Source organism: Pseudofrankia saprophytica (genome assembly GCF_000235425.2).
Taxonomy (GTDB): domain Bacteria; phylum Actinomycetota; class Actinomycetes; order Frankiales; family Frankiaceae; genus Pseudofrankia; species Pseudofrankia saprophytica.
On record NZ_KI912266.1, the window covers coordinates 3,100 to 60,770 of the forward strand.

General features: G+C 72.2%; 43 protein-coding genes and 1 pseudogene (1 of these 44 running past the window's edge). 16 read left to right on the forward strand and 28 right to left on the reverse strand.

Annotated elements, in window-relative coordinates; translation table 11 throughout:
• A pseudogene (locus FRCN3DRAFT_RS41875) lies at positions 1-248 on the reverse strand (IS982 family transposase); the annotation flags it as partial.
• Between the two features lie 217 nt (positions 249-465).
• On the opposite strand from FRCN3DRAFT_RS41875, the gene FRCN3DRAFT_RS0200030 reads away from it, so the two are divergent.
• Together FRCN3DRAFT_RS0200030 and FRCN3DRAFT_RS41880 are read left to right on the forward strand one after the other, a co-directional pair.
• Positions 466-2,112, forward strand: a complete 1,647-nt coding sequence (locus FRCN3DRAFT_RS0200030) for an MFS transporter (RefSeq protein WP_007520172.1) — start codon at positions 466-468, stop codon at positions 2,110-2,112.
• Positions 2,113-2,291: 179 nt separating this feature from the next.
• The gene (locus FRCN3DRAFT_RS41880) at positions 2,292-2,993 is read left to right on the forward strand and encodes a TetR/AcrR family transcriptional regulator (RefSeq protein WP_083401438.1); all 702 of its coding nucleotides are present in this window, start codon (positions 2,292-2,294) and stop codon (positions 2,991-2,993) included.
• Positions 2,994-3,229: 236 nt separating this feature from the next.
• Here FRCN3DRAFT_RS41880 and hpnH read toward each other — a convergent pair whose 3' ends face one another.
• Positions 3,230-4,231 (reverse strand): adenosyl-hopene transferase HpnH, encoded by a 1,002-nt coding sequence (hpnH, locus tag FRCN3DRAFT_RS0200040; RefSeq protein ID WP_007520168.1) that lies wholly within the window; start codon positions 4,229-4,231, stop codon positions 3,230-3,232.
• Between the two features lie 558 nt (positions 4,232-4,789).
• On the opposite strand from hpnH, the gene FRCN3DRAFT_RS0200045 reads away from it, so the two are divergent.
• Together FRCN3DRAFT_RS0200045 and FRCN3DRAFT_RS49035 are read left to right on the forward strand one after the other, a co-directional pair.
• Entirely contained in the window at positions 4,790-5,335 is a 546-nt protein-coding gene (locus tag FRCN3DRAFT_RS0200045; protein WP_007520166.1) for a winged helix-turn-helix transcriptional regulator, read from the forward strand.
• 91 nt (positions 5,336-5,426) lie between these two features.
• Complete coding sequence (locus FRCN3DRAFT_RS49035) at positions 5,427-7,961, forward strand: protein kinase domain-containing protein (RefSeq protein WP_051466088.1); 2,535 nt, start codon at positions 5,427-5,429, stop codon at positions 7,959-7,961.
• Positions 7,962-7,975: 14 nt separating this feature from the next.
• On the opposite strand, the gene ispH is transcribed toward FRCN3DRAFT_RS49035, so the two are convergent.
• From ispH to FRCN3DRAFT_RS49040, 8 genes are all read right to left on the reverse strand, one after another.
• On the reverse strand, positions 7,976-9,718 hold the full coding sequence (gene ispH / locus FRCN3DRAFT_RS0200055; protein ID WP_027140101.1) for a 4-hydroxy-3-methylbut-2-enyl diphosphate reductase: 1,743 nt from the start codon (positions 9,716-9,718) through the stop codon (positions 7,976-7,978).
• Positions 9,715-11,871 (reverse strand): squalene--hopene cyclase, encoded by a 2,157-nt coding sequence (gene shc, locus FRCN3DRAFT_RS0200060; RefSeq protein ID WP_007519240.1) that lies wholly within the window; start codon positions 11,869-11,871, stop codon positions 9,715-9,717. The genes ispH and shc overlap by 4 nt, the downstream gene beginning before the upstream one ends.
• Positions 11,872-11,955: 84 nt before the next feature.
• Entirely contained in the window at positions 11,956-12,972 is a 1,017-nt protein-coding gene (locus FRCN3DRAFT_RS0200065; protein ID WP_007519241.1) for a polyprenyl synthetase family protein, read from the reverse strand.
• Complete coding sequence (gene hpnE / locus FRCN3DRAFT_RS0200070; RefSeq protein WP_007519244.1) at positions 12,969-14,612, reverse strand: hydroxysqualene dehydroxylase HpnE; 1,644 nt, start codon at positions 14,610-14,612, stop codon at positions 12,969-12,971. The genes FRCN3DRAFT_RS0200065 and hpnE overlap by 4 nt, the downstream gene beginning before the upstream one ends.
• Positions 14,609-15,559, reverse strand: coding sequence for a presqualene diphosphate synthase HpnD (gene hpnD / locus FRCN3DRAFT_RS0200075; RefSeq protein ID WP_007519246.1), 951 nt, complete (start codon positions 15,557-15,559; stop codon positions 14,609-14,611). Before hpnD ends, hpnE begins: the two co-directional genes overlap by 4 nt.
• Positions 15,556-16,794: a squalene synthase HpnC gene (hpnC, locus tag FRCN3DRAFT_RS0200080; RefSeq protein ID WP_007519248.1), complete on the reverse strand. Its 1,239-nt coding sequence runs from the start codon at positions 16,792-16,794 to the stop codon at positions 15,556-15,558. Before hpnC ends, hpnD begins: the two co-directional genes overlap by 4 nt.
• A gap of 259 nt (positions 16,795-17,053) precedes the next feature.
• On the reverse strand, positions 17,054-17,884 hold the full coding sequence (locus FRCN3DRAFT_RS0200085; RefSeq protein ID WP_007519250.1) for an SDR family NAD(P)-dependent oxidoreductase: 831 nt from the start codon (positions 17,882-17,884) through the stop codon (positions 17,054-17,056).
• A gap of 1,104 nt (positions 17,885-18,988) precedes the next feature.
• On the reverse strand, positions 18,989-19,834 hold the full coding sequence (locus tag FRCN3DRAFT_RS49040; protein WP_051466089.1) for a TetR/AcrR family transcriptional regulator: 846 nt from the start codon (positions 19,832-19,834) through the stop codon (positions 18,989-18,991).
• A 490-nt stretch (positions 19,835-20,324) separates the two neighbouring features.
• Between FRCN3DRAFT_RS49040 and FRCN3DRAFT_RS0200095 the strand changes: the two genes are divergently transcribed.
• On the forward strand, positions 20,325-22,580 hold the full coding sequence (locus tag FRCN3DRAFT_RS0200095) for an MMPL family transporter (protein WP_007519254.1): 2,256 nt from the start codon (positions 20,325-20,327) through the stop codon (positions 22,578-22,580).
• Between the two features lie 473 nt (positions 22,581-23,053).
• Here FRCN3DRAFT_RS0200095 and FRCN3DRAFT_RS0200100 read toward each other — a convergent pair whose 3' ends face one another.
• From FRCN3DRAFT_RS0200100 to FRCN3DRAFT_RS0200145, 10 genes are all read right to left on the reverse strand, one after another.
• On the reverse strand, positions 23,054-24,433 hold the full coding sequence (locus FRCN3DRAFT_RS0200100) for an HNH endonuclease signature motif containing protein (protein ID WP_232793863.1): 1,380 nt from the start codon (positions 24,431-24,433) through the stop codon (positions 23,054-23,056).
• A 612-nt stretch (positions 24,434-25,045) separates the two neighbouring features.
• A complete protein-coding gene (locus tag FRCN3DRAFT_RS0200105) occupies positions 25,046-26,389 on the reverse strand; it encodes an aspartate aminotransferase family protein (protein WP_007519258.1) in 1,344 nt (447 codons plus the stop codon).
• A gap of 394 nt (positions 26,390-26,783) precedes the next feature.
• Positions 26,784-27,938, reverse strand: a complete 1,155-nt coding sequence (locus FRCN3DRAFT_RS0200110) for an ABC transporter substrate-binding protein (RefSeq protein ID WP_007512964.1) — start codon at positions 27,936-27,938, stop codon at positions 26,784-26,786.
• A gap of 314 nt (positions 27,939-28,252) precedes the next feature.
• Positions 28,253-29,116 carry an ABC transporter permease gene (locus FRCN3DRAFT_RS0200115; RefSeq protein WP_007512962.1) on the reverse strand — a complete coding sequence of 288 codons (864 nt, stop codon included), beginning with the start codon at positions 29,114-29,116 and terminating at the stop codon, positions 28,253-28,255.
• Complete coding sequence (locus tag FRCN3DRAFT_RS0200120) at positions 29,113-30,114, reverse strand: ABC transporter ATP-binding protein (protein ID WP_007512961.1); 1,002 nt, start codon at positions 30,112-30,114, stop codon at positions 29,113-29,115. The genes FRCN3DRAFT_RS0200115 and FRCN3DRAFT_RS0200120 overlap by 4 nt, the downstream gene beginning before the upstream one ends.
• Positions 30,111-31,160, reverse strand: coding sequence for an ABC transporter permease (locus FRCN3DRAFT_RS0200125; protein WP_027140102.1), 1,050 nt, complete (start codon positions 31,158-31,160; stop codon positions 30,111-30,113). Before FRCN3DRAFT_RS0200125 ends, FRCN3DRAFT_RS0200120 begins: the two co-directional genes overlap by 4 nt.
• Positions 31,157-32,245, reverse strand: a complete 1,089-nt coding sequence (locus FRCN3DRAFT_RS0200130) for a TIGR03842 family LLM class F420-dependent oxidoreductase (protein WP_007512959.1) — start codon at positions 32,243-32,245, stop codon at positions 31,157-31,159. Before FRCN3DRAFT_RS0200130 ends, FRCN3DRAFT_RS0200125 begins: the two co-directional genes overlap by 4 nt.
• Positions 32,246-32,339: 94 nt before the next feature.
• Positions 32,340-33,830 carry a CoA-acylating methylmalonate-semialdehyde dehydrogenase gene (locus FRCN3DRAFT_RS0200135; protein WP_007512958.1) on the reverse strand — a complete coding sequence of 497 codons (1,491 nt, stop codon included), beginning with the start codon at positions 33,828-33,830 and terminating at the stop codon, positions 32,340-32,342.
• 96 nt (positions 33,831-33,926) lie between these two features.
• Entirely contained in the window at positions 33,927-35,339 is a 1,413-nt protein-coding gene (gene hydA, locus FRCN3DRAFT_RS0200140; protein WP_007512957.1) for a dihydropyrimidinase, read from the reverse strand.
• Positions 35,340-35,754: 415 nt separating this feature from the next.
• Positions 35,755-36,594: a nitrilase-related carbon-nitrogen hydrolase gene (locus FRCN3DRAFT_RS0200145; protein ID WP_007512956.1), complete on the reverse strand. Its 840-nt coding sequence runs from the start codon at positions 36,592-36,594 to the stop codon at positions 35,755-35,757.
• Between the two features lie 267 nt (positions 36,595-36,861).
• Between FRCN3DRAFT_RS0200145 and FRCN3DRAFT_RS0200150 the strand changes: the two genes are divergently transcribed.
• Positions 36,862-38,202, forward strand: coding sequence for an aminotransferase-like domain-containing protein (locus FRCN3DRAFT_RS0200150; RefSeq protein WP_007512955.1), 1,341 nt, complete (start codon positions 36,862-36,864; stop codon positions 38,200-38,202).
• A gap of 94 nt (positions 38,203-38,296) precedes the next feature.
• Positions 38,297-38,758, forward strand: coding sequence for a nitroreductase family deazaflavin-dependent oxidoreductase (locus FRCN3DRAFT_RS0200155; RefSeq protein WP_007512954.1), 462 nt, complete (start codon positions 38,297-38,299; stop codon positions 38,756-38,758).
• Between the two features lie 109 nt (positions 38,759-38,867).
• Here the strand turns inward: FRCN3DRAFT_RS0200155 and FRCN3DRAFT_RS0200160 are convergent, their stop codons facing one another.
• From FRCN3DRAFT_RS0200160 to FRCN3DRAFT_RS50450, 4 genes are all read right to left on the reverse strand, one after another.
• On the reverse strand, positions 38,868-39,695 hold the full coding sequence (locus FRCN3DRAFT_RS0200160) for an alpha/beta fold hydrolase (protein WP_007512947.1): 828 nt from the start codon (positions 39,693-39,695) through the stop codon (positions 38,868-38,870).
• A gap of 108 nt (positions 39,696-39,803) precedes the next feature.
• Positions 39,804-41,297 (reverse strand): ATP-binding protein, encoded by a 1,494-nt coding sequence (locus FRCN3DRAFT_RS0200165; protein WP_007512946.1) that lies wholly within the window; start codon positions 41,295-41,297, stop codon positions 39,804-39,806.
• Complete coding sequence (locus FRCN3DRAFT_RS0200170) at positions 41,294-43,090, reverse strand: NAD(P)/FAD-dependent oxidoreductase (protein ID WP_027140104.1); 1,797 nt, start codon at positions 43,088-43,090, stop codon at positions 41,294-41,296. The genes FRCN3DRAFT_RS0200165 and FRCN3DRAFT_RS0200170 overlap by 4 nt, the downstream gene beginning before the upstream one ends.
• 20 nt (positions 43,091-43,110) lie before the next feature.
• Complete coding sequence (locus FRCN3DRAFT_RS50450; RefSeq protein ID WP_007512944.1) at positions 43,111-43,584, reverse strand: DUF2218 domain-containing protein; 474 nt, start codon at positions 43,582-43,584, stop codon at positions 43,111-43,113.
• Positions 43,585-44,000: 416 nt separating this feature from the next.
• Here FRCN3DRAFT_RS50450 and FRCN3DRAFT_RS41905 point away from each other — a divergent pair, with 416 nt between their 5' ends.
• Positions 44,001-45,068: an aquaporin gene (locus FRCN3DRAFT_RS41905; RefSeq protein ID WP_007512943.1), complete on the forward strand. Its 1,068-nt coding sequence runs from the start codon at positions 44,001-44,003 to the stop codon at positions 45,066-45,068.
• Between the two features lie 123 nt (positions 45,069-45,191).
• On the opposite strand, the gene FRCN3DRAFT_RS0200185 is transcribed toward FRCN3DRAFT_RS41905, so the two are convergent.
• Positions 45,192-46,556 carry an AAA family ATPase gene (locus tag FRCN3DRAFT_RS0200185; protein ID WP_007512942.1) on the reverse strand — a complete coding sequence of 455 codons (1,365 nt, stop codon included), beginning with the start codon at positions 46,554-46,556 and terminating at the stop codon, positions 45,192-45,194.
• A 105-nt stretch (positions 46,557-46,661) separates the two neighbouring features.
• Positions 46,662-47,525 carry a helix-turn-helix domain-containing protein gene (locus FRCN3DRAFT_RS0200190; protein ID WP_007512940.1) on the reverse strand — a complete coding sequence of 288 codons (864 nt, stop codon included), beginning with the start codon at positions 47,523-47,525 and terminating at the stop codon, positions 46,662-46,664.
• A 204-nt stretch (positions 47,526-47,729) separates the two neighbouring features.
• Here FRCN3DRAFT_RS0200190 and recQ point away from each other — a divergent pair, with 204 nt between their 5' ends.
• Positions 47,730-49,655: a DNA helicase RecQ gene (gene recQ / locus FRCN3DRAFT_RS0200195; RefSeq protein ID WP_007512935.1), complete on the forward strand. Its 1,926-nt coding sequence runs from the start codon at positions 47,730-47,732 to the stop codon at positions 49,653-49,655.
• Positions 49,656-49,681: 26 nt separating this feature from the next.
• Here recQ and FRCN3DRAFT_RS41910 read toward each other — a convergent pair whose 3' ends face one another.
• Both FRCN3DRAFT_RS41910 and FRCN3DRAFT_RS57330 read right to left on the reverse strand, forming a co-directional pair.
• On the reverse strand, positions 49,682-50,452 hold the full coding sequence (locus FRCN3DRAFT_RS41910) for an ABC transporter ATP-binding protein (protein ID WP_198535923.1): 771 nt from the start codon (positions 50,450-50,452) through the stop codon (positions 49,682-49,684).
• Positions 50,453-50,938: 486 nt separating this feature from the next.
• On the reverse strand, positions 50,939-52,165 hold the full coding sequence (locus FRCN3DRAFT_RS57330; RefSeq protein ID WP_342435228.1) for an FAD-dependent oxidoreductase: 1,227 nt from the start codon (positions 52,163-52,165) through the stop codon (positions 50,939-50,941).
• Between the two features lie 112 nt (positions 52,166-52,277).
• Between FRCN3DRAFT_RS57330 and FRCN3DRAFT_RS0200210 the strand changes: the two genes are divergently transcribed.
• The 7 genes from FRCN3DRAFT_RS0200210 to FRCN3DRAFT_RS41925 form a co-directional block, all read left to right on the forward strand.
• Positions 52,278-53,141: a phosphonatase-like hydrolase gene (locus FRCN3DRAFT_RS0200210; protein ID WP_007512927.1), complete on the forward strand. Its 864-nt coding sequence runs from the start codon at positions 52,278-52,280 to the stop codon at positions 53,139-53,141.
• Positions 53,142-53,284: 143 nt separating this feature from the next.
• Entirely contained in the window at positions 53,285-53,773 is a 489-nt protein-coding gene (locus FRCN3DRAFT_RS0200215; protein ID WP_007512926.1) for a VOC family protein, read from the forward strand.
• Positions 53,774-54,009: 236 nt separating this feature from the next.
• A complete protein-coding gene (locus FRCN3DRAFT_RS0200220; protein WP_007512924.1) occupies positions 54,010-54,993 on the forward strand; it encodes an SDR family NAD(P)-dependent oxidoreductase in 984 nt (327 codons plus the stop codon).
• A complete protein-coding gene (locus FRCN3DRAFT_RS0200225; RefSeq protein ID WP_007512919.1) occupies positions 54,983-55,648 on the forward strand; it encodes a 2'-5' RNA ligase family protein in 666 nt (221 codons plus the stop codon). Before FRCN3DRAFT_RS0200220 ends, FRCN3DRAFT_RS0200225 begins: the two co-directional genes overlap by 11 nt.
• 126 nt (positions 55,649-55,774) lie before the next feature.
• On the forward strand, positions 55,775-56,428 hold the full coding sequence (locus tag FRCN3DRAFT_RS0200230) for a TetR family transcriptional regulator (protein WP_007512918.1): 654 nt from the start codon (positions 55,775-55,777) through the stop codon (positions 56,426-56,428).
• Positions 56,429-56,571: 143 nt separating this feature from the next.
• On the forward strand, positions 56,572-57,381 hold the full coding sequence (locus FRCN3DRAFT_RS0200235) for an SDR family NAD(P)-dependent oxidoreductase (protein WP_007512916.1): 810 nt from the start codon (positions 56,572-56,574) through the stop codon (positions 57,379-57,381).
• A 158-nt stretch (positions 57,382-57,539) separates the two neighbouring features.
• Positions 57,540-57,671: the beginning of an ABC transporter ATP-binding protein gene (locus FRCN3DRAFT_RS41925; RefSeq protein WP_007512908.1), read on the forward strand. 795 nt of this gene lie beyond the right edge of the window; only the first 132 of its 927 coding nucleotides appear in the window; it begins with the start codon at positions 57,540-57,542; its stop codon lies off the right edge, out of view.

The following is a 57,671-nucleotide window of genomic DNA, read 5'->3' on the forward strand; positions in this document are numbered from 1 at the left end:
GCCGTCTTCAGACGCCGGTTGTAGCCGGACTGGCCCGGCAGATACGGGAACATCCCGGTCAGATGCCTGCGGGCGTAGCGCAGCCAGCGGGCCTCGGAGTGGTGGCCGAGCAGGGCCTGGGCGACCGCGAGGCAGACGAGTTCGGAGTCGCTCAGCGTGGGTGGCCGTCCGGTCCGTCGTCTCCCTCCGATCCGGTCGTCGATCTTCACATAGAGTGCGGTCAGGAGGGTTTCCAGGTCTTGCGTCACAACTCGATCTTGGAAACCCTCTCTCCATGCCCGACCACCGGTCACCCAGACTTCGGACTTACTCGTCTAGGCCGCGCAGATGACCCTTCCGTAACTCCGCCCTCGGGCGACCTCCCGCCGGCCGCGCCGAGGCCGCACACGAAAGGGGGTAGGCGGATTATTTTTACTGACTAAGTAGCTTTCGTCGATCGCTCGGGAGGCCGGCCGGGAGGGCCGCATGACCACGTCCGCGGAACGCCCGGCGACGCCACAGCCGACCGCCCCACAGCCGGCTACGCCACAGCCGACGACCCCACAGCCGGCGGCCCCCCAGCCGATGACACCGCGCGAGATCAGGCACGCGGTATGGGCGCTCGTGCTGGGCCTGTTCGTCACCATGATCGCGGGAACGGTGATCGCGAACGCGCTGCCGCGCATCATCGGCGACCTGCACGGCAGCTCGACCGACTACACCTGGGTCGTCGCGACGACGCTGCTGCTGATGACGGCGACGGTGCCGGTCTGGGGCAAGCTCGCCGACCTGCTGAACAAGAAGATGCTGCTCATGCTCGGCCTGGCGATCTTCACGGTCGGGTCGATGCTGGCGGGGCTGGCGCATTCGACGACCTGGCTGATCGCCGCGCGGGCGGTGCAGGGGGTCGGCGCCGGCGGCACGAGCGCGCTGACCCAGGTCGCGCTCGCGGCGATGGTCCCGTCGCGGGAGCGGGCCCGCTACAGCGGCTACATCGGCTCGGCGTGGGCCATCTCGAACCTCTCCGGACCGCTGGTCGGCGGTCTGATCGTCGATACGCCCGGGTTGGGTTGGCGCTGGTGCTTCTACCTGTGCGTGCCGCTCTCCGCCGTGGCCTTCGTCATGCTGGGGCGCACGCTGCGGCTGCCGACCGAGCGCCGGCCCGTGCGCATCGACTATCTCGGCGCCATGTTGATCCCCGGCGGTGTCGGCCTGCTGCTGCTCTGGATGACGCTGGGGGGCGATCTCGTCGGCTGGCTGTCCGGCACCGGGCTCGCGCTGCTCCTCGGCGGCGCGGCGGCGCTGGCGCTTGCCGTCGTCGTCGAGACGCGGGTCGCCGAGCCGATCGTGCCGCCGCAGCTGTTCCGACAGCCGACCATCGTGCTCGCCATGGTCGGGACGGTTGTCGCGGGCACCGTGTCGATCACCGTCCCGCTGCTGTTCAGCCAGTACTTCCAGCTCGGCCGCGGCTGCTCGCCGACGGTGTCCGGGCTGCTGACCGCGCCGATGGTCTGCGCCCTCGCGGTGTCGAGCAACATCGGCGGCCACGCCATCAGCCGTACCGGTCGTTTCAAGGGGGTCCTCGTCGGCGGCGGGGTGTGCCTCTGCTGCGGGATCGCGCTGTTCGCGACCATCGGCGCGCGCACGCCGCTGCCCGCCGTCGCGGCCTACCTGGCCCTCGTCGGCGTCGGCCTGGGCATGACCACGCAGAACCTGCTGATCGTCGTCCAGAACACCGCGGCGCACGGCGACCTGGGGGCCGCGAGCGGCACCGTCGCCTTCTTCCGCAGCCTCGGCTCGACCGCGAGCGTCGCCGCGCTCGGCGCGATCTACGGCAATCGGGCCGCGCACCTGGTCGGCACCGGCCTCGCCGCCGCCGGACTGCCCGCGGGCGCGGGCGCCGACGGACACAGCGTGCCGCGGCTCGCGGAGCTGTCGGCTCCGGTCGCGGCGGTGGTGCGGCAGGCCTACGGAGACGCGGTGGGGCACACCTGGCTGCTCGCGCTGCCGCTGACGGTGGTCGCGCTCGCGGCCATCCTGGCCATCCCCGCGGCTCAGCTGCGCATGACGAACGACCGCGACGCCGTCACCACCGACGAGACCGACGTGATCGGCGCGCCGACGGTCGGATGAGGCGACGGCCGGATGAGGAGGCGGCCGGATGAGGAGGCGGCCGGGTCGAGGAGCCGCCAGCACAGCCGACCGAGCCCTGTCCAGAGCGACTCGGACGTTGTCGCCGGGACGCGTGTCATACCCGGTCACGCCCTTGGTTCGGCCTGATGGAACGGCGCGCCGTGCACCATAATTGAGCCGTGACCAGGTCCCGCCACGAGGAGAGGACCTTGGAGACCAAGGCGCACACCAGGGTCGCGCTGGTGGCGGCCGCCCGTCGGCGGTTCGCCGAGCAGGGTTACGCGGCCACGGGGACCGAGGAGATCGTCGCCGACGCGCGGGTGACCAGAGGCGCGCTTTATCACCATTTCCGGGACAAGGCGGACCTGTTCCAGGAGGTGATGAAGGAGGTCGCCAGCGAGGTCGCCGAGGCGCTCGTCGAGAGCGAGCTGACTCGCGACCCGGCCGGGCCGAGTGATGCCTGGACCCAGCTTTGCACCGGGTTCCAGTCGTTGCTGGACTTCTCCACCCGGACCGACACCGACTTCCAGCGGATCGTGCTGGTGGACGGCCCGGCCGTGCTCGGTAACGACGCCTGGAACACTCTGGTCGAGACGCACGGCTACCGGCTGCTGTCGCAGTGGCTGGAACGCGCGATCGCCGAGAAGGCGATCGACCCGATTCCGGTGGCGCCGCTGACCAGACTGGTCGCGGCCCTGCTCGCCGAGGCGAGCCTTTACATCGCCAGGGCCGACGATCCGCTGGCCGCCCGGAGGGAGACCGGTGTCGCGCTGGACCGTCTCATGTCCGGCCTAGTCCGCCGCGACTCAACGCCTTTGGAAACGGCCGCCGTCTGGCCGACAAGCGAGTCCACCGACGAGGCGGCGCCGGCCGCGCACTGAGCGCGCACCGAGCGCGCACCGAGCCGGCCCGCACCAAGCCGGCCGTGGAGCCGCGTGTCGGTCGACGGCGAAACAAATAGGCCCGCCCTGAAACGGACGGACCCTCGCGCGCCACGAACCGGCCCACACCGACCAAAAGGACGCGAATCACCCGACGAGCGTCGGCGGGACAGACGCCGACGGGGTGAGGCGCCACGCGCCTCACCCCGTCAACATCACGTTCACCCGCGCATCGGTCACATGCGCATCGCGCGGACCTGCTCCTTCAGCGAACCCATGGTGGCGAGCACCGCCGAGGTCTCGTAGCCGCAGTGCGCCATGCAGTTCGCGCACCGCGGGTCCTTGCCGCGGCCATACTTGTCCCAGTCGGTGGTCTCGACCAGTTCCTTGTACGAGCCGACGTAGCCGTCGCTCATCAGGTAGCAGGGCTTCTGCCAGCCGAAGAGCGAGTAGCTCGGGATGCCCCACGCGGTGCAGGCCAGCTCACGCTTGCCCTCGAGGAAGTCGAGGAAGACCGGCGAGTGGTTCAGCCGCCACTTCTTCCGTCGGCCCTCGCCGAACACCTTCGAGAACATCTCCCGGGTCTCCTGGACCCCGAGGAAGTGCTCCTGGTCGGGCGCCTTCTCGTAGGCGTACCCGGGCGAGAGCTGAATCTGGTCGACCTTCAGGTCGTCATTCAGGAAGTTCAGGATGTCGATGACGTCCTGCGGGCTGTCGTTGTTGAAGAACGTGGAGTTCGTGCCAACCCGGAACCCCGCCGCCTTGGCCGCCTTGAACGCCTCGACGCACTCGTCGAACGTTCCCGGCTTCTCGACGACCGCGTCATGACGCTCACGCAGACCGTCGATGTGGAGCACGAAGGTGAAATACGGCGACGGAGTGAAGTTCTTCAGCTTCTTCTGCAACAGGAGGCCGTTCGTGCACAGGATCACGAACTTCTTGCGCTTGACCAGAGCATTCACGATCTCGTGGATCTGGGGGTGCATGAGCGGCTCGCCACCGGCGATCGCGACCACCGGGGCGCCGCACTCCTTGACCGCCGCCAGCGCGTCCTCGACGCTCATCCGCTGCTTGAGCACGGAGGCCGGATGCTGGATCTTGCCGCAGCCTGTGCAGGACAGGTTGCAGGCGAAGAGCGGCTCCAACTCCAGGACGAGCGGGAAGAACTTCTTCCGCGTGATTTTCTGCTTGGCCAGGTAGGACCCGACACGAACCGAGTAGCGCCACTGAACCGCCACGGCAGATGTCCCCCTCTCGTCAGGCCGCCGGGGTGGTGACCTGGGGTCGCCTGGGGATCACCATACAGCGGGTACGTACAGCTTGTATGTCGACCCCACCAGCAACATACAAGCTGTATGTCGAGCACGCATGTCGATCAGGTAAACCGATGGGGACGCCTAGGATCGCGGCCACTCCGGGTGCGTTCCGCTACCGTCCGCGTCCATTTCGGGAGGCATCCCGGACGCGACCGTCACGCGGCACACACCTTTCACGGACAGCAACGTATGCGCAGTGTGCACGACCACCCGGAATCTCGCCACTCGGTGTGACCGCTCGCCCCTGTTCGAAACTGCGACAAAGTTGTAGAAGCCACCGACGCCCGCTCGGGATTCATTCGCCCCCGAAGCTGCCACCCACCGCCACCAAGGCGTCGCGCTCAGCCATGGACCCCCGACGGCCGCCGACTACGCCGCGCGACCAGCAGGCCACTGAGTTCAGCACTCGAACGTAGCATAGATCAAGAACTACACTACGCCCATGGAGGCACCCGCGACCCCGTCGATGCGGGGTGCTAGATGACCGGGAAGACGCCGACCCAGCACCGTGAGCGCGGACCGGCGGCCGCTCCCACGACGGCACCCACGCCGGTGGCCGCGACCACACCAGCGCTCCTGACGCAGCCCCGTACCTGTTCCATCGCCCGCGCGCTGGAGGTGGTGGGCGAACGGTGGTCGATCCTGGTCATCCGGGAGGTGACCCTGGGCGTACGCCGGTTCGACGCCATTCAGGCGGCAACGGGCGCACCACGCGCCGTGCTCACCGACCGGCTCGCCGGTCTGGTGAACGCCGGCGTGCTGGCGCGGACCAGCTACCGGGAGGCCGGCGCACGGACCAGATGGGAGTACCAGCTCACCCCGGCTGGCCGCGAGCTCGCCCCCGTGCTGTCGGCCTTGCGACAATGGGGTGACCGCCACCTGTCCGGCGAGGACGGCCCGCCGGCGTCGTTCACGCACATCGACTGCGGCGCTCCCGTGCACGTCCTGCACGTCTGCGACGCCGGGCATGTCATCGGGAACACCCGGGAGATCTCCCGGGTGGCCAGGCCGCCCGTCACCTCCTGAACCGTTGGTCCCGGGCGGGATGAGATGATCGATCCCGGACCGGGTGCCGGATCGGCGCGCACGCGGGGCGGGAGACGGACGTGACACAGCGATGACCGGTGACGCTGGCCCGACGCCAGGCGCACCGGGCAGGCCGGCCCCAGGCCCCGGGGAGGCCTCGAGGCCGGGTGCGGCCAGCCCGCACCTGCCGTCCACCCCCAGCCCAGGCGCCGCGGTCGCGCCGCCGCCGGGCGGCCGGGACGGACGAGCCGGCCGGGATGATGGACGAGCTGGCCGGGATGGACGAGGCGGGCGCAGCGGCGACACCCAGCCGGGTTTCGGCACCCAGAGCGGCGCGACCGGGGCGGGCCGGCTGATCGCCGGTCGTTACCTGCTGCTGCACGCGCTGGGACGCGGCGGGATGGGCACCGTCTGGCTGGCCCATGACACCCTGCTCGGCGTCGACCGGGCACTCAAGGAGATCCGTTTCGGCGACGACCCGACCGAGGCCGACCGGCACGACCGCGCCGAGCGGGCCCGCCGGGAGGCACGCGCGGCCGCCCGGCTCGCCGGGCACCCCGGTGTCGTCGTCGTGCACGACCTGGTCGAGGAGCCGGACGCGCCCTGGATCGTCATGGAGCTGCTCGCGGCGTCCCGCTCCCTCGACCAGGTGATCCGCCAGGACGGGACGCTCTCCCCGTCGGTCGCCGCCCGCGTCGGGCTGGCCGTGGTGGACGCGCTCGACCACGGGCACCGGCACGACGTCCTGCACCGCGACGTCAAGCCGGCCAACGTGCTCATCACCGCCGACGGCCGGGTCAAGCTCGCCGACTTCGGTATCGCCACCTACCTCGACCGGGCGCCGCTGACCCAGGCCACCTCGATCTCGGGCACCCCCGTCTACATGGCGCCCGAGCGGCTACGCAAGGAGAAGGCCGGCCCCGCCAGCGACCTGTTCTCCCTCGGCGCCACGCTCTACGCCGCCGTCGAGGGGCGGCCCCCGTTCCCGACCCCGACCGACGCGGTCCGCTACGCCTTCAACGCCCAGTTCGCGCCGCCACGCCCCGGCAACGCCGGCCCGCTCGCCCCGGTGCTCGATGGCCTGATGACGCACGACCCGCGGGCCCGCCTGACCGCGGGCTCCGCCGCTCGGATGCTGCGCGACCTCGCCGGCGACGCCCGGGCACCCGGGCCGGCTCCGGAGGCGACGACGGCGTTCCTGCCGCCGCTCTCCGCCGGCAGCGGCACCGGCGGCCTGTGGGCCGTGAGCACGCCGGCGGAGTCGGCGACCGCCAGGCCAGGCCCACCACGTCCGGCACCACCGCACCCGGCACCACCACACCCAGCGCAGCCCCGGCCAGCGCAGCCCCGGCCGGGGCAATCCCGGCCGGCACAGCCCGGGCCGGTGCCATCCCGGCCGGCGCCACCCGCCCCGTCACCACCCGGCCCGGCACCGCAGCCGCCAGCCGGGTTCCAGTGGCATCCGCCGGCCGGTCCCGGCTGGGCGGCGGACCGGGCCGAGGCCGCGTTCCCGTCCGCGGACTCGGCGCGCCGGGCCAGGCGGCGCAGCCTCACCCGGCGTGGCCTGATCGCCGCCGGGGTGGCACTCGGCGTCGCCGGCGGTGGCACGGCGTTCGCGATCAGCCGCCGCCGGCACGGCGACCAGCGGACCGCCGGTGGCCCGACGCCGGGCGGCACGTCCCAGCTCGCGGACGGGACGATCCCCGCCGAGCTGAGGATGCAGCTGTCCTGGACGCCGGACGTGGAGTTCGCCGGCTGCTTCTTCGCCGACTCCCGTGGCTACTACCGCGACGCCGGCTTCAGGACCGCCAGGCTGCTGCCCGGTGGGCCCGGCGCGCTCGGCGCCGAGGAGGCCGTGACCACCGGCAGGGCGCTGCTCGGCTTCAGCGCCGTCGACGTGCTCGCCCGCGAGATCATCCGTGGCACCCCGGCGCGCGCCGTCGGCGCCCTCTACCAGCGCTATCCCTGGGTGATCGCGTCGCCCGGCGGCGCGCCGCTGGACTCGCCGGCCAAGCTCATCGGCAAGCGGATCTGGGTGGACAAGGGCGCCGGAGAGATCTGGGACACGTTTCTCGCCGCCAACAACATCAGCGTGGACAGGGTGACCCAGGTCAGCGACGGGTCGCCGGACGAGCTGCTCGCCGCCGGCAGGATCGACGGCCTGCTCTCGCACGTCTTCGACATCGCGCTGCGGCTGCGCCTCGCCGGCGTCGAGATCGCCACGTTCCTGCTGGCCGACCACGGCTACCCGATCGTGTCGTCGGTGTACGTCGCCTCGGTCGAGGCCATCACCCACAACCGGGCCGCGGTCAGGGCGGCGCTCACCGCGGAGATCCGCGGCTGGCGCGACAACGTCGCGAGCCCCGAGGCCGGCGCACGACTGACGGTGACGAAGTACGCCCCCGAGCTGGACGAGCGAACCCAGCTCGCGATGAACCAGATCCAGAACACACTGATCGTCAGTGACGACACCCGTCGCGACGGCCTGCTCATCGTCACGCCCAGCCTCGCCGAGAAGAACGTGCGCGCCCTGCTCAGCGCCGGCTACCGCGTCAGCGTCGACGACCTGTTCGACATGTCCCTGCTCGAAGAGGTCTACCGAGACAACCCCTCGCTACTGCGCTGAGCCCCCCGGGGGGGTCAGCCGCCCTGGGGGCGGCGGACCTCCTTCGGCAGGGTGAACGCGATCGACTCGGTACCGATCGACCTCGTCGACACCGAGGTGGCGCCGAGCCCGGCCAACGCGTCGGACAGCGCCGCGACCAGGTTCGGCGGCGCCGAGGCGCCGGCCGAGATGCCGATCGTGTCGGCACCGACGAGCCATTCCAGCCGGACCTCGTCGACGCTCTCGACCAGGTGCGACGCGGTGCCGTCGCGCCGCGACACCTCGGCGAGCCGGCGCGAGTTGGCGCTGTTCTCCGACCCGACGACGAGCACCAGGTCGGCCTCGGCGGCGACCCGGCGCACCGCGTTCTGCCGGTTGGACGTCGCGTAGCAGATGTCGGCCGAACCGGGCCCGACGATCGCCGGGAACCGGTCCTTCAGCGCGTCGACGACCTCCTCGGCCTCGTCGACCGCGAGGGTCGTCTGCATGAGGTAGGTGACGCGCTCCGGGTCCTCGACCTCGATCGAGCCGACGGCTTCGGCCGACTCGACCAGGGTGATCCGCTCTGGCGCCTCACCGAGCGTGCCGTCGACCTCCTCGTGCCCGGAGTGGCCGATGAGCAGGACCGTGTCACCACGCGCGGTGAACCGGCGCGCCTCGGCGTGCACCTTCTCGACCAGGGGGCAGGTCGCGTCGATGACCGACAGCTGCCGGTCGTTCGCGTGCGTGCGCACCGAGGGGGCGACGCCATGGGCGGAGAAGACGACGGTCGCCCCCGGCGGCACCTCGTCCAGCTCGTCGACGAAGACCGCGCCACGGCTGGCCAGGTCGTTGACGACGTGGGTGTTGTGCACGATCTGCTTGCGGACGTAGACCGGCGCGCCGTGGATCTCCAGCGCCCGCTCGACCACCTCGATGGCCCGCTCGACGCCGGCGCAGAACGCCCGCGGCTCGGCGAGCAGCACCCGGCGCTGCCCGACCGCGGCCGCCCAGGCGCCCAACGGCTCGCCGAGCCGGCGCAGCGTGCGCAGGCCGGCGAGACCCCGGCGGGCGAGGTCGAGCCGACCGAGCGGCTCGGCGGCGGTGTCGACGATCACCCGGATCACGGCGAACGGCCGGCCGGTGGCGCTCGGCGACAGGTAGGCCGACTCCATGTCCACGGCGACCGCGCCCGTGGCGGCGAGCTCGGCCCGCGCGGTGCCGACCGCGAGCCGCGGCACCGACACGACCGGCCCGACGTGCACGGTGAGCCCGGCGCGGCGCAGCTCGCCGGCCAGCAGCGGCGCGGACGGGCAACGGCCGGTGACCGTCCCGTCGCCCGTACGCACCTCGCTCGCGACGATGACGTCCCCTGGCCTGACCCGGGGCGCGAGGCCGCCGGCCACGCCCACCACGGCGACCGCGTCGGGCTTCGCCGCGCGCACGGCCTGGTTGGCGCGGCTGGCGCGCTCGGGGCCCATCCCGGTACGGACGACGACGGTGTCCGCCGGCAGGCCCGACCGGCTGGCGGCCATCGCCTCCACGCGCATCGGCGCCGCGACCACGAGCCGGGCCCGGCGCGGCGGGCGGCCGGGCTTCCAGCTCGGGCCGGTGCCGACCGCCTGCGTCGGGATCAGCGGGATGGGCGGCGAGGACCCGGGCCGCGCCGCGGCCGCCGGCCCGGCCGGCGCGGAGGACGCCGCGTTCCCGCGCGCCGGCGGCGCTGGCTCGCCGCCGGCCGCCCGCGCGCCGCCAGAATGACGATCGCCGGTGTTCTCGGATGCTGAGATGCTGCTCATGCCGCGGACCGCCCGGTGAGGGTCACGTACCGGCCGAGAGCCGCCAATGGGAAGACCAGCCGGTACAAGTGGTAATTGATGGAGAAGTCCCAGGGGAAGCCCGTACCGGTGTAGTACGGCTCGTCCCAGCCGCCATCGGGCCGCTGGGTCGCGCACAACCAGCGCACGCCCCGGTCGACCGCCTCGTTGGTCGGGTCGGCGGCGAGCAGGGCGAGCAGCGCCCACGCGGTCTGCGATGGGGTCGGCTCGCCGCGGCCGATCCACGCCTCGTCCCGGTAGGACCGCAGGTCCTCGCCCCAGCCGCCGTCGGGCCGCTGGTGAGCGACGAGCCAGCGCACCGCCGCCCGGATCGCCGGGTGATCGGCGGCCACCCCGGCGGTGATCAGCGCCGGTACGACCGCGCCGGTGCCGTAGATGTGGTTGACGCCCCAGCGCCCGAACCACGAGCCGCCCGGCTCCTGGTTGTCCAGCAGCCAGCGGACCGCTCGCTGGGTGACCGGGTGGTCGGCCCTGCCCAGGTCGGCGAGCATCTCGACCATGTGCGCCGTGACGTCCGCGCTCGGTGGGTCGATCACCTCGCCGAAGTCGCAGAACGGGATCTTCATCGCCAGCTTCTGGACGTTGTCCGCGTCGAAGGCGCCCCAGGCGCCGTTCGACGAGCGCATCCCGACCGACCAGTTGACCGCCCGCTCGACCGCGCCGCGCACCTGCGTGGCCAGCGACGGGTCGTCGTCGTCCAGTCCCGTGTGCAGCAGCCGCTGCAGCGCGAGCACCACCTCGGCGGTGTCGTCCACGTCCGGGTAGACGTCGTTCGCGAACTCGAAGGCCCAGCCGCCCGGCTCCAGGTTCGGCCGGCGCACCCGCCAGTCGCCGGGGATGGTGACCTCCTCGCGGACCAGCCACTCCCCGGCCTTGCGCATCGCCGGATGGCTGCCGGTGAGGCCGGCGTCGGCGAGCGCGACGACGGCGAGCGCGGTGTCCCAGACCGGCGACTGGCAGGCCTCCAGCCGGCGCACCACGCCGTCGGGAGTCTCCTCCCGGGTGGTGAACGTCTCCAGCCCCTCGATCGCCGCGACCAGCACCGGGTGGTTCATCGGATAGCCCATCAGGTGCAGGGCCATGATCGAGTAGACCCAGGGCGGCTGGATCCCGCCCCAGCCACCGTCGGCCTCCTGCCGGGCGACGACCCACTCGGTGGCGCGGCGCAGCGCCAGGTTGCGCAGCGTCTTGACCGGATGGCGCTGGTAGTGGCGCAGGGCGGCGTCCATCCGCTGGAAGGCGCCCTCCCAGCTGACCAGCGGCGCCCGCGCGGGCCGCGAGCCGACGACCTTGAGCTCGTCGATGGTGAAGCCGAGCGACCGGACCGGCCGGAAGTGCCCGACGATGGTCAGCGCGACCACCGTCTGGCGGGCCCAGCAGCCGAAGTCATAGACGTTGAGCGGGACCCAGCTCGGCAGCAGCACCATCTCGGGCGGCAGCACCGGGACCTCGTCCCACGGCCACTCGCCGAACAGCGCCATCCAGATCCTGGTGAACACCCGCGTCGCCGCGAGGCCGCCATGGGCCCGCACGAACGACGCCGCGGCGAGCATGTGCGGCGCGTCCGGCGCGTCGCCGGCCAGCCGCAGGCCGACGTAGGCCTCCAGCGTGGTCGACAGGTCGGCCGGGCCGCCGTGGAACGTCGCCCAGCCGCCGCCGGGCAGCTGACGCGACCGGATCCAGCGGCCCGTCTCGGCCGCGAGCTGGGGTGTCAGGATGCCGAGGAACTGGCGGAGCATGAGATCCTCGGCGTCCATGGTGACGTTGGTCTCTAGCTCGCCCTTCCACCAGCCCTCGTCGGACTGCAGGGAGAGGAGATAGTCCCGGGCCTGCGTCATCGCGTCCGCGGCCCGCTCGGCCACCCCAACGGGGGGCAGTGTCAGCATCGCGGCCAACGCGGACGTGCTCATCTCACTCGTGGCCGGCTCGGCCGCTGGCGGCGCGAGGTCGGGGGCTGGCCCGCCGGTGCGCGCACCGGGTCGGGTGGTCACCAGCAGAGGCCCGGCGACGGCGGACCTCCCGGATCGGCTTCGCCGATCCGGGAGGAATCCCGGCCGCGCGGACGTCGGCTGCGTCGTCGGCGTCGCCGGGGACGGGTCCGAGGTCAGGCTCATAGCCGAATCTCCTCCGGGTCCGGATGGGGGAGCCATGCGTCGAGGGCCTCGGCGAGGCCCAGGCGTGCGCTCGCCTCACCCTTCTCAGCAGTCGCGTTCGGTCACGAATCGTGCGAGGGCCAACAGTTCGGCCTCGGCCAGCGGGGGCAGCGACAGCGAACGGAGCACCGCTCCTGCTGTCTTGAGCTGCCGGTCCGCCTCAGCGGTGGTCCAGTCGCGCCCGCCGGCCCGCTCGATCAGGGCTGCGACGCGCTCCAGCTCCTCCGTGGGGCGGTCGCCCTCGCTGACCAGGAACGCCCGCAGGTCGTCCGCGTCCGCGCCACCGGCTTCCAGGGCGACGACGACCGGGACGGACTTCTTGCGCGACTGCAGGTCGGACAGCACCGGCTTGCCGGTGACCGCGGGGTCACCCCAGATGCCGAGCAGGTCGTCGATCAGCTGGAACGCCGTGCCGAGACGGGAGCCGAACTCGGCGAGCCCGTCGACGACCTTCTGGGGCGCGCCGGCGAGCACGGCACCGAGCGAGGCCGAGCAGGCCAGCAGCGCGCCGGTCTTGCCGTCCTCCATGGACAGCGTCTCGGCGACGGTGACGTCCGACCGGTCCTCGAACAGCAGGTCCTCGGCCTGGCCGCGGACCAGGTCGTGCACGCCGGCGCCGAGGATCGTCGCGGCCTTCCTGCCCGGCTCGCCCTCGACCTCCAGCAGGACCTGCGTGGCCAGGCTCAGCAGGGCGTCGCCGGCGAGGATGGCGCCGTCGATGCCGAAGACCGTCCAGGCGGTCGGCCGGTGGCGGCGCTCGGTGTCGCCGTCCATCACGTCGTCGTGCAGCAGCGAGAAGTCGTGCACCAGCTCGACGGCCACCGCCGCCGGCAGGCCCACCTCGGCCGGCGCGCCGGCCGCCTCGGCCGACAGCAGCGCCAGCGCCGGGCGGACGAGCTTGCCGCCACCGCCCGCGACCGGGTTGCCGTCGGCGTCGACCCAGCCGCGGTGGTACTCCACGACGTGGCGTAGCCGCGGGTGCAGTCTCGTGACCGTCTCGCGCAGGGCGGGGATCGTCAGCGTCCGGCCACGCTCGATGGCTTCCGGAACCGTCATCGTCATGCCGGGCTACTCCCTGTCGGTGTGGTCGGTGCGATCGGGCCGGCCGCGGCCGGATCGGCTGGATCGGCTGGATCTGACTGCGCCGGGACTGCCAGGCTCACGGTCGGGACGCGTGGCCTGGCTCGCGCGGCATCCAGCCGCGGCCACGCCATGTCACCGGAAGCTGTCTCCAGCTCCCCTACGTGCACCCCCACGCTGGCCAGCGTCTCACGGGCAGCAGTGAGCCCGCTACGCACAGCTCCCTCCATGGTCGCCGGCCACCCGGTGTCGGTCCACGCACCAGCCAGGGCGAACCCGGGCAGACCGGTCCTCGCCCCGGCACGCAGCGCGAGCGATCCAGGCGCCTGGCGGAAGGTCGCGGTGCGCTCCCTGGTTACGAAGACCTCGACCAGCTCAGCGTCACGGGCCGCCGGAAGGATGCGGCGCGTCTCGGCGACGAACTCGGCCCCGAGCTCCGCCGCCGGCCGGTCCACCCAGGACTCGGCGGCCGACTGGGAAAGCGCCAGGTACTGCGACCCGGGCGGCGCGGTGCCGGAGCCGGCGAGGCCGGACGGGCCCGTCCGGTCGAAGATCCACTGGACTGGCGAACCGGTGGCCGCGAGGAACGGGCGGTCCATCACCTGACGATCGAAGATCATGTGGACGTTGACGATCGGGGAGGCGCCGAGGCCCTCCAGGCTCGCCGGGTCGGGGTGGGCACCCGGCGGCAGCAGAGCGGCCGCGGCCGGCGGCGGTACGGCGAGCACGACGGCGTCAGCCGTCAGCACCTCCGAGTCACCACGCCCCGTCCCACCAGCCGCGTCGCCCGCGGCCTCCGCCCACGCGGCTCCGCCATTCTTGCGTGGGCTACGGCCGGTGATCGCGAGCTCGTAGCCCGCGTCGGTCCTGGTGATCTCGCGAACCTTCACGTTCGTCCGCACGTCCGCGCCGAGGTCGGCGAGCGCCTTGGCGGCGGCCTCGCCGTGCAGCTGCTGCAGCGGCACGTCCGCCCAGCCGATGTCGGCCGCGTCGGCCCGCTCGAGCAGACCGGAGCGGACGACCTTGGCGGCCAGCGCCAGCGACGCCTCGGCGGCCGGCGCGTTCAGCGTGGCGACGGTGAGCAGCTCCCACAGCGCCTCGGTGGCGACGGCGCCCTGGCGGTGCGCGGCGAGCCAGCCGCCGAACGAGGCGCCGTCGACCTTCGGCGAGCGCTGGTCGAGCCGGCCGATCTGGAACGCGGCGAGCGCCGCCGAGACCCGCTGGCCCACCGGCAGCGCCTTGTAGCCAAGCAGGGCGGGCGCGAGGTGCAGCGGCGCCGGCAGCCGGGTCTTCGTCCGGCGCAGCCGGGCACGCTCGCCCGGGCGATCGCCCAGCAGCACCTCGACGTCGAGCCGGGGCTGCAGCGTGGTCAGGTGCTCCACGCCGAGTCGCCCCAGGAAACCGCGATAGGCGGTGCAGCAGCGCATGAACACGTGCTGACCGGTGTCCACCCACAGGCCCTTGCGGTCGAACGACGCCGTCGCGCCGCCGAGGCGCGGCCTGGCCTCCAGCAGCACCACGTCGGCCCCGCCGTCGGCCGCCAACAACGCCGCCGAGAGCCCGGCGAGCCCGCCGCCGACGACCGCGACGCGCGGCCGGGCCCTGCCCCCCTCACCCGTCATCGCGACACATCCTCCGAACCAGCGGCTTTGCCGGGCGTGCCCGGCGGCTCGCGTCGGACTCCTTCGGGGCGGCCGACCAGGTTGCGCGCCGCGACCGCGGCCTTCTCCCGGCCCGGCAGCGACAGTCGGCGCGTCAGCACGGCCGTCGGGTCGGTCCGGATACGTCGGTTCAGGCGCAGGTAGATGCCCGCCATGGCGCCACAGCACGCGGCGCTGCGCCGGTCGAGCATGCCGAGCAGAGCCAGGCCCCGGTCGTACCACTCGTCGGCCCGCGCCGCGCTCGCGCGCAGGTAGTCGACCAGGGCGTCCTCGGGCTCGCCCAGCCGGCCGTTCGCGTCGACGGCCAGCTTCACGCCGGCGGCGGCGAGCTCGGCCTGCGGCAGGTAGACCCGCCCGTTCAGCAGGTCCTCGCGCACGTCGCGCAGGATGTTGGTCTGCTGCAGGGCGACGCCGAGGGCGTCGGCGATCGCGGGCGCGTCGCCGCGCGCCGCGGCCTCGGTCGTCCCGAAGATCCCGAGCGAGAGCCGGCCGATCGTGCCCGCCACCAGCCGGCAGTACCCGACCATGTCGTCGAACGTCTCGTACGTGCTGGGCTCGATGTCGCTCTCGACGCCGTCCGCCAGCTCGATGAACGCCTCGAGCGGGATCGGGAAGCGCCTGGCCGCGTCGGCGAGCGCGACGATCACCGGGTCGGAGCTGTTCGGGTCCAGGCCGCGGATGTCCGCGCGCGCCTTCGCGAGGCCCTCGCTCTTCTGCTCGTCCGGCAGGTCGCCGTCGCCGATGTCGTCGAGCCGGCGGGAGAAGGCGTAGACGGCGGACAGCGCGCCCCGTCGATCGGCCGGCAGCAGCCGGATGCCCCAGGAGAAGTTCCGCGCCGCCTGCTTGGTGATCTCCTCGCAGGCGGCGTAGGCCTCGGCGACGGTCGGGCCGGGCGCGGCGGCGGTCATCGGGCCTCCCCCTCGTCCGTCGCGAGCGTCTCGGCCAGGCTCGGGGTCGAGGCCGCAGCCGGGGCCGCCGACGTGGCCGGGGCCACGTCCGGCGCCCCCACCGAGGTGGCGGCGACCGCCGCGGTCGAGCCCGAAGCCGGGTCAGCCGGGTCGGTCGTCGGGGTCGGCGCCGAGAGGGCCGACGGCGGCGGGGGCTCGCACAGCGGCGAGAGGCTGTCCGCGCCCGCCGCGGCGGCGCGGGCGGACGGGGCGTAGGACCGGGCCGTCACCCACAGGGAGGCCGCGACCACTCGCTGCTTGCTCGCCTTCGGCGCACCGCCGAGCACGTCGTAGCCGGACTGCCGGACGGCGTGCAGCGCCGCTCGGCCACCGCCGACGAAGCCCGCGATCGCCAGCCGCATCCGGCCCCGCAGCAGGCTCGCCAGCGGCGCCCCCTGCTCGAGGATGGTGGTCGCCCTGGCGACCTGGAAGGCCATCAGGTTGCGCAGTGCGGGCGAGGCGGTCGGGGCCGCGAGGTCCTGCTCGGTGACGCCGAAGGTGTCCATGTCCTCCAGCGGCAGGTAGATCCGGCCGGCGGCGTAGTCCTCGGCGACGTCCTGCAGGTGCTCGGCGATCTGCAGCGCCGTGCACACCCGGTCGGAGAGGATCAGCCGGTCCGGCGTCGCCTGGCCGAGCACGCCCAGCACCATCCGCCCGATCGGGTCGGCCGAGAGCGTGCAGTAGCGCAGCAGGTCGTCGAACGTGTCGTACCGGGTGACCCGCTGGTCCATGCGGTTGGCCTCGACCAGCCGCAGGAACGGCTCGGCGGGCAGGTCGCAGGACCGGACGGTGCCGGCGAGCCGCTGGTGGACGGGCAGGCTCGGCTCGCCGGTCCAGATCAGCTCCAGGTCGGCGCCGAGCCGATCCAGCAGGGCGAGCCGGTCGCCGGGCGCCTCGTCACCGATGTCGTCGACGAGCCGGGCGAACCCGTACAGCGCCTTGAAGTGGTCGCGGATGCCGGCCGGCAGCACCATGGGCGACACCGGGAAGTTCTCCCCGTAGGCGGCGCGCAGCACCTCGTCGGTCGTCGCGGCCAGGTCGGTGACCCCGGCCGGCTCGGCCCGCCGTGGCCGGCCGCCCTGGGCCGGTTGCGCGGCCCCCGGGCGCGCGGCGTCGCCGGTCTCCTCGGCGGACCGCGCCAGCGGGTCGCCGGGGGAGCCACTACCGCCCTGTGACCGGATGTCGGTGGTGGTCATGCGCCTCTCCTTCGGGGGCGATCTGCGCACGCGGCGCTGGCGAAGCTGGTCGGGCTCGGGACCACACTGGCCGCTGAAGACGCGATCAGGCTGTCGGTTCGCATCTGGAGCGGCGTTCTCCTGGAGTCTCGTGGCTCGCGGCGGCCAGACCGCTCAGCTCGGGCTGCTGTGCTCGGCCGCTCGGCTCGCGCTCCGCTGCCTGAGCTTCCATGCCGGGGCTTGGAACTCGGGCTTCGGGCTCGAGGTCGGCCGGTGTTCGCTATCCGAACACGTTGGCCAGCCGTCGGTAGATCGGTGGCGCGAAACCGTGCACTCGCGCCGCCAGGGACATCCACCCTGGCACCCAGACCTCGGCATCACCGCGCGCGGAGGCCGCCAGCATCCGGTCAGCGACCAGGCCAGGGGGCAGTGGCTTGGGCCAGCGACGCACGTAGGGAGCGCCTCTGCGGCGGAAGAAGGGCGTGTCCACCGCACCTGGTAAGGCCAGCGTCACCGTGATGCCGCGCCCAGCGACCTCGGAGCGCAGCGCGTCCGCGAAGCCGACCAGCGCCGCCTTGCTCGCCGAGTACGCGACCTCTCCGCGCACCCCGAGCGCGCCGGCGACGCTGCCGACCAGCAGGATGCGGCCCTCGCCGCGTGCCAGCATCGCGGGCAGCACGGCCCGGACCAGCATCATCGGCGACAGCACGTTGACGGCGACCAGGTTGCGCAGGGCGGTCGACGACATCGCCTCGAACGGCCCGGCCGCGCCCACGCCGGCCGAGCAGATCAGCAGGTCCACGTCACCGAGGATCTCGGTCGCGCGGGACGCGACGGCGTTCTCCGACCCGACGACGGCCAGGTCGGTGGCGAACCGGTGCCCACCGGTGGCGGCTGCCACCTCGTCGAGGGCGACACCGTTACGCCCGACCAGCAGCATCCTGGTGTCCTGGTCGGCGAGCCGCAGGGCGGTGACCCGGCCGATTCCACTGGACGCACCCGTGACGAGCGCGGTGCGTGGCGGCCAGGGCGCGGACGTGGCCGCCCGGGCCCTGCTGATCACCGGCCGGGAAGCCCGGTCCTGGACAGCGGGACGGGAGCGGGTGCTCACGCCTCACACACCTCCGGTCGCGTCAGCTGCCGCGGCCGGCACGGCGCCGGCCATGGCAGGGGTGGTCACCCCCGGAGGGGCGGACATCATGTGCCAGACCACCGGGAACCTGCCAAATGACAGCGAACACGATGAACCAGCCCAGCGTGCCGGTCCGGACCCGTCGGGTAGCAGACTAGATGAGCATGCGGAGGCGGCTTCATATCCTCCACATCCCAACTGCCCAGCAACGTCCCGACAGCCATCAACCGAGCTGTACGCGCCTGGTCCTCCGGCGGCATGGTTGTGCGCCCGCGTTGATGCCGAGCCCGCCAAGGGCAGCCCCATCATTTCACCGCCCCCCGGCGATCCCGTCCATGGTCAGATGGATGACATCACGTACCCAGCCCCGTCGGCGCGACCGATACTCGTCACACCGAAGGGTACGGAACGATTACCCAGAGCGCATCTTGCCGGCGCCCGGCCAACTATTCATTCGATTTACGTCTGTGAATCAGGTTGGAATGACACACCGGCGACATGCGGTAGACATGATGGGGACATCTGGCGGAACACGGCCGTGACGCCGTTGTGACACGCGTTGCCCACCAGTTGCGACATTGCCTGCCGCCAGCCGGGCCGTCACACTCGACCGATGGTCACCAGGCCACCTGCGCGAACGATCGCGAAGGCGCTCGCGGACACCTTCACGGTCGGCACATAGAGACCTTTCGCGCCGCGGAGCGGACACGACTCTATGTCACCGCCCAGGCACGGAACCATCTCCCACACAGACTCAACCCTACCGTCTCGGACAAACATGATCTAAAGGGGTGTCCGTGCGCGGTCAATGTGGATCGTCCACGATCTCCGACAGCCGGACCGACGATCACACCCAAGATCCGTCCAGACACGGAGACGCCTGACAGTCCAGCGAAAGCCGACGCGTCGCTGGGCGCGGGGCCGGGGCGGCGCGGGACGTGGGCGGGCGCGTCGCTGGGACGCGGGTAGGACGCATCGCGTGGACGCGGGTAGGACGCATCGCGTGGACGTAGGCAGGACGCTGGGCCGGGACGCGAGGCCGGGTGCGGGCAGGGGGCGGGGCCGGGGCGGCGCCTGCCACGCCTACCGCGGACCGTGGCCGGGTGGGTCACCCGGACCGCCGAGACCCGCCCGGACCGCCCCTGTCGCGCCGGCGCCGGGTGGGCCCGCGGGATGCCCGCCACCACCCAGCGCGGCCAGCGCGGCGTCCACGATCACGGACCGTACGTCGTCCGCGATGATCGAATGCGGCGGCCAGCCCACCGACGCCTCGAGCGCGTCCTCGGTCTGGAGCCCGGGCGTCCCGGGCATCGCTAAAGCCCCTGGCATCGTTGAAGCCCCTGGCACCCCGGCGCCGCGGGCGGCTCCCGTGCCGGCCACCCCCCCGGCGGTGGCGCGCAGCCGGCTGAAGGCGGCGCCCAGAATGCCGCTCTGCACAGCGCCGAGCGCGCAGCGCGCGCGCAGCAACGCGGTAGGGGTCGGGTTCGGTCCGGCCAAGGCACGGACAACTTCTTCGGAACAGGAGAAGACGTCCTCTTCACCGATCTTGCGATGAAGCACCGACGGATCGTTGACGAACGCGCAGAGAACACTGCCCGGACCGGCGAGCAGGCCAGCCATCAGCTCGATGATCGTCTCAGGTTGTGGCGGAGACGCTCCCCTGATCAGTTCCACGATTCGGGTGAGTTCCGTCACGAAGGGATCGAGTAGAGCATCGAGAATCGTCTCTTTAGACGGGAAGTGGTAGTACAGCGCGGCTTTGGTGAGTCCGAGGCGTTCGGCGATGTCCCGCACGGAGGTACCGGCGTAGCCACGCTCACCGAACAGGGAGACGGCGGCGTCGAGAATCCTGCCTCGGGTGTCGGTCGCTCGCCCGCTGGCGACGTCGGGCGGCCGGTCCGCGGGGCTGGTAGGCGCGGCCCGGTCCATCGAGGCGGCCCGGTCTGCCGAGGCAGGCCGATCCGTGGGGGCGGTGCGGTCCGTCGGGTCAGCCCGGTCCGTAGGGGCGGTGCGGCCGGTCAGCACCGGCCGGAGAGCGCTCCGGACCCCCTGGATCGGCTCCCTGACCTCCCCGACCTTCCCGATCGGCTCCGCCGATCGGGCGGGAACCCCGGAACCAGCAGGAACTCCGGACGGCGAAGCTCCGCACGCCCGGAGGCCTTCACCAGACACAGGTCCGCCCTCCCGTGTGTGGGTTGCCCGAGACGCGCTGGCACACGCGCCTCGGCGCCTCCCCGCCTGCTCGAAATAGTGATGTTAGCCTCCCGGCGACCTACCGAACGACCGGTAAGCTACTGCGTAACCGACCGATCGGTAAGGTCCCGCCAAGCGGGCCCGCGCACTGGTGAACTCGCTCAGGACGCACATGGGCGATTACCCAGCGGCATCCACAGCGATACCTGTCGATTCGAGGAGAACCGTGGCAGCGCTCGCCCGCTGGTGCTTCCGGCACCGCTGGATCGTCCTGATCGCCTGGCTCGTGGCCTTCATCGGTCTCGGCGGCGCCGCGCGCGCCGTCGGCGACGACTACAAGGACGCCTTCTCCCTGCCAGGCACCGACTCCCAGGCCGCCTATGACCTGCTGGCCAGCGAGTTCCCGGCGGCATCCGGCGAGACCGCGTCGATCGTGCTGCACGCGCGGTCGGGCACGCTCACCGACCCGGCGCTGCGTACGCCCGCGACGTCGATGCTCGCCTCCCTGGCGAAACTGCCGCACGTCGCCAGCGTCACCAGTCCTTACGACCCCAAGGGCGCGTCACAGCTCAGCGCCGACGGCCGAACGGCCTTCGCGACCCTCACGGTCGATGGCCAGGTCACGGACCTGACCGCCGCGGACATCAAGAAGATCGTCGACACGGCGCGTGGCGCCGACGAGGGCTCGTTGCAGGTGGAGGCGACCGGCAACATCGTCTCGGTCGCCGAACAGCCCGGACAGAGCTACAGCGAGCTGGTCGGCGTCGTCGCCGCGGCGATCATTCTGTTCCTCGCGTTCGGCTCACTCCTGGCGATGACGCTGCCGTTGATCACGGCGCTGGTCGCGCTCGGTATCGCCAGCAGCATCATCCCGCTGCTGTCGCATGTCTCGACCTTCTCGGAGGTCAGCCTGACGCTGACCACGCTGATCGGGCTCGGGGTCGGCATCGACTACGCACTGTTCATCGTCAACCGGCACCGGATCGCGCTGCGGGCGGGTAAGAGCCCCGAGGAGGCCGCGATCAACGCGGTCAACACCTCAGGCCGCGCGGTCCTGTTCGCCGGAGTGACGGTGTGCATCGCCCTGCTCGGCATGTTCGCCCTCGGCGTCACCTTCCTGTACGGCGTGGCGATCGCCGCAGCCCTCGGCGTGGCCTTCACCATGGCGACCTCGGTCACGTTGCTGCCCGCGCTGCTCGGCTTCTACGGGCAGAAGGTGCTCAGCCGCAGGGAACGGCGCCGGATCGCCGAGCACGGCCCGGAGCCGGAGCGGCCGAGCGGCTTCTGGTGGCGCTGGTCGAAGATCGTCGAGGCGAAGCCGAGGAGGCTCGCCGTCCTCGCCGCCGCGCTGATCGTCGTGATCGCGATCCCGTTCTTCTCGCTGCGCCTCGGCTCGTCCGACCAGGGCAACGGCGCGGACACGAAGACCTCCAAGCGTGGCTACGACCTGCTCGCCGAGGGCTTCGGTCCCGGTTTCAACGGCCCGTTCCTGATCGCGGCGCGCACCGGAAGCGAGGCCGACAAGACGACGGTGGCGCGGCTCGTCGACACCCTGGCTGACACTCCTGGCGTCGCGTCCGTCAGCGAGCCGCAGTACAGCCCCACCGGGAGCGCCGCGACGATCACCCTGTTCCCGACGACCAGCCCGCAGGCCGCCGAGACGTCGAAGCTTCTCGACCGGCTGCGCGACGACGTCGTACCGAAGGTCGTCGCCGGTTCGGACACCCAGGTCTACATCGGCGGCTCCACGGCGACCGGCGACGACTTCTCCACCGTTCTGCAGAGCAAGCTGCCGCTGTTCATCGGGATCGTCGTGATACTCGCGTTCCTGCTGCTGGTGGCGGTGTTCCGCAGCCTGCTGATCCCGCTGACCGCCTCGGTGATGAACCTGTTCGCGGTCGGCGCCGCGTTCGGCGTGATCGTCTCGATCTTCCAGTGGGGCTGGTTCGGAAGCCTGATCGGGATCAGCGGAGGCCCGGTCGAGGCGTTCATCCCGGTGATCCTGTTCGCAGTGCTGTTCGGCCTGTCCATGGACTACGAGGTGTTCCTGGTCAGCCGCATGCACGAGGAGTGGAGCGCACGGCGCGACAACCGGCTCGCCGTCTCCCTCGGCCAGGCCGAGACCGGCCGCGTCATCTCCGCCGCCGGCGCGATCATGACCCTGGTGTTCGCGTCCTTCGTCCTCGGCGACGAGCGCGTCCTGAAGCTGTTCGGCCTGGGCCTGGCGATGGCGGTCCTCATCGACGCCTTCGTGATCCGCACCGTGCTGGTCCCCGCCCTGATGCACATCTTCGGCAAGGCCAACTGGTGGCTGCCCCGCGCCCTCGACCGGCGACTCCCCCACCTGTCCGTCGAGCCCACCGCCGACGAGCTGGAAGGAATCGTGCCGGAAGCGGCCACGGCTCAGGCCAACAACTCCACGATCCCCGGCCAGTCGACGGGCCCGCGAGCCTCCTTCGACAAGTCCTCTGGCCGGCACTGACCCGTCGCCACTGGTAACCGCCGCCGTCAACCGGCCGCCGGCGTCGAGGTCGACACCGGCACCGGCACCGGCGACCAGCGACCAGCGACCAGCGACGATCATCGGCGCAACTACTACCGGCCCGACGACCACCGACACCGCCTGCCCCAGCACGGTCTGGGGCAGGCGGTGCCCTTTTCTGACGGAGTCGGCCCTACCTGACGGGGCGGTACTCGGTGATCAGGTGGTACTCGGTGATCGGGCGGTAACCGGCGATCAGGTGGTGCTCACAGAGGTGGGCAGGGCGATCGAAGTGGTCGGTCGAGCGGGCGCGAGGCGAAACAGGTCGGAGGTTTCCGCGACGTGACGGCCCCCCAAGAGGCGTCCCGGTGCGCGACGCCGTCATGGCCAGTTGGCCAGCCTGCCGCCCACCTGGCATTCGCCTGCCACTCACCCTGCCACCGGCGGACCATCATGATCGTCTGGACAGGACGTCAGAAGGGGCAAGGCTCATGGGCCGGGGTGTGGCGCCTCGGGCTCATCAACTCGGGATCGGGTTCGGCGCCGACCATGGCTGCGGCTTGGATTGTGACTGTGGACCCAGTGTCCCGGTCCTCGCCCGAGGGGACACCCTCGCCGTCGTTGGTGTTGGTGTCGTTGCGATAGGCGCGGGCGTCGGGACTGGTCCAGACGAACACTCCCGGTCGGGGCTGGTCGAGCTTCCACCCGCCTTCGCCCTTGAGTCGGTGATGATGGCGGCACGCGGCGCCGAGGTTGTCGAAGGCGGTGCGGCCGCCGTGAGCCCAGGGCACGGTGTGATCAAGGTCGGCGCTCACCGCGGGAACCGCACAGCCCGGGAACGTGCAGCGCTGATCGCGATACCGAATGAGCCGAGCCAGGTCCGGGGCCGGAACCCGGCGATGCCCAAGGTCCAGGACAGTGCCGGTAACCGGGTCGGTGAGCACGCGGCGCCAGCGGGCATCCGCAGCCAGCGCCCGCCCGACACCGGCCGGGATCGGCCCATAACCGACCAACTCCGCCGGATCATCATCCAGACCCGCCAGCGTGCCGACCGAAGCGATCACCTGGATCTCGGTCGTCACATACTCACGCCGGTTACCCAGCAGCAACGCCGCGAGCACGTCAGCACGAACAGCCGCGACGGGCCGACCATCACCGCCGGCGCGGGCGCTCCTCGCGAGCCGATCGATCCGATCACAGATCGCCCGGACGTCCTCGGCCGCCAGCGTCGCCGACAGCCGCGCCATCCCGTCCTCCAACGGCTCCACCGTCACGTCCCGCTCCGCGTGCGCCTCCCGCCACCGCCGCCCCGCCCCCGCCGGGTCAAGCCGCAACATGAGCCGCCGCGCCTTACGCCGCCACAACGCCGGCGAGCCAAGTCTCCGCCCCGCGAGCATCCGCGCCTCAGCCACAGCACGCCGCTCCTCGGTCAGGTACTCGGTCACCTCGAACAGCGCGAGCAACCGCCGCCAGTCCAACTCCCCCACCACCAGCGCATCCACCGCGGCGGGCAGCTTCTCGACCAGATCCCACGCCCGCGCGAGCCGGTTGGAGACAGCCCGGGGCGACTCCGCCAACTCCGGAGCGACCCGATCCGCCAGAAACTCCGAATAAGGATCACCCGGCTCATCGACGTCGTTGACCGTCGGAGCCGACGGATGCAACTGCGCCAACCGGACCTGCGCCCGCACCGTCAACCCCGCCAACCGCGCCGCCTGCCGCCCCATCAACAACACGACCAGCTCGAGCGCCTCCTCCTTCGAACAGGTCGCCAACTCCGCCAACGTCTCGTCGAACACCGCGTCGACGGCAGCGAACCGCGCCACCAGCTTCGTGACGGCCCCGCCGCTCACCTGGTCGTCCCGAGCGGCCACCCCTCGACCGCCGGAGTCGACACCACCCAGGGCGGCCGCCGAACCGGCCGCCGCGACCGGGCCACCGGCCACGACCGAGTCGCCGGATGTGTCCAGACAAGCCGGCGCCCGGGCACCGGAACGAGACCGCCCAGCATCAGCCACATCGGGCGGCGCGGCCTGGGACGACGGGACAGTGTCGTCCTGAATCTGGTCACCATACGTATCGAACACGGGTTCGACGATAAACCGAGGTGCCGATTTCGTCAAACATGGCCGAGAACAACGACCGCCATCAGGAAATTGCAGAGGACAACAGCGGGAGGATCTCGGATCAATGCAATTTAGAGACAGCTCGACTCTAGAAGAATGTGATCAAAATAGCAGGTCAGCACATACAGAAAGCCCGGCAGCCGGCAGAAAGAACACCCAAGTCGGCTTTATCTCGCCGGCGCTCCATAGCCCACCGCTACACCTGCAACGCGACCCGACCGGACCATGGGCCGGCGATCCCGGGTGTCCGCGGGTCATACGGGAACGCTGATCACCAGCGAGGCCTGCAACCACGGGCAGGAACCAACGGCTGCTAGCGGAATCAGCCGGCGCCGCGGTTCAGGTGCCGGTGACGTAACCGTCGGCGATGGTCAGGGCCTCGTCGAGGATCGCCAAGCCCTCACGAAGCTCGTCCACCGTGATCGTGCACGGTGGGACGACATGGACGCGGTTGAAGTGGGTGAACGGCCAGAGGCCGCGTTCCTTGCAGGCCGCGGCGATGGCGCCCATGGGGGCGGCGTCGGGGCCGGCGGCGTTGAACGGGACGAGCGGTTCCCGGGTCTCCCGGTCGCGGACGAGCTCTATAGCCCAGAAGACGCCGAGACCCCGGACCTCGCCGATGCTCGGATGGTTCGCGGCGAGTTTCGCGAGCTCCGGGCCGATGATGTCCGTTCCGAGCGTCCGGGCGTGCTCGAGGATGTCTTCCTCCTCGAACGCCCGGATCGAGCCGACGGCGGCGGCGCAGGCCAGCGGGTGGCCGGAGTAGGTGAGGCCGCCGGGGTAGGAACGGGTCGCGAACGCGTCGGCGACGCGCGGACCCATGATCACACCGCCCAGCGGGATATAGCCGGAGTTGACACCCTTGGCGAAACAGATCAGGTCGGGGACGACGCCCCAGTGGTCGACGGCGAACCATTCACCGCAACGGCCGAAGCCGGACATGACCTCGTCGAGAATCAGCAAGATGCCGTGCTGGTCGCACAGCTCGCGCACGCCGGCCAGATAGCCGTCCGGCGGGACGAGGATGCCGTTGGTGCCGACGACCGTCTCCAGCAGCACGGCGGCGATCGTCGACGGGCCTTCCATGGCGATCACGTCCGCGAGGTGCGCGAGGGCGCGTTCGCCTTCCTGCTCGACGCTCTCGGCGTAGAACGGCGACCGGTACGGGTAGGGGCCGAAGAAGTGGACGACGCCGGGGATGCCCGGCTCGCTGGCCCAGCGGCGTGGTTCGCCGGTCAGCACGATCGAACCGCCGGTGGCGCCATGGTAGGACCGGTAGGTCGTCAGGATCTTGTGCCGGCCGGTCACGAGGCGGGCCATGCGGACGGCGTTCTCGGTCGCCTCGGCGCCGCCGTTGGTGAAGAAGACCTTGTCAAGGTCGCCGGGCGCATGCGACGCGATGAGCCGGGCCGCCTCGGAGCGGGCCTCGTTCGCGTGGAACGGGGCGATGGTCGTCAGTTTCTGGGCCTGCTCGACGATGGCCGCGATGACCTTGGGGTGTTGGTGGCCGATGTTGGCGTTCACCAGCTGGGAGGAGAAGTCCAGGTAACGCTTGCCGGACTCGTCCCAGAACGAACTGCCCTCGGCGCGGTTGACCACCAGTGGGGTGAGGGCCGCCTGTGCCGACCACGAGTGAAAGACGTGCTTGCGGTCGTCCTCATACGTCTTGCTGTTCGTCCCCATGGAACCCGCTGCCTCCTCGCCGCCAGGGCTTGTCACTACGCTGCCGCGCTGCTGCGCCGCCGTGTCGCCCGCGCCGCCGGGCAAGCCCGGCCGGCCGTGCCGCCGTGCCTCCGCGCGCCGCCGTCCGTGCCGCCACGCGCCGCCGTGCCGCCCGCGCCGTCCGCGCCGCCACGCGCCCCCGCGCGGCCGGCTCCCGACCGGCTGCTCCTCAGGAAACACCGAGGCGGTGCCTGGACGCGAGCAAACACCAGGCCGGCTCGCCCGCGGCGCGGGTGGGGTACGCGCCGCGGGACGAGCCGGTGGATCAGTTGGTTACTCGACCTAGTTGGCTGGTTACTCGACTCGGTCGGCTAGTCGATCTAGTTGGCTAGTCGATCTGGTTGGCTGCTCGGTCTCAGACGCCGCCGGCTTCCAGCGTGACGGTCGCCGGCTTGAAGCCGCTGCCGGTGACGTCGACGCCCTCGCCCTTAAGGTCGGCGAGTGCCTTGGTGACGTAGTCGTTCGTGTAGGCGAGTCCCTCGGGGTCGCCCTTCAGGACGGTGTCACCGTCGGCGTTCTTGGTGCCCTTGGCGATGGTGACGGTCTGGTCCCACTTCGCCTTGTCGATGAGGCCGATGCCGTTCGGCGACGGCCAGATCAGCTTGTTGATCTCGTTGACCTGCCAGAGCTGGTGGCTCTTGCCGAGCTTCGAGCCGGCGGCGACGACCAGGTCGCGGCAGTCCTCCGGGTTGTCGCGGCAGTAGATCCAGCCCTTGATCGACGCCTCGACGAACTTCGTCGACGTGTCCTGGTAGGCCTTGTCGCTCTGCAGTTTGTCGGTGTTCGCCCAGATGGCATCCTGCAGCATCGCGGTGCCGACGTCGTTCCAGTTCATGGTGTTGAAGTCACTCGGCTGGTAGAGCTTGCCGGTCGCCGGGTTCGTCGCCTCGAGTACCTGGGCGTACTCGTTGTAGCTCATCGCCTGGGCGGCGTCGATGTCGCCGGACAGCAGACCCTTCATGTCGAACTGCTGCTGGACCAGCGTGATGTCCTTGGACGGGTCGACATTGGCCTTGGTCATCCCGGCGAACAGCTCGTACTCGTTGCCGAAGCCCCAGTCGCCGACCTTCTTGCCCTTGAGATCGGCCGGGGTGGTGATGTTCTTGTCCTTGAAGCTGACCTGCAGCGTGCCGGACCGCTGGAAGATCTGCGCGATGTCGGTGATCGCCGCGCCCTGCTCGCGCGACGCCAGCGCCTTCGGCACCCAGGCGATCGCGAAGTCGGCCTTGCCCTGGGCGAGCACCGTCTGCGGGACGATGTCGGTGCCGCCCTCGAGAATGGTGACGTCGAGGCCGGCGTCCTTGAAGTAGCCCTTCTCCTTCGCCGCGATGTAGCCGGCGAACTGCGCCTGGGTGAACCACTGCAGCTGCAGCTTCACCGGCGTGAGCCCGGCGGCGCTGCTGCTGCCATCGCTCGGCGTGGTCGAATCGTCGTCACTCGAGCTACACGCCGCCAGTGCCAGCGTGACAGCGAGTGCCGCCGCCAGCCCTCCGGCCAAACGTCGTTTCATGTCCCCTCCACCTGCTTGGGCCGTCGCGGAACCGGGAACGACGCCCAGGCCCCTCTCGTCTGGTCGTCCGGACTCCGGAGTCCGTGATGTTCGTCAGCGGGCCGCACCGCCCGCGCCTCGCCTCGGATCCACCGGGCCACGCCGCCCGCCGACGAACCGGATGTCCACGGGCCGCGCCGCCCGCCTGGCGGCCCGGTTCGCCGCTCACCTGCCGCCTACGTATTGGTAAGGCCTCAGTACTGGTTAGCCTCAGTACTGGTTGGCCTATGTGTTGGTTGGCCTACCTACTTTGGTTGGCCCGTGCGTTGGTTGGCTTACGTCCCGGCTGTCGACCCCGACCCGCGCCGCCACGGGGTGGCGAGCCATTCGAGCAGGCCGGCGATGAGGTAGACCGCGATCCCGAGCACGCACGCGGCGAGGACGAACGCCCACGCGCGCGGGTAGGCCGTGTTCGCCGCGGCCGAGGTGATCCGCGAGCCGAGCCCGTTCTGCCGCCCGCCGAAGTACTCGGCGACGACGGCGGCGATCACCGCCAGCGACGACGCCACCCGGAAGCCGGTGAAGATGTACGGGATCGCGCCCGGCAGCTGCACCGTGCGGGCGAACCGCCACCGGCCGACGGCGAGCGAGCGCATCAGCTCCCGCTGCACCTCGGGCACCTGCCGCAGCCCGCGCACCGTGTTCACGTACACCGGGAAGAAGACCACGATGGCGACGACGAGGCGCCGCGGCACCGACGACGTCGTCGAGAACATCGAGTTGAACAACGGCGCGAGCGCGATGATCGGGATGGCGTTCATCGCCGCCGCGATCGGCGCGAGCAGCCCGTCGACGATCCTCGAGCTGGCGGCGACGAGCGCGGCGACCAGGCCGGTCACCAGGCCGACGACCAGCCCGACCAGCGCGTTCGAGCCGGTCGCCCTGGACGTGTCGACGATGACGCGGAAGCTGTGCCGGAACTGCGCCCAGATCTCCGACGGCGCGGGCAGCAGGTACGGCTTGATGTCGTAGGCCTGGACGTAGGCCTCCCACAGCGCGACGACGACGACACCGACGACGATCGGCGGGAGGACGACGGCCAGCCGCGCCCGCGCCCGGACGCCGCCGGCGCCTCTGGTGCTGTTGGTGCTGTTGGCATTTCCGGCTGGTCGCGGGCCTGGGCCCGGCCCGCCCGTCACGAGTCGCCTCCGGCTCGCAGCGCCTCGCGCACGGCCGTGACGGCCTGGAAGAACGCCGCCTGCTCACGGACGTCCTCGGCCTCCGCGACGGCGTCCTCCAGTGCGGGCGCGCCTCCGCTCTCCCCCGGCGCGGGGACTCGGCCGGGAACGTCGATGTCGATGATCCGGGTGATCCGGCCGGGCCGGGGCGACATGACGGCGACCCGGTCGGAGAGGAACACCGCCTCGGGGATCGAGTGGGTGACCAGGATGACGGTCGTCGACGTCTCCAGGCGGATCCGGGCGAGCTCCGCCTGCATCCGCTCCCGGGTCATCTCGTCGAGGGCGCCGAACGGCTCGTCGAGCAGCAGCAGTGGCGGGCGCTCGGCCAGTGCCCGGGCGATCGCGACCCGCTGCTGCATGCCGCCGGAGAGCTGGGCCGGCCAGTGACCGGCGAAGTCGCCGAGGCCGACGAGTTCGAGCAGCTCACGAGCGCGTTCGCGGCGCTCCTTCTTCTTGACGCCGTGTACCTGCAGCGGCAGCTCGATGTTGCCGGCGACGGTGCGCCACTCGAGCAGCCCGGCCTGCTGGAACGCGATGCCGTAACGCTGGGACTGGCGGGCGGCCCGGGCCGACTCCCCGAAGACCCGTACCTCCCCGCGGGTCGCCTCGACCAGGTCGCCGATGAGGCGCAGCAGCGTCGACTTGCCGCAGCCGGACGGGCCGATCAGCGAGACGAACTCACCCGGCGCCACGGTCAGGTCGATGCCGGTGAGCGCGATGGTCGCCCCGCCGCCGGCGACGGGGAACACCTTGTCGACGCCGACGACCTCCACGGCCGGCGTCGACGCGGAGCCGCCTGCCGACTTCCCGAAGGGGGCCGGTTCCGTGGATGCGGCCGACGCGGCCGACGCGGCCGACGCGGCCGGTACCGCGGGCGCGTCCGGCGCGTCCGGCACGTCCGGCACGTTCGGCGCGGCGGCGCCGGCGGCCGGGGTCTGCGGCGGCGTCGAGGTCATGTGCGCACCTTCTGGGTCTTCTGCGTCTTCTGGGTCTTCGAGGTGCCCTGGCCCACGCCTGGGCCCACACCTGGCTGTGCGGGACGGCCCCGGCGCGTGCTCAGCGCCAGCTCGGCGAGTGAGATCAGCCCGGCGACGAGCAGGCCGGTGACGGCGGCGCCGAGCACCGCGTCGTAAAGCTTCGTCGCGTCGCTGGTGGCGGACTGCGAGTAGGCGATGATCAGGCGGCCGACCCCGCCGGCCGTGCCGGTGGAGATCTCCGCGACGATCGCGCCGATCACCGCCGAGGCTCCGGCGAGCCGCAGCGCCGGCAGCAGGAACGGGATGGCGGCGGGCAGCCGCAGCCGCAGCAGCGTCTGCCACCAGGAGGCGGCGTAGCTGCGCATGAGTTCGACGGCGTTCGCGCCCGGCGACTGCAGGCCGCGCAGCATGCCGACCGAGACCGGGAAGAACGCGAGGTAGGCGGCGATCAGCGAGACCGTCATCCAGCCTTGCCATTCGAGCGTGCCGAGCTTCAGCTTGCCGCTCCAGCCGGCGACGAGCGGCGCCAGCGCGATCAGCGGCACGGTCTGGCTGGCGATGATGTACGGCAGCAGGCCGCGCTCGACGATCTTTACCCGTGCCATCGCGACGGCGAGCAGCACCCCGACGACGACGCCGGCGACGAGGCCCACGAGCGCCACCCGCAGGGTGAACCAGATCCCCTTGAGCACCGCGACGCCGACCGTCTGGCTGTCGGCGGTGTTGACCTCCTTGTGCCCGAGCTGGGCGAGCACCGACCAGACGTGCGGCATCGAGGTGTCGTCGTTGCGGGGCAGCACCGGCACCCCGAACAGCCGGCCGCCGTGCGGCGAGCCGACCAGCTTGTAGAGCTCCCACACCGCGCAGACCAGCACCACGGCGGCTATGGCGAGCGCCACCCGCCGCAGCCGGTCCCCCCAGCCGCCGGCCGGCGCGGGTCCTGGCCCGGCGGCGGAACCGACGTCGTCGCCGCCAGCCGGGGCTGGCCGTTCGAACGCCGACTGGTCGACGGTGGTCACGGTCACGGCGCCTCGCCCGACGTGCTCTCACCCGACGTGCTCTCGGCCGGCTCCTTGGCGCGGACCGTCTCGGCGATCGCCGGTATCACCCGCTCGCCGTAGGCCTCCAGCGTCGCCATCTTGGCGTCGTGCTGGAGGTAGACCGCGAACTGGTCGACGCCGAGCGCGGCGAGCTCCGTCAGCCGGCGCACGTGCGCCTCGGCGGGGCCGAGCAGGCAGAACCGGTCGACGATCTCGTCCGGGACGAACGTGGTGTGGGTGTTCCCCGCCCGGCCGTGCTCGTTGTAGTCGTAGTCGGTGCGGCCCTTGATGTAGTCGGTCAGCGCGGCCGGGACGGCGGAACCGCCGCCCGGAGACCCGGCCCCGTAGCGGGCGACCAGGTCCGCGACGTGGTTGCCGACCATGCCGCCGAACCAGCGGCACTGGTCGCGCTGGTGGGCCATCGAGGCGTCGTCACCCGGGCCGACGTAGGCGGGGGCGGCCACGCAGATCTTCACCGACGCCGGGTCACGGCCGGCGGCCGCCGCCGCGGTACGCACGGCGTCGATCGTCCAGGCGGTGATGTCCGGGTCGGCGAGCTGCAGGATGAAGCCGTCGCCGACCTCGCCCGCCAGCGCCAGCGCCTTCGGGCCGTAGCCGGCGACCCAGATGTCGAGCCGGCTCTCCGTGCCCCAGGGGAAGCGCAGTCTGGTGCCGCCCACCTCGGCCTCGCGGCCGTTCGCGAGCTCGCGGACCACCCCGATGCAGTCGCGCAGGGTCGCGAGTGTGGTCGGCTTGCCGTTCAGGACGCGGACGGCGGAGTCGCCGCGGCCGATGCCGCAGATCGTCCGGTTGCCGTACATCTCGTTGAGGGTCGCGAACAGCGAGGCGGTGACCGTCCAGTCCCTGGTCGCCGGGTTCGTGACCATCGGGCCGACCACCACCTTGCGGGTGGCGGCCAGGATCTGGCTGTAGATGACGAACGGCTCCTCCCACAGGAGGTGGGAGTCGAACGTCCACACGTGCGAGAAGCCGAGCGTCTCGGCCTGGCGGGCCAGTTCCACCACCCGGGAGGCCGGCGGGTTCGTCTGCAGCACGACGCCGATATCCATGAGCTCGCCTCCCGATCGTTGCCTGAGTACGTCGCCCGCCCACGGCCGCCGCGCTGGTCGGGCGCGGCGGCCGGGACGGTTGGTGCTACCGGGCTTACCGCGTGCGCGGGAAGCCGAGCTCCACCGAGCTGGTCGCCGGATCCGGCCAACGGGTCGTGACGACCTTGGTCTTCGTGTAGAAGCGAATGCCGTCCGGGCCGTACATGTGCAGGTCACCGAACAGCGACGCCTTCCAGCCGCCGAAGCTGTAGTAGGCGACCGGCACCGGGATCGGCACGTTGACGCCGACCATGCCGGCCTGGACATCGAACGTGAAGCGGCGGGCGGCGCCGCCGTCCCGGGTGAAGATCGCCACGCCGTTGCCGTACGGGTTGTCCTCGACGAGCTTCACCGCCTCGGTGTAGGTCTCGCACCGGACGACCGCGAGCACCGGGCCGAAGATCTCGTCGGTGTAGACCTTGCTGGTCGGCGACACGTTGTCGACCAGGCTCGGGGCGAGGAAGAAGCCGGGGCCGGAGTACACCGGGTCCTCGCGACCGTCGACCACGAGGGTCGCGCCGTCGACCTTGGCCGTGTCCAGGTAGCCGGCGATCTTGTCGCGGGCCTCCCGGGTGATGACCGGGCCCATCTCGCTGTCCGGGTCGGCGCCCGGGCCGACCTTGATCTTGCGTACCCGCTCGGCGATCGCCTCGACCAGCGGGTCGGCCGCGTCGCCGACGGCGGCGACGACCGAGACCGCCATGCAGCGCTCGCCGGCCGACCCGTAGCCCGCCGAGACGGCCGCGTCGGCCGCCGCGGCGATGTCCGCGTCCGGCAGCACGATCATGTGGTTCTTCGCGCCGCCGAGCGCCTGCACCCGCTTGCCGGCCGCCGTACCCGTCTCGTAGACGTAACGCGCGATCGGCGTCGAACCGACGAAGCTGACGGCCTCGACGTCCGGGTGGGTGAGCAGGGTGTCGACGGCGAGCTTGTCGCCCTGCAGAACGGTGAACACGCCCTCGGGCACGCCGGCCTGGGCCAGCAGGTCGGCCAGCAGCAGCGAGGTCGACGGGTCGCGCTCGCTGGGCTTGAGGATGAACGCGTTGCCGCAGACCAGGGCGTTGGAGAGCATCCACAGCGGGACCATCGCCGGGAAGTTGAACGGCGTGATGCCCGCGACGACCCCCAGCGGCTGGCGGATCTCGTGGACGTCGACACCCGTCGACACCTGCTCGGAGAAGCCGCCGCGCAGCAGGCTCGGCGCGCCGCAGGCGAACTCGACGTTCTCCAGGCCACGGGCGAGCTCACCCAGGGCGTCGTCGACGGTCTTGCCGTGCTCGGCGGTGATGAGCTTCGCGAGCTCCGTGCGGTTCGTGTACAGCAGCTCGCGGAAGCGGAACATCACCTCCGCGCGCCGGCCGAGACCGGTCCGGCGCCAGGCGGGGAACGCCGCCCTCGCGCTCGCGACGGCCGCGTTGATCTCGTCCAGGTTGGCCAGGGCGACCTGCGCCGCCTGCTCGCCGGTCGCCGGGTTCCACACCGGCCCGAACCGGCCCGAGGTGCCCGCTACCGCCTTGCCGTCGATCCAGTGCCCGATTTCCCGCATCGCGTCCCTCTCCGGTCCATCCGTCTCGACCCGCCCAGCCTGCCACGCACGGGCCGTTGAACTGAGTGCTCACTTAGTATGGGTGAGCGGGCCGGGTCAACGCAGGTACTGGGTCAGGCCGCGGCGCAGGTACTGGCCGTGGCCGGCGCGGCCATGGAAGGCACCGCCCGCGACGACCGTGGTCCCCCGAGAGAACACGGTGTCGACCTTGCCGGCGATCTCGAAACCCTCCCAGGCCGAGTGGTCCAGGTTCATGTGGTGGGTCGCGACGCCGATCGTGGTCGTCGCGCTCGGGTCGTAGATGACGATGTCCGCGTCCGATCCCGGCGCGATCACGCCCTTCTTCGGGTAGAGGCCGAACATCCGGGCCGGCGTCGTCGAGCAGGTCTCCACCCAGCGCTCCAGCGACAGCCTGCCGGTGGCCACGCCCTGGTAGACGAGGTCCATCCGGTGCTCCACGGTGCCGATCCCGTTCGGGATCTTCGTGAAGTCGCCGCGGCCGAGCTCCTTCTGGTCCTTGAAGCAGAAGGGGCAGTGGTCGGTGGAGACGATCGCGAGGTCGTCGGTGCGCAGCCCGCGCCACAGGTCGTCGCGGTGCGGCTCGTCCCGCGGGCGCAGCGGCGGGGAGGCGACCCACTTGGCCCCCTCGAAGCCGGGGGCGCCGAGCTGGTCCTCCAGGGTCAGGTAGAGGTACTGCGGGCAGGTCTCCGCGAACACGTTGCGCCCGGCCGTCCGGGCGGCCGACACGTGCGCCAGCGCCTCGGATGCCGACAGGTGCACGAAGTACAGCGGGGTGTTGCCGGCGACCTGGGCGAGCACGGTCGCCCGGTGGGTGGCCTCGCCCTCCAGCGCCGACGGCCGGGTCAGGCCGTGGAACACGGGGTCGGTATCGCCGCGGGCGACGGCCTGGGCGGCCAGCACGTCGATCGCGATGCCGTTCTCCGCGTGCATCATGATCAGCGCGCCGTTGTCGGACGCCTTCTGCATCGCCCGCAGGATCTGGCCGTCGTCGCTGTAAAAGACACCCGGGTAGGCCATGAACAGCTTGAAGCTGGTGATCCCCTCGTGTTCGACGAGGTAGTCCATCGCCTTGAGCGCCTCGTCGTCGACCCCACCCATGATCATGTGGAAGCCGTAGTCGATCGCGCAGTTGCCGTCCGCCAGCGCGTGCCAGGCGGCGAGCCCGTCCTGCACGACCTCCCCGGTGCGCTGCACGGCGAAGTCGATGATCGTGGTGGTGCCGCCCCAGGCGGCGGCCTTCGTCCCCGATTCGAAGTCGTCCGAGGCGAACGTGCCGCCGAAGGGCAGCTTCATGTGCGTGTGGACGTCCACCCCGCCCGGGACGACGTACTTCCCGGTGGCGTCGACGACCTTGTCCGCGGCGACTCCGCTCGCCGTGGCGATGCCCGGGGCGTAGAGCGCGGCGATCGTCTCGCCGTCGACCAGCACGTCGGTCGGGCTGGCGCCGAGCGGTCCGACGACGGTCCCACCGGTGATCAGCGTCTTCATCGAGGCTCCTTTGCTGGTTCGCTCCGTCCGGGCGCCGCGCTCCGGCCCCTTGCTCGCTTCGCTCCCAAGGGACCTCCGCGCGGCGTCCTCCTCCGCTCACGTGCCTTCCGGCGACCTCCGCTGCGGCGCGCCCACCTCGCTTCGCTCGTGGGCACGCCTCCGCGGAGGCACGCCTCCGGGCCGCACGGTGGCGTTCCGCTGAACGTCACCAAACCGAAGCTGCATCTCCGCAGGGCCACTTCACGACCTCCGAAATCGGCTTCGCCGATTCCGCAGGGACCCCGTCGCTCGGGGCCGGGCCTCCGCAGAGGCGCGCCTCCGCGCCCAGCACGGTCACCTTGCGCGGGAGCGTCACCAAGCCGGGGTCCGGGCTGGCCTGGTGACATCGCTTCGCTCGGGGACGGGGAACGAGTTGTCAGGGGGCGGTGAGGTCGCCGTACTGGTCAGGGCGGCGGTCGCGGTAGAACGCCCACCGGTTGCGCACCTCGGTCAGCAGGTCCATGTCCAGGTCACGGACCATCAGCTCCGGCTCGTGCGAGTCGCCCGTCCCGTCGACGAACTTGCCCTCCGGGTCGACGAAGTAGGACGTGCCGTAGAAGTCGTCGTCGCCGAGGTCCTCGACGCCGACCCGGTTGATCGCGCCGATGAAGTACTCGTTCGCGACGGCGGCCGCCGGCTGCTCCAGCTTCCACAGGTAGTTCGACAGGCCTCGCGAGGTCGCCGACGGGTTGAACACCAGCTCGGCGCCGTTCAGCCCGAGCGCCCGCCAGCCCTCCGGGAAGTGCCGGTCGTAGCAGATGTAGACGCCGACCCGGCCGACCGCGGTGTCGAACACCGGGTAGCCCAGGTTTCCCGGCCGGAAGTAGAACTTCTCCCAGAAGCCCTGCACGTGCGGAATGTGGGTCTTGCGGTACTTGCCGAGGTACTTCCCATCGGCGTCGATCACCGCGGCCGTGTTGTAGAGGACGCCCGGCTGCTCCTGCTCGTAGACCGGCAGCACCAGCACCATGCCGAGCTCGGCGGCCAGTGCCGCGAAGCGCTCGACGGTCGGGCCGGGCACCGACTCCGCGTACGCGTAGTACTCCGGGTCCTGCACCTGGCAGAAGTACGGGCCGTAGAACAGCTCCTGGAAGCACATGACCTTGGCGCCCTGCTCGGCCGCCGACCGGGCGTACTCCTCGTGCGCCTTGATCATGGATTCCTTGTCGCCCGTCCATTTCGCCTGGACGAGCGCCGCACGGATGACCCTGCTCATCGCCTTCGCTCTCCCTCCCGCACCGCGCCCCGCCGCCCGCCGGACGGTCGTCCCGGCGCCGCCACGACGGGCGCCGCGGCCCCGTCCGACAGGACCACCGAACTCGCCATCGCGCCAGTCCACCGACCACTGGGCGTTTGTGGTGCCCGCAGACTACTGTCACACTCTGGTCCGGACAATTCTCGCTTTGTTTCTTATTGTTACAGGCGCTGTTACCGGCAGGGGTCTGCTACCAGCAAGGGTCAGCTACCAGCAAGGGGCGACAGCATGATCGGCGCGATCACCTCGGCGATCGACGACCGCTCCGCGCGCGGCATCGCGGGCACCGTCAGCCGGCTGGTCATGTCGGGCACCCTGCCGGCCGGTACCCGGCTGCCCACCGTCCGCGAGCTCGCCACCGAGCTCGGCATCAGCCCCACCACGGTGAGCCAGGCCTGGCGCACCCTCGCCCGCGCCGGCGTCATCTCGCCGCGCGGCCGCGCGGGGACGTTCGTGCTGGCCGGCCCCCCGGCGAGCGCCGACCCGCGCCGTTACCGCCGGATCACCCGCAGCCCCGGCCGGCTCCCGCACGACTACTCCACCGGCACCCCGGACGTGGCGCTGCTGCCCGACCTCGCGCCGATGCTCGCCCGGGTGGCCAGCGGCGGCAACCTGACCGCCAGCTACCTGGACGACCCGGTGCTGCCCGCGCTCGAGAAGGCGCTGCGCGTCCGCTGGCCGTTCCCACCCGCCGCGCTGACCGTCGTCGACGGCGCGCTCGACGCGCTGGACCGGGTGACCGGCGTGCTGGTCGGCTTCGGCAGCCGGGTACTGGTCGAGAACCCGTGCTTCCCGCCGCTGCTCGACCTGCTGGAGGCCGTGGGCGCCGAGGTGGTGGCGCTGCCGCTCGACGAGGAGGGCATCCAGCCCGGCGCGCTGCGCGCGGCCCTGTCCGCGGCCGCCGGCGCCGAGCCGGTGGCGCTCTACCTGCAGCCGCGCGCGCACAACCCGGCCGGCGTGAGCATGACACCCCGGCGCGCCGAGGCGCTCGCGGCGCTGCTCGAGGGGCACGGGGTGACGGTCATCGAGGACGATCACATCGGCGACGTCGCCGCCGCGGCGCCCCTCAGCCTCGGAACCCACCTGCCCGAGGCGACCATCCACATCCGCAGCTTCTCCAAGAGCCACGGCCCCGACCTGCGGCTGGCCGCGGTCGGCGGGGTCGAGTCGGTCGTGAACGGCGTCGTCAGCCGCCGGATGCTCGGGCCCGGCTGGTCGAGCCGCCTGCTGCAGGCCGTGCTCGCCGAGCTCCTCGACGACGACGACACCGAACAGACGCTGGCCCACGCCCGCGAGGTCTACGCGAACCGCCGCGAGCGGATGACGGCCGCGCTCGCCGGCCGCGGCGTGCGCGCCCAGGCCGGCGACGGCATCAACCTGTGGATGGAGGTGGCGGACGAGCAGGTCGCGCTGGTGTCGCTCGCCTCCCGCGGCATCGGCGCCGCCCCCGGTACCCCCTTCGAGGCCGCTCCCCTCGGCGCCGCCCACCTGCGCGTCACCGTGGGCCTCATCCCCGACGACGACATCGACGCCGTGGCCACCCTGCTGGCCGAGGCCGCCCACGGCTGACGCCGAGCCGTCCTCACCGCGGCGCGAGGAGCCGTCCTCACCGCGGCGCGATGAGCCGTCGTCGCCCGGACGGCACCGGTGGAGGATGGGGACCATGAGCGAGTCGACGACACCGACGGACAGCCCGAACAAGTGGGTTGCCGATCACACCCGCACATATCTGGAAAGCGGTGGCGAGGAGGGGCACCTCTGGTACGGCCCGAACGGTGACCTCGCCGAGGGCGTGCCGACGCTGCTGCTGACGACGATCGGCCGGCGTTCCGGCCAGCCCCGGCGCACCGCGCTGATCTACGGGCAGGACGGCGACGACTACCTGGTCGTCGCGTCGAAGGGCGGAGCGCAGGAGCATCCGCTCTGGTACCGAAACCTGGTCGACAACCCCGAGGTCGAGCTGCAGGTGAAGGCGGACACGTTCAAGGCGACCGCCCGCACCGCGACGCCGCAGGAGAAGGCCCGCCTCTGGCCGACGATGGTCGAGGTCTGGCCGCCGTACGCCGACTACCAGACGCGCACCGACCGGGACATTCCGGTCGTCATCCTCACCCGCGCCTCCTGAACCGAGCGCGCGGCAGCGATCCCTGAGACGAGGCGGTAGAGGGCTTGGGGGTAGAGGGCTTGGGGCCGTGAACCGGGAATCATCCCGGCATCACGGCCCCAGCCACGCCTCACCCCTTGATGAAGGCGATCAGGTCCTCGGAGAACTCGGCGCTGTGGTCGCCGCACAGGCCGTGCGGCGCGCCCGGGTAGACCTTGAGCGTCGCGTCCTTGACGAGCTTCGCGGTCCGGTACGCCGAGGCGACGATCGGGACGATCTGGTCGTCGTCGCCGTGCGCGACCAGGGTCGGGACGTCGAACTTCGCCAGGTCGTCGGTGAAGTCGGTCTCGGAGAACTGCTTGACGCAGTCGTAGGCGGGCTTGAGACCCGCCTGCATGCTCATCAACCAGAACGCGTCGATGACGCCCTGGGACACGGCCGCGCCCGGCCGGTTGAAGCCGTAGAAGGGCGTGGCGAGGTCTCGGTAGAACTGGGACCGGTCCGCGAGCACGCCGGCCCGGATGCCGTCGAAGGCGTCGATGGGCAGGCCCTCCGGGTTGGCCTCGGTCTTCAGCATCAGCGGCGGGACGGCCCCGAGCAGGACCGCCTTCGCCACCCGGAAGGTCCCGTGCCGGCCGAGGTAGCGGGCGACCTCGCCACCGCCGGTGGAGTGGCCGACGTGGACGGCGTCGTGCAGGTCCAGCGTCGTCACCAGCTGCGCCAGGTCGTCGGCGTAGGTGTCCATGTCGTTGCCGGTCCAGGTCTGGGTGGACCGGCCGTGCCCGCGCCGGTCATGCGCGATCGCCCGGAACCCGGCGTCGGCGACGGCCTTCAGCTGGGAGTCCCAGGCGTCCGCGTTCAGCGGCCAGCCGTGGCTGAACACCACCGGCCGCGCCGAGGGCGCGCCCCAGTCCTTGTAGAAGATCTCGGCACCGTCGCTGGTCGTGATGAAGGGCATGATCTTCCTCCCGGAGATGGCGTGGAGATCGGCCGGGCAGGCGTCACCGGCGACGTCCAGGTATCTGCCCGCTCCGTCTCGGGCGGCAACCCCGCCCAGCCATCCCCCTCAGACCGGCGGGCCGAGCGGTGTCGGCTGGGCGCGCGGGAGGCTGACCTGGAAGCGGGTGTCGCCGGGCACGGAGCTGACGACGCGCAGATCGCCGTGGTGCTTGTTGACGACGATCCGCCAGGAGATGTCCAGCCCAAGACCGGTGCCCTCGCCGACGGGCTTGGTGGTGAAGAAGGGCTCGAAGATGCGGCCGACAACGTCGGCCGGGATGCCGGGGCCGGTGTCGCCGATCTCGACCGTGATGGACTCGTCGTCGCCCCAGGTACGCAGCGTCAGCGTGCCGGTGCCGCCCATCGCCGAGACGGCGTTGTCGATCAGGTTCGTCCAGACCTGGTTCAGCTCGGCGGCGTAGACCGCGATCGGCGCCAGGGTGCGGTCGAAGTCCTTCACGACCTGGATGCCGTCGCCGATCTTGCGCCCGAGCATGACCAGCGTGCTCTTGAGCAGGTCGTGGATGTCAACGGTCTGGAACGGGGCACGGTCGAGCTGGGAGTACTGCTTGGCCGCGCCCACGAGCGTGGACACCCGGGTCGTCGAGTCCTCGATCTCGTTCATGAGCAGCTCGGTCTCGACGGTGTAGCCCAGCCAGCGGACCGCGCTCGACAGGTGCTCGCCGCCCACCAGCTCGGCGACCTGGTCAAGCCAGCCGATGTCGAGGCCCGCCTGCACGAACACCGGCGCGACGTCCCAGCCGAAGTCGATGCTGTGCTCGTCGAACCAGTCGCCCAGCTCGTCCTCACGGTCACTCGCCTCCAGCGGCGAGAGCGTCGGCGCCTTGGCGACCCGTTCCGCCGCCTCCTCCTGCAGGCGGATGAGCGTGCTCAGCACCGCCTTGTCGTACAGGCCGTCGGCGATGAGGCTGAGCTTGTGCCGCATGCCGGCGACCCGCTCGCGCAGGCCCGCCGTCGCCCGTACGGCGGCGGCCGCCGGGTTGTTGAGCTCGTGCGTCAGGCCCGCCGACAGCGCGCCGAGGGCGAGCAGCCGTTCACGCTGCCCGACGGTCTCCTGGAGATTGCGCAGCCCGAAGAACAGGCCCTCCAGCAGGTGCACGGCCATCGGGAACCAGTCACGCATGAGGAACGAGAACTGGTCGGCGTCGAGCACGAAGAACCGCGCCGGCCGGACCGCCCGTAGCGACTGCGGGTAGGTCTGCGGGACCCGGTCGCCCAGGTACGCGTTCCAGGCACCGCCGTAGACGCCCCGGTGGTCGGTCCGGCTGATCTCGACGTCCACGCCCTGGACCCGCTTGATGACGGAGACCTCGCCCTCGAGCAGGATCACGAACAGCTCCGCCGGCTCGCCTTCGACGATCACCATTCCCGACTCGGCCTCGATGACCCGGCCCCGCTCGCACAGCCAGGCGAGTTGGTCGTCGGTGAGCTTCTCGAACAGGAACAGCGTCCGCAGCTCGTCAACGCTGCACGGCAGCCCGCCGACCGCAGGCGACGCGGTCTGGGCCGTGGCGCCCTGGGACGCCTGGTCCGCGCTCATGCGAGGTACCTGTGCACGAGCGCGATGGCCATCGCGCCCTCGCCGACCGCCGAGGCGACTCGTTTCACTGACTCCGACCGTGCGTCTCCGGCCACGAACACCCCCGGCAGGCTGGTTTCCAGGTGATATGGGTCCCGGTCGAGCGTCCAGCCGCGCGGGCGCCGCCCGTCGACGACCAGATCCGGACCGGTGATGACGAAGCCGTGCGCGTCGCGCTCGACGGTGCCATCGAGCCAGTCGGTACGCGGCTCGGCGCCGATGAAGACGAACAGCCGGCTGGCCGGGACCGTCTCGGTCGCGCCCGTCGAGCTGTCGCGAAGGGTGAGGGTGCCCAGATGCTCGTCACCCTCGCCTCCGATCACCTCCGTACAGGTCCGCACGGTGATGTTCGCGATCCTGGCGATCTGCTCGATCAGGTAGTGCGACATCGAGGCCTGCAGCGACCGGCCGCGCACCAGCATCGTCACCGACCGAGCGTGCCGGGCGAGGTAGACCGCCGCCTGGCCGGCCGAGTTGGCCGCGCCGACGACGTAGACGTCCTCGCCGGCGCAGCCGGCGGCCTCGGTGAGCGCGGAGCCGTAGAACACCCCGCGGCCGGTCAGCCGGTCGAGCCCGGACGCCGGCAGCTGGCGGTAGGCGACGCCGGTGGCCAGGACGACGGTGTGCGCGCCGAGCTCCCCGCCGTCGGCGAAGCGGACCATGCGGGTGTTGCCCGCCGTCCGCAGCCCGACGACCTCGCGGGCGGTGATCACCTCCGCCTGGAACTTGACGGCCTGGCGGCGCGCCCGGTCGGTGAGCTGCGCGCCGGACACACCGTCGGGGAAGCCCAGGTAGTTCTCGATCCGGGAGCTCTGCCCGGCCTGGCCGCCGGTGGCCGTGCGTTCGATGAGCACGGTCTTGAGGCCCTCGGACGCCGCGTACACCGCCGAGCCGAGGCCGGCCGGCCCGCCGCCGATGATGATGACGTCGTAGAAGTCCTCGCACGGGGTGGTGCTCAGCCCGACCTCGGCGGCGATCTGGGCGTCGGTCGGGTTGACGAGCGCGGTCCCACCCGGCGTCACGACCACCGGCAGCGCGACGGTGTGGCCGTTCGCCGCCGCACCGTTCGGGCTCCCGCCCCCGACCGCGGGCAGGTCGGTGTCCGCGAGGGCGGCGGTGTCCGCGGAGGCGTAGGTGTCGGCGGCCACGGGGATGGGGGTGTCCGCGGTGGCGGCGGCGAGCAGGCGGCGGCCCTCCGGCTCGTCCGCGAGATACCACCGGTAGGGCACCTGGTTGCGGGCGAGGAACTCGCGGACCTCGTACGACCGGGAGGACCACCGGTCGCCGACGACCCGGGTCTCCAGCACCGGCCGGCGCTCCGATCGGTTCCAGGCGTCCAGCAGCGCGTCGATGACCGGGTAGAGCTTCTCCTCCGGCGGGTTCCACGGCTTGAGCAGGTAGTAGTCGAGATCGACGACGTTGATGGCCTCGATGGCCGCGTTGGTGTCCGCGTAGGCGGTCAGCAGCACCCGCTTCGCGTCCGGGTACAGGTCCATCGCCTGCTCGAGGAACTGGATGCCGTCGAGCTGGGGCATCCGGTAGTCGGCGACCAGCACGGCGACGTGGCCGCCGCGCAGCTTCATCTCGCGCAGGGTGTCGAGTGCCTGCGGGCCCGACTCCGCCCGCACGATCCGGCACTGTTCGCCGTAGCGGCGGCGCAGGTCGCGGGCGACCGCGCGGGAGACGCTCGGGTCGTCGTCGACGGTCAGGATCGCCGGCCGGCTCGCGCCGGCCGGCGCCGGAGCGGTGGCCATGGCGGTGGTCACGGTCTCGGTCACGCTCGGTCCCCCTGGCGCAGGCGGCCAAGGCCGGTGGTCGCGGCCGAGCGGGCCCGGCCGAGGATCGCGTGCCCGGCGGCCACGGCGCGGGTTGCGGCCGAGTCCTCCGAGCCGGGTGCCCGGTGCCAGCGCACGGCGAGCTCGGCCCGGGTGCCGAACCGCTCCAGATGGCGCCCGACGACGTACTCGACCTCGCCCAGGGCGGGCTTGGTCGGCGCCTCGGCGGCCAGCGTGAGCACGTCGTCGCCGCTGGTCAGCAGGCAGCTGCCGCCGCCCGCGAGCACGAGCCGGGTGCCGCCGTTCTCGTTGCGCACCTCACAGCGGTGACCGAGGTGCGAGGCGAGCTGTTTGGCGTATCGGGCCGGCGTGGCGGTGGCGACGTCGGCGCGGGAGGTGAACTCGGCGCCGCTGGCGCCGCCGGTGGGCCCGGCGCCGGGGGCGTCATCGCTGAACACGGAACCAGAAGACATATATGGAGATCCTGAGGGGCCTGGAAGGTCGGGACTGCCTGGCACGCGCGGGATGCTGGTCACGGTCGACTCCATGCTCGGGCCGGCCGCCGGGGCAGGCGGCCGCGGGGGAACGCCCCGACCCACTGCTCCCGGACCGGCGGAAAACAACCCGGCACCTATGAGCATAGATATCCAACGGCCGGGCCACCCGGTCAAACGCGTCCCGCGGCCGGCCAGCCGAGCCGGAGGCTCGCCGCGCAATCAGCCCGACTGCTCCAGATGTCCGCCTGTCCGAGGCACCGATGTCCGCGGCCCGGGCCGGGCGACCAGCGGGAACGGGTTGTCCGCGCACGTCCGGGTACCTCGGCCAGGAATCCAAACCGGTAGCGCAGCGTCGCAATCCGGATACAGAAGGACGAGGGAGGCGAACCGATGTGAGCGCGATCGCGCGGACGGCCGCGAGAGCCACGACGGCCGGGCAGGCGAAACCGGACGAGGCCGCACGAACATGGTTAAGGCCCTGCGTCGCGGAGGGGATCGGCACGTTCTTCCTGGTGCTCGGCGGCGTCGGCACGGCCGTGCTCGCCGGCGGCTTCATGGGGGCGCTCGGGGTCGCGCTCGCCTTCGGCCTGACCCTGCTCGTACTGGTCTATGTGATCGGCCCGGTCTCCGGCTGCCATGTGAACCCGGCGGTGACGGTCGGCCTGTGCGCGGCACGCAAGATCACGCCCAAGCTCGCCGGCGCCTACATCGTCGCGCAGTGCCTGGGCGCGATCCTCGCCGCGGCGACGGTCTGGCTGATCGCCGACTCCGGGCCGTTCGGCTACTCAGCCGGGGCGCAGGGCCTCGGCGCGAACGGGTACGGCGTGCACTCGCCCAGCGGCTTCGGCCTCGGCGGGGCGTTCCTGGCGGAGCTGGTCCTCACCGGCCTGCTCGTGTTCACCGTGCTCGGCGCGACCCACGTCCAGGCCCCGGTCGGTTTCGCCGGCATCGCGATCGGCTTCGTGCTGACCGTCGGCAACCTGGTCGCGATCCCGATCGACAACGCGTCGATCAACCCGGCGCGCAGCCTGGGCCCGGCGGTGTTCGCCGGCGGGTGGGCACTCGGCCAGCTGTGGCTGTTCATCGTCGCGCCGCTCATCGGGGCGCTGCTCGCGGCGGCCATCCATCTGGCGTTGCGGCCTGGGCCGCGGGTCCGCACGTCGACGGCCTTCCGGGCGCTGCCGGAGGAGTCCGCGTACCGACTCGCGCAGGAGGCGGCGCGGCTCGAGGGTGTGCGGCTGTCGCTGGAGGACCTGATCCGGATACCGGTCGGCGGCCCGCACCGGCCGGACGCACGGCGCGAGCCGGTCGCGTCGACGGCGCGGGCGCGGTCGGACGGGGCTGCCTCAGACCTCTATCCGGACGACCAGCCCAGGGGCGACACGAGGATGTCCCGCGCGGACCGGCCCGGCACGGACCAATCCAGCGCCGACCGATCCGACCGATTCGGCGGGCGCTAGGGACGCGAGGCGAAGTACCAGCTCACGCGGCCGGGCCCCGATCCTGAGGCTCGGCCGCCGGGCTGGGGCTTGGCCACCGGGCCGAGGGCTTGGCCACCGGGCCGGAGGCGCGGGAGGAGGCGGTCAGGAGGCTCTGGGTTCCCGCTGGGAGGGTTCCTGCTGGGGACGCGGCCACGCCGGGTCCCGCAGGGGCCGCACCGGGGGGAAGTACTCGCGCCTGGCGGGGACGCTGACCAGCTCCCGCTCTGGATAGCGCACGGCGGTGAGCGCGCCGCCGAAGCAGCAGCCGGTGTCCAGGCACAGGGTGTTGTTCACCCATTCGTGCTCGTCCGCCGGGGTGTGACCGTAAAGCACCATCGCCCGGCCGCGGTAATCCTCCGCCCACGGTAACCGGACCGGCAACCCGTACTCGTCGCGTTCCCCGGTGGTGTCACCGAAGAGCGCGAACGCCAGCACCCGGCCGGAGTCGCGGCCGTGGTAGGCCTCCTTCAGCCCCGCGTGGGCGACGACCAGGGCGCCGCCGTCCAGCACCAGGTGCCCGGCGAGCCGGGCGCAGAAAGCGAACGCCTCGGCGAGGAACCCTTCCGGCTCCGCGACCAGCAGCTCCAGGGTACGGGCGAGGTTCCGGCCGACCTTCACCCGGCCGCCCGGACCGGCTCCCCGCAACGCCCTGACCAGCTTGTGCTCGTGGTTGCCCGCGACGGCGAGCGCGTCGCCGGTCGCGGCCATGCCCATCGCGAGGCGCAGCACGCCGGCCGGGTCCGGCCCACGGTCGATGAGGTCGCCGACGAAGACGACGCGCCGACCGGCCGGATGGCGCGCGCCGACCGGCCGGCCCGCCTCGTCCCGGTGCAGGACGTAGCCGAGCCGGTCGAGCAGCTCCTCGAGCTCCTCGCGGCAGCCGTGCACGTCGCCGATGACGTCGAACGGCCCGTGCTCGTCGCGCCGGTCGACCGCCGACCGCCGGGTGGCGACAGTGGCGGCGTCCACCTCGGCGGCCGAGCGCAGCACGTGGACGGCCGCGAACCCGTCGCCGGCGAGCGTGGGAACGCCTGCGCGCAGCTGGGCGTACTGGCGCCTGACCACCCCGGCGGCGACGGGCCGGCTGGCCCGCTCCCCCGCGCGGCGGACGCACAGCTGTTCGGGCAGGTCGAGCACGACCGCGACGGCCGGGACGTCGTACTCCGCCGCGAGCTCCAGCAACGGACGGCGCGCCGCCGGCTCGACGTTGGTGGCGTCCACGACGGTCAGCAGACCCCTGGCCAGCCGGTGCCGGATGACCAGGTGCGCCACCTCGAACGCGGCCTGGGTCGCCGACTGGTCACGCTCGTCGTCGGCGACCATCGCCCGGCAGGCGTCCGACGACACGACCTGGGCGGGCCGGAAGTGCCGGGCCGCGAAGGCCGACTTCCCGCTGCCGGCGATGCCGACCAGGACGACCAGGCACAGCGCCGGCACGTACAGCGGTTCGGGCAGCGGATCGGACACGTCCCTATTGTTCCCGAGCGCCGCGCGCCGATTCCGCCCGCTGGAATACCCGGCTGCCCGTTGGTGCCCGGCGCGGTCACGCCCTCGGGGGCCGGGCTGCCCGGATCACGCCGGCCCGGCGGAGCGCGACCTGGCGGCGAAGGCGGCGATCAGCTCTCGCGAGGCCTCCGGGGCCGCCGCCACCCGCTCGGCGCCGCCGAGGCCGGCGACGTAGATCTCCACCTCGGTGGGCTCCTCGATGAACCGCGGCATGCCGAGCCGCTCGGCATAGGCGACGGGCCCGAGGTCCTGGTCATCGAAGCCGAACACGGTGAAGGCGACGCCTTCGGCGCCGTGCGCCGGCGCCGTGAACGGGATGACCCGCACCGCCACGCCTGGCGTCTCGACGCGGCGAAGGATGTGGTCCCACTGCCCGGCCATCACCTCGGGGCCACCGATCACCCGGTGGAGCACAGCCTCGTCCAGGAGCACGGTCAGCAGGGGCGGCCGCTCACGGTCGAGCAGGCGCTGGCGGCGCAGGCGCAGCGCGACCCGGCGGTCCCACGCCTCGGCTCTCGCGCCCCTCACCGCGCCGAACAGCGCGCTGGCGTAGTCGGGGGTCTGCAACAGGCCGGGAACGACGGAGGTGCTGTGCACCCGGATGCTGGTGGCGCCGTCCTCCAGCCCGAAGAACGTGGCGGAGCCGGCCGGGAACAGGTCCATGTACTCCTGCCACCACTCTCGGCCGCGGGCCTGTCTGACCAGTTCCTCCAGATCCCGGCGCTCGGCCTCGTCGACCTCGACCAGACTCACGATCGCCGCCAGGTCCTGGATACGAATGCCGGAGATGCCGGTCTCCATCCGGCTGACCTTCGCCGCGGAGCACTCCAGCCCGCGGGCCAGCTCCTCGATCGTCAGCCCAGACCGTTGCCGGTACCGCCGGACGCCCTGCGCGAGCCGCCGACGGGCGACGACCACGTTCGTCGCCATGACGAAGCCTCCAACTCCCCCACCACAGCCTTTTCCTACCCCGTGGGCCGATCCAGGCACCGGCAGCGTACTTCGCACCGAAATTTGTAAGTTGCAATTTGACGCTCGGATCGCCGTGGCGAGGCCGGCGGCCGGAGCCCTCTGGTTGTCCACAGCCGGGACGGCGCGGGCGACCTTGTCGCAGCGGCCTCCTACAGTGGCCGGGTGACCTTGCCTGTGACCGAGACCCCGGGCGCCTCCGTCCAGGCGCCGAGCTCACCCCCGCCGGCCTCGGCGGCCGCCGCGAGTCCGGTGGGCGCGGCCCAGCAGGTGCTGCGGCGGGTGTTCGGCTACGAGTCGTTCCGCGACGGGCAGCAGGAGATCATCGAGCACGTCATCGACGGAGGCGACGCGCTCGTGCTGATGCCGACGGGCGGTGGGAAGAGTCTCTGCTACCAGATCCCCGCGCTCGTCCGGCCCGGCACCGGGGTCGTGGTCTCGCCGCTGATCGCGCTCATGCAGGACCAGGTCGACGCGCTGCGGGCGCTCGGCGCGCGGGCCGACTTCGTCAACTCCACCCAGGACCCCGACCAGCGCAGGACGGTGGAGGCGCTCTTCCTCGCCGGGGAGCTGGACCTGCTCTACCTGGCGCCCGAGCGCCTGCGGCTGCCGTCGACGATGGACCTGCTCGGCCGGGGCAAGATCGCACTGTTCGCGATCGACGAGGCTCACTGTGTCGCGCAGTGGGGCCACGACTTCCGGCCCGACTACCTGGCACTGTCGGCGCTGCGGGAACGCTGGCCGGACATCCCGCGGGTCGCGCTCACCGCGACGGCGACCCCGGCGACGCACCAGGAGATCACCGACCGGCTCGGCCTGGAGAACGCCCGGCACTTCGTCGCCGACTTCGACCGGCCGAACATCTCCTACCGGATCGTGCCGAAGAAGGAGCCGAAGCGGCAGCTGCTCGACCTGCTGCGCACGGAGCACGCCGGCGACGCGGGCATCGTCTACTGCCTGTCGCGGTCGTCCGTCGAGCAGACCGCCGACTTCCTCGTCACGAACGGAATCGCCGCGCTGCCGTACCACGCGGGCCTGGACTCGCGGGTCCGGGCGACGAACCAGTCGCGGTTCCTGCGCGAGGACGGCCTGGTCATGGTCGCCACCATCGCGTTCGGCATGGGCATCGACAAGCCGGACGTACGCTTCGTCGCCCACCTCGACCTGCCGAAGTCGCTCGAGGGCTACTACCAGGAGACCGGCCGCGCCGGCCGCGACGGCCTGCCATCCACCGCCTGGCTCGCCTACGGCCTGCAGGACGTCGTCCAGCTCCGCAAGATGATCGACTCGTCGGACGGCGACGTGGCGCACCGCCGCCGCCAGAGCGCCCACCTCGACGCGATGCTGGCGCTGTGCGAGGCGGTCGAGTGCCGCCGCGCCGGCCTGCTCGCCTACTTCGGGCAGGAACGCGCCGGCTCCTGCGGCAACTGCGACACCTGCCTGTCCCCGCCCGAGACCTGGGACGGGACGGTCGCCGCGCAGAAACTGCTCTCGACCGTGCTGCGCCTGGCCAGGGAGCGCCGGCAGAAGTTCGGCGCCGGCCAGGCCATCGACATCCTGCTCGGTCGCACCACCCCGAAGGTGACCCAGCACGAGCACCAGACGCTGACCGTCTTCGGGATCGGCACCGAGCTGAACGAGTCGCAGTGGCGCGGCGTCGTCCGCCAGCTGCTGGCACAGGGGCTGCTCACCGTCGAGGGCGAGCACGGCACCCTGGTGCTCACCGACGCGAGCGCCGAGGTGCTGCGCGGGGCGCGCAAGGTCCCGATGCGCCGCGACCCCGAACGCCCCGCCAGGACATCCGGCGGCTCCCGCGGCGGCGGGTCGGCCGAGGGCAAGGCCAAGCGCGCCGCCGCGGTCGTCGACCTGTCGGCCGAGGCCACCGCCGTCTTCGAGCGGCTACGCGCCTGGCGCGCCGCCAGCGCCAAGGAGCAGGGCGTGCCCGCCTACGTCATCTTCCACGACGCCACCCTGCGGGAGATCGCGAGCCGGTCTCCCGCCACCCTCACGGAGCTGGCCACCATCAACGGCGTGGGCGAGAACAAGCTCGCCAAGTACGGCCAGCAGGTCCTCGACACCCTCGCCGGCTGACCCCGGTCAGGCGCGCCTGACCGGGGTCAGGCGGCGGGAGTGGTGACCAGGACGGGGCGGTCGGCGAGGGTGACCCGGACGGAGGCTCCGGGGGCGAGGTCGCCGACCTCGAACGTGGCCAGGTCCGCGACGACCAGGCCGGCGTCGCTGGCCGTCATGCCGTCCGCGATCTCGGAGGCGCCGGTGCCGCCGACGACGGCGCGGGCGATGCCGGGAAGCTCCACCTGGACGCGGGTGACCGCGCCGCGGAACGAGCGCGCCACCACCGTCCCGGCCGCGCCTTCCGCGGCACCGGTGGCGGCCTTGACGACGACGGCCTCGGGTCGCACCAGCACGTCCACACTGGCGCCCAGGCCCCGCGCCGGCGCGCCGGCCTCGCCGACCTCCAGGACCGGGAGGCGCTGACCGATCACCTCGACCGTGCCGTCGGCACCGGCGGTGGCGAGCCGACCGGGCAGTCGGTTGACGGTGCCGACGAACTCGGCGACGAACGGCGTCCGCGGCCAGGCGTAGACGACCTCCGGCGCCGCGATCTGCTCGAGCTGACCGGAGCGCATCACGCCGACCCGGTCGGCCATCGACAGCGCCTCCTCCTGGTCATGCGTGACGAACAGCGTCGTGATCCCCAACCGGGTCTGCAGCGAGCGGATCTCGTCGCGCAGCTGCGCCCGGACCTGCGCGTCCAACGCGGACAGCGGCTCGTCGAGCAGCAGCACCCGCGGCTCGATCGCGAGCGCGCGGGCCAGCGCGATCCGCTGCTGCTGGCCGCCGGAGAGCTGGTGAGGAACTGTCGCCACCGCCACAGGCGGCGGCGAGCAGGCCGAGCACGACCGTCCCGGCCGCGACCAGCCGCACGGCGGACCGGTTTCCTACTAGTCTCACGAGCCCCCCAGGGCAAGATCTGTGCCTTTCCGGCGCGGCGGCCACCCCTCCCGCCGTGCGCACGGACGCGGCATCCCCAGGCGTTTCGCCTGGTAGACCGACCGCCTGTCCCCGCGCGGCGGCGTGTCCGCCCGCCGAACTTGTCCGCGCAACGGTGACGCGCACGCATTACCTGCGGGTGGACGGAAGTTGAGCAAAAAGCCGGCGACGGGCGAACTTAGGAAGGTTCAGGGGCCTTCGCGTACCGATCAATGAATAGACGAGGAAGCTATTCGGTGCCGTCGGTGACCGGAGTCCGAACCAGACTCGACGAACACTGACGACCCGGGTAAGGCCTCCATGTCGACCCAATGAGTGGCCAATGCGACGCGCGCGGCTGTAATGGAGTCGGGCAGAAACGTTCAGTAACGGTTCACGGAACGAGGTCGGCGAGGACCTCGGCGGCGAGACCGTGGGACGTCGTCATTCCGATGCCGGTCGTGACGACGACGACGCGCACGCCGGGATACGGGGTCGCGACCAGGAACTCGCGGTCGGGAGCGGTCGCGTAGTAGCCGCGCCAGCGCTCGCGAACCGTGAGCTCGCCCACCGGCACGCCGAGCAGGTCGGCGGTCTCGGCCAGCACCAGGTCGTCGATCCATTCGGCCTGGAACGGGTGACGGGTGACGGCGCGCTCGTGGGTGTCGCCGATGATCAGGTCGCCGCCCGGGAGCTGGGTGAACATCAGGTTCATGTCGACGGCAAGCAGGTCGGGCCGCTCGGCGTCGAAACGGGCCCGCAGCGCCGGCAACGACGGACAGCCCTCGAAGGCGGCGTACCGCAGCAGCGACAACCCGGTCAGCACGCCAGGGCCGAAGCGCCCGCCGCCCGCGCCGCTGCCCACCTCGCCACCCGCGCCGCCCGTCTCGCCGCCCAGGGGATGCCCGGCCTCGCCGGCCCCACCGGGAACGGTGACGCGGAGCATCCGCAGCGCGCAGCGCGCAGCGGCGCACGCCGGCCTCCTCGGCGAGGTCCGGGAACAGCCAGTCGAGGTCGTGGCCGGTGGCCAGCACGATCGCGGACGCGGCGAGATCACCGCGGCTGGTGTGCACCAGGCCCTCCTCGACATCGGTCGCGGCGGTCCGCCAGAAGAACGTCACGCCCTGGCCGGCGAGCCAGTCGGCCAGGGCCCCGACCGCCTCGCGCGGGTTCACCCGGACGTCCCAGGGCAGCCAGGCACCGCCGAGCAGCGTCTTCGCGCGCAACGGCACCCGCACCCGCGCCCGCACCCCGTCCGCGTCGAGAAGCTCGACCGGGGCTGGCCCGGCCGCGGCGAACTCGGCCAGCACGGCGAGCTCCTCCTCGCGGCGGGCGACGACCACCGAGCCGGTGGGCTCGGCGAAGAAGCCGGCTAGTCGGCCGAGCTCGAGCCAGCGCTCACGCGCCACCTTCGCGTAGCCCAGCGCGGCGCCCGCCTGGCCACTCACACAGCCGTGGCCGAAGTTGCGCACGGACGCGCCGCGCGCGAACTCGTCCCGCTCGACGACCGCGACCCGCAGCCCCCGGCGCACCCCCTCGGCGGCGTGGGCCAGCCCGATGATCCCCGCGCCCACCACCACCACGTCGAACCGCTCCTCGGCAAACCGCATGGGGCGAGCATTTCGGTGGCAGAAATCGCTGGTCAACGGTGGGAGGAGGAGTTGGCTGCCTGTTCATGTTGTACCCGTCCGCCCACCGTCCTCGTCCTGGAAAGGTGAACCCGTGGCCGCCGACTCAACCGCCTCCACTGACGCCGCCGTGTCCGACTCCACCGCCTCCACCGTGTCCGTCCTCGTGCCGCCCGCACCGGGCCTCGGCGCCGCCACGGGCGTCGCCCCAGGCGTCGTCGCGGGCGGCGCCCCGGACCGCGCGCGCATCGACCTGGCGGTGTTCGACATCGCCGGCACCACCGTCGAGGAGCACGGCGCCGTCTACCAGGCGCTGCGCCACGCCGTCGAGGCCGCCGGCGCCACCCCGGGGGACGACGACATCGAGCGCTGGATGGGCGCCGACAAGCGGGCCGCGATCCGCGCGCTGCTCGCCGCCGCTCCGGGCCGCGCCGGCGCGGCCCCCGTGGCGGTCGACGCGGCGGAGATCGACACGGCGGAGGTCGAGCGGGTCTTCCTCGACTTCCGCGACCGGCTCGAGACCGCGTACCGGACCCGGCCGCCCGCGCCGATACCGGGCGTGGTGGAGGCGTTCGGCACGCTGCGGGCCCGTGGCATCCGGATCGCGCTGACCACCGGCTTCGACCGGTCGGTCGTCGGCCCGCTGCTCGCCTCGCTCGGCTGGGGCGGCGGCCTGCTCGACGCGGTGGTGTGCGCGGACGACGTCCCGACCGGGCGGCCCGCCCCCTACATGATCTTTCGCGCGATGGAGCTGACGGGTGTCACCGCCGTGGCCCGGGTGCTGGTCGCCGGCGACACCGTCCGCGATCTGCTGGCCGGGACGAACGCGGGCGCCGGGGTCGTCGTCGGCGTGCTGACCGGCCAGGTCGGAGTGGCAGCACTCGGCGCGGTCCGGCACACCCATCTGCTCGGCAGCGTCGCGGAGATCCCCCCGCTCGTCACCGGACCCACCGGCTGATCGGTCCGTCCCGGAAGGCGTCCGTTCCGGAAGACCGCGATGAGTTCGGCGGCCGGCGGCGGTCACTCCTTGGACGGCGCCGCAAGTCGGCGGCGCCCGTCGACGGGGTCAGCACACCGACGACGACCTGGGAGGTCACCAGCATGCCGAAGACGACGCCGTGCCTGTGGTTCGACGGCCAGGCCGAGCAGGCCGCCGAGTTCTACCTCTCCCTCTTCCCCAACTCGAAGATCCTCGACGTGTCGCGCTACGGGCCGGACACCCCCGGCACCGAGGGCGCGGTGATGACGGTGACCTTCTCGCTGGACGGGCAGGAGTACTTCGGCCTCAACGGCGGGCCGCAGTTCCCGTTCACCGAGGCGATCTCGTTCATGATCTCCTGCGGGTCGCAGGAGGAGGTCGACCACTACTGGTACGGGCTGACCGCGGGGGGCGGCGAGGAAAGCCAGTGCGGCTGGCTGAAGGACCGCTTCGGCGTGTCCTGGCAGGTCGTTCCCACCGCGCTGTACGAGCTGCTGGGCGACCCGGACCCGGAGCGCGCGTACCGGGCCACCCAGGCGATGCTGAAGATGAGCCGTCTCGACATCGCCGAGCTGCGCCGGGCGGCGGACGGGACGCCAGACGCCGGCTGAGGCCGAGGACGTCAAGGCCTTCCGGCCGCCGGCCGGCCACTGCGACGGCGACCGATGTGGCGTCGAGCCGCCGGCGGCGGGCGAACGCCGCGCCTCGGATGGCCGACCGAAGCTAGTCTCCCGCTGGGTGGGAACCGCGTTCTCGGCCGCGGGCGGAACACGCGGGCCCAGGACGCGCGGTCGGATCACGGGCGGGCGGGCGGTACGGCGACGGCCGCGAGCTGAGGAGTGGTGCTGTGACGGTGACGGGCGGGTTCGAGCTGGGGCTGGCCGGCAAGGCGGCGGTGGTCACGGGCGCCGGGGCGGGCCTCGGGCAGGCGATCGCCCTCGGGCTCGCCAGGGCCGGGGTGCGGATCGGGCTGATCGAGATCGACCCGACCCGGGCGACCGCCACCGCCGAGCTGATCGAGAAGGCCGGCGGGACCGCGCTGCCCCTGCCGGCGAACGTGATGGACACCGACGCGCTCACCGAGGCGATCACCGCCGCGCATGCCGAGTTCGGCCGGCTCGACATCCTCGTGAACAACGCCGGCGGGGTGAAGGGCGCTCGCTTCCTCGACCAGAGCGAGCGCAGCTGGCGACGCCACATCGACATCAACCTCGTCAGCATGCTGGCGGCGACGTCGACCGCCGCCCCGCTGATCGCCCGGACCGTCGCCGCCTCGGGCGGCCCGGCCGGCGCCGGTGGCAACGGCCGCGGCGGCGGCTCGATCGTCAACGTCACCAGCATCGAGGGCATGCGCGCCGCGCCCATGTACGCCGTCTACGCCGCCTGCAAGGCCGGAATGATCAATTTCACCCGGACGATGGCCGTCGAGCTCGCCGACCAGGGCGTCCGGATCAACGCGATCGCCCCGGACATGACCGGGACCGCCGGGCTGCGCGGCATCATGCGCGGCCCGGTCGACCCGGACGAGCTGCCGCCCGTCCCACCCGAGCGCCTGCCCGGGATCGAGCGCTACGTCCCGCTCGGCCGGGAGGGCGTCGCCAGCGAGGTCGCCGACGCCGCCGTCTTCCTCTGCTCCGACCGGGCCAGCTACATCACCGGCACCACCCTCAGCGTCGACGGCGGCACCGCCGCCTCGGCCGGCTGGATCCGCAGCGGCAACGGCTGGACGCTCCAGGGCAACCCGAGTCCCTCCGGCTTCGCCCTGGGCGGGCACGCCGCAGGCGGACAGGCTGCCAGCGAGCGGAGCGCCGGCAACCCGGATGGGGCGTGAGATATCGCAGCGGGCCCGGTTCGGCGCGCTGCGCGCCACCGAGTCGTGGCGGCTGCGCCGCGGGCAGGCCGTCTCCTGGCACGGCCAGGAGGGACCAAGGGCGTTCCTGACCACCGTCGTCCGCGTGCCCGAGACCGTGGGCGCCCGGGTACGCGAGGCGGCGCGACCGGCCGCCGCGGCCGGCGGCCACCACCTCTACCCGGCGGCCGACCTGCACGTGACGCTCATCAACCTCGACCGTTACGCGGACGTCCCGATCGCGCGGGTCGAACAGGTGCTGGCGGACTGCGTCGCGGCCGCCCCGCCGGTCATCCTCGACCTGCGGGGGCTGTCCGTGGCCCGCGGCACCGTCTACGTCCAGGCGTACGCGCGCCCGGCACGGGCGTTTCCGCGGCTGCGCGCGTCGATTCTGCGGCGGCTGGATCCAGCCGGCCGGATCCAGCCGCCGAGAAGGACCGTCCTGGCGCTCAGCAATGTCGTCCGGTTTCGGTCGACCGACGTCGCCGCCGCCCGGAAGGTCGCTCGCGCGCACCGGGCGGACCATTTTGGCTCGTTCCTCCTGGAAGCGGTCGAGCTGGTCAGGACCGACAAGGTGATGTCGGCGGCGGGCACCGAGATCCTCGCGGTGTTCCCCGCGCGAAAGCCGCCGCGCTGACCAGTCAGGCCGAGCGGCCAGTGCCATCGAACGTGAGCCGGGATCGTCAGCCGAGCGACGGCCGGCAGGCCCGTCATCCGGCGTGGCACGCGGGTAACGTGTGGCCACTCGAACGTAGGGGGCCCGATGGCTCAGGTGGGCACGTCCACCGTCGCCGCGCCGACGGCGCTCTCCGCCAAGGGAACCCGCCTCAACCGGCGCGGGCTGGCCACCCGGGGGCGCATCCTGGATGTCGCGGTCGACCTGCTCAGCGGCGGCGGGCCGGACGCGGTCAGCGCGAACCTGATCGCCCGGGAGGCCGGCGTCACCTGGGGGACGATCCAGCACCAGTTCGGTGAGGCGGACGGCGTCTGGGCGGCGGTCATCGAGCACGTCTCGACCAGCCCGGACTTCCACCCCAACCCGGAGCAGCTCTCGTCGCTGCTGCCGTTGGCGAGACGGCTGGAGGCCGTGGTCGACCTGGTCTGGACTTCGCTGGACTCGCCGAACGTGCGAGCCGTGCACAACCTGCGCCTGTACCTGCCGCGGGACCTCGCCGTGCTGGAGGAGGACTTCCCCCGCACCGCGGCCGCGCTCGCCGCCTGGGACACCCGCTGGGCGCAGGCCTGGGATCGCATCTTCGACGGCCTGAGCGTCTCCCGGGAACGCCTGGCCAAGGCACGCTCGCTCGTGCCCGCCGCGATCCGCGGGCTGCACGACCTCAACGACCTGGGCACCTACACGGACATCAGCCTCGCCCGGGCGGGCCTCATCGAGGCGATGGCGCTGTACCTCTCGTAGCGACCCGATCTCTCGTAGCGACCGATCTCTCGTAGTAACCCGATCTCTCGTGGCGACCCGCGCGGCCGCTCTCGCCGCGGCCGCCGGGTCGCCGCGGACTAGAACCCGTTGCTTGTCGAAGCTGGTCGCGGCACGGTAGCCGGATGGGCGGCGACAGCGACGCGGGCCGGCCCGCGGGCCTCGGCGGAGACTTCGCCGACCTGCCGGGAGTGGCGGTGGTCGTCGGCGGCAGCGGCGGGATCGGCGCGGCGGTCTGCCGGCTGCTCTCCGAGCGCGGCAGCGACGTCGTCCTCACCTACCACCGCAACGCCGACGCGGCGGCGGCGAGCCTGGCTGCGGTCGAGGCCGCCGGGCGCCACGGCGAGGCCCGCCAGCTCCGGCTCGAGGAAGAGGCGGAGACGGCCGCGTTCATCGCCGACGTCACCGCCCGGTTCGGCGCGGTGCACACCCTGGTGGTCGCGTCCGGCCCGCACGTCCCGCAGCAACACCTGTCGACGGTGAGCCCGGCCGTCTTCCGCCGCCAGGTGGAGGGCGAGGTCGTGGCGTTCTTCAACCTCGTCCAGCCGGCCCTGTCGACGCTGCGGGCCGCCCGCGGCAGCGTCGTCGCGGTCACCACGGCGGCGACCCGCCGCTACCCGGTCCGCGACGGTCTGTCCGCCGGCCCGAAGGGGGCGGTCGAGTCGGTGGTGCGTGCCCTCGCGGCCGAGGAGGGCCGCTTCGGGGTGCGGCTGAACTGCGTCGGCCCCGGCATGCTGACCGACGGGATGGCCGAGCGGCTGATCAGCGCCGGCGCCTACCCGGACGGCGCGCTCGACGTCGCCCGCCGCAACATCCCGATGCGCCGCTTCGGCGCGGCGGCCGACGTCGCCGAGGCCGTCTGCTTCCTCGCGTCCCCGCGGGCCGCCTACATCACCGGCGTCATGCTCGACGTCGACGGCGGCTACCACCTCTGACGGCCCGCCGGGCTCCCCCGGGCCCGGCCGACGCCTGCCGACGATGGCCGACGCCTGCCGACGATGGCGCGCCCCTCCGGGCGGCATCCGGCTAGCCCCACCCCGGATCGGGGCGCAGCACCAGTGTGCGCGGGTCGCAGCGCTGGTGAGCTGATCTCATGGAACAGCTCGAGCGGACGGCGCGCCGGAACACCGTTGACCATCCGGTAGAAACCCCAGGTGGCAAGGCCTCGACGGCCCCGAACGTCACCGAGAACTCGAGCGTCGCAGCGAGCTCCACCGTCGCAGCG

Coding starts and splice junctions, on each gene's coding strand:
- FRCN3DRAFT_RS0200030 (WP_007520172.1), top strand. CDS start 466: ATGACCACGTCCGCGGAACGCCCGGCGACGCCACAGCCGACCGCCCCA.
- FRCN3DRAFT_RS0200045 (WP_007520166.1), top strand. CDS start 4,790: ATGACCGGGAAGACGCCGACCCAGCACCGTGAGCGCGGACCGGCGGCC.
- FRCN3DRAFT_RS49035 (WP_051466088.1), top strand. CDS start 5,427: ATGACCGGTGACGCTGGCCCGACGCCAGGCGCACCGGGCAGGCCGGCC.
- ispH (WP_027140101.1), bottom strand. CDS start 9,718: ATGAGCAGCATCTCAGCATCCGAGAACACCGGCGATCGTCATTCTGGC.
- shc (WP_007519240.1), bottom strand. CDS start 11,871: ATGAGCCTGACCTCGGACCCGTCCCCGGCGACGCCGACGACGCAGCCG.
- FRCN3DRAFT_RS0200065 (WP_007519241.1), bottom strand. CDS start 12,972: ATGACGATGACGGTTCCGGAAGCCATCGAGCGTGGCCGGACGCTGACG.
- hpnE (WP_007519244.1), bottom strand. CDS start 14,612: ATGACGGGTGAGGGGGGCAGGGCCCGGCCGCGCGTCGCGGTCGTCGGC.
- hpnD (WP_007519246.1), bottom strand. CDS start 15,559: ATGACCGCCGCCGCGCCCGGCCCGACCGTCGCCGAGGCCTACGCCGCC.
- hpnC (WP_007519248.1), bottom strand. CDS start 16,794: ATGACCACCACCGACATCCGGTCACAGGGCGGTAGTGGCTCCCCCGGC.
- FRCN3DRAFT_RS49040 (WP_051466089.1), bottom strand. CDS start 19,834: ATGGACCGGGCCGCGCCTACCAGCCCCGCGGACCGGCCGCCCGACGTC.
- FRCN3DRAFT_RS0200105 (WP_007519258.1), bottom strand. CDS start 26,389: ATGGGGACGAACAGCAAGACGTATGAGGACGACCGCAAGCACGTCTTT.
- FRCN3DRAFT_RS0200110 (WP_007512964.1), bottom strand. CDS start 27,938: ATGAAACGACGTTTGGCCGGAGGGCTGGCGGCGGCACTCGCTGTCACG.
- FRCN3DRAFT_RS0200120 (WP_007512961.1), bottom strand. CDS start 30,114: ATGACCTCGACGCCGCCGCAGACCCCGGCCGCCGGCGCCGCCGCGCCG.
- FRCN3DRAFT_RS0200130 (WP_007512959.1), bottom strand. CDS start 32,245: ATGGATATCGGCGTCGTGCTGCAGACGAACCCGCCGGCCTCCCGGGTG.
- FRCN3DRAFT_RS0200135 (WP_007512958.1), bottom strand. CDS start 33,830: ATGCGGGAAATCGGGCACTGGATCGACGGCAAGGCGGTAGCGGGCACC.
- hydA (WP_007512957.1), bottom strand. CDS start 35,339: ATGAAGACGCTGATCACCGGTGGGACCGTCGTCGGACCGCTCGGCGCC.
- FRCN3DRAFT_RS0200145 (WP_007512956.1), bottom strand. CDS start 36,594: ATGAGCAGGGTCATCCGTGCGGCGCTCGTCCAGGCGAAATGGACGGGC.
- FRCN3DRAFT_RS0200150 (WP_007512955.1), top strand. CDS start 36,862: ATGATCGGCGCGATCACCTCGGCGATCGACGACCGCTCCGCGCGCGGC.
- FRCN3DRAFT_RS0200155 (WP_007512954.1), top strand. CDS start 38,297: ATGAGCGAGTCGACGACACCGACGGACAGCCCGAACAAGTGGGTTGCC.
- FRCN3DRAFT_RS0200160 (WP_007512947.1), bottom strand. CDS start 39,695: ATGCCCTTCATCACGACCAGCGACGGTGCCGAGATCTTCTACAAGGAC.
- FRCN3DRAFT_RS0200165 (WP_007512946.1), bottom strand. CDS start 41,297: ATGAGCGCGGACCAGGCGTCCCAGGGCGCCACGGCCCAGACCGCGTCG.
- FRCN3DRAFT_RS0200170 (WP_027140104.1), bottom strand. CDS start 43,090: ATGGCCACCGCTCCGGCGCCGGCCGGCGCGAGCCGGCCGGCGATCCTG.
- FRCN3DRAFT_RS50450 (WP_007512944.1), bottom strand. CDS start 43,584: ATGTCTTCTGGTTCCGTGTTCAGCGATGACGCCCCCGGCGCCGGGCCC.
- FRCN3DRAFT_RS0200190 (WP_007512940.1), bottom strand. CDS start 47,525: ATGGCGACGAACGTGGTCGTCGCCCGTCGGCGGCTCGCGCAGGGCGTC.
- FRCN3DRAFT_RS57330 (WP_342435228.1), bottom strand. CDS start 52,165: ATGCGGTTTGCCGAGGAGCGGTTCGACGTGGTGGTGGTGGGCGCGGGG.
- FRCN3DRAFT_RS0200215 (WP_007512926.1), top strand. CDS start 53,285: ATGCCGAAGACGACGCCGTGCCTGTGGTTCGACGGCCAGGCCGAGCAG.
- FRCN3DRAFT_RS0200225 (WP_007512919.1), top strand. CDS start 54,983: ATGGGGCGTGAGATATCGCAGCGGGCCCGGTTCGGCGCGCTGCGCGCC.
- FRCN3DRAFT_RS0200230 (WP_007512918.1), top strand. CDS start 55,775: ATGGCTCAGGTGGGCACGTCCACCGTCGCCGCGCCGACGGCGCTCTCC.
- FRCN3DRAFT_RS0200235 (WP_007512916.1), top strand. CDS start 56,572: ATGGGCGGCGACAGCGACGCGGGCCGGCCCGCGGGCCTCGGCGGAGAC.